This is a genomic window from Pseudomonas sp. R19M (assembly GCF_050312585.1).
GTDB classification, from domain to species: Bacteria; Pseudomonadota; Gammaproteobacteria; order Pseudomonadales; family Pseudomonadaceae; genus Aquipseudomonas; species Aquipseudomonas palleroniana.
Genome location: NZ_JBNPJV010000071.1, coordinates 1 through 47,446, shown reverse-complemented (window position 1 = coordinate 47,446; position 47,446 = coordinate 1). Strand labels below are relative to the sequence as shown.

47 protein-coding genes, 1 tRNA gene and 1 pseudogene are annotated in these 47,446 nt (G+C 60.4%); 15 read left to right on the top strand and 34 right to left on the bottom strand.

Annotation, left to right across the window (positions count from 1 at the left end):
* Window positions 1-126: 126 nt before the first annotated feature.
* Together ACQRBT_RS15125 and ACQRBT_RS15120 are read right to left on the bottom strand one after the other, a co-directional pair.
* Window positions 127-816 carry an HAD-IA family hydrolase gene (locus tag ACQRBT_RS15125; RefSeq protein WP_090369251.1) on the bottom strand — a complete coding sequence of 230 codons (690 nt, stop codon included), beginning with the start codon at window positions 814-816 and terminating at the stop codon, window positions 127-129.
* Between the two features lie 150 nt (window positions 817-966).
* Window positions 967-1,935 (bottom strand): NAD-dependent epimerase/dehydratase family protein, encoded by a 969-nt coding sequence (locus ACQRBT_RS15120; protein WP_412047570.1) that lies wholly within the window; start codon window positions 1,933-1,935, stop codon window positions 967-969.
* Window positions 1,936-2,028: 93 nt separating this feature from the next.
* Between ACQRBT_RS15120 and ACQRBT_RS15115 the strand changes: the two genes are divergently transcribed.
* From ACQRBT_RS15115 to ACQRBT_RS15095, 5 genes and pseudogenes are all read left to right on the top strand, one after another.
* Complete coding sequence (locus ACQRBT_RS15115; protein WP_412047569.1) at window positions 2,029-2,913, top strand: LysR family transcriptional regulator; 885 nt, start codon at window positions 2,029-2,031, stop codon at window positions 2,911-2,913.
* A 55-nt stretch (window positions 2,914-2,968) separates the two neighbouring features.
* Window positions 2,969-3,547 carry a DUF4337 domain-containing protein gene (locus ACQRBT_RS15110; RefSeq protein ID WP_198763486.1) on the top strand — a complete coding sequence of 193 codons (579 nt, stop codon included), beginning with the start codon at window positions 2,969-2,971 and terminating at the stop codon, window positions 3,545-3,547.
* 165 nt (window positions 3,548-3,712) lie between these two features.
* Window positions 3,713-4,048, top strand: coding sequence for a hypothetical protein (locus tag ACQRBT_RS15105; RefSeq protein WP_060756254.1), 336 nt, complete (start codon window positions 3,713-3,715; stop codon window positions 4,046-4,048).
* A gap of 79 nt (window positions 4,049-4,127) precedes the next feature.
* Window positions 4,128-5,168 (top strand): DMT family transporter, encoded by a 1,041-nt coding sequence (locus ACQRBT_RS15100; RefSeq protein WP_412047568.1) that lies wholly within the window; start codon window positions 4,128-4,130, stop codon window positions 5,166-5,168.
* Between the two features lie 119 nt (window positions 5,169-5,287).
* Window positions 5,288-5,491, top strand: a pseudogene (locus ACQRBT_RS15095) (short-chain dehydrogenase); the annotation flags it as partial.
* 82 nt (window positions 5,492-5,573) lie between these two features.
* Here the strand turns inward: ACQRBT_RS15095 and ACQRBT_RS15090 are convergent.
* Window positions 5,574-5,663 (bottom strand) — tRNA-Ser (locus ACQRBT_RS15090).
* A 336-nt stretch (window positions 5,664-5,999) separates the two neighbouring features.
* Between ACQRBT_RS15090 and ACQRBT_RS15085 the strand changes: the two genes are divergently transcribed.
* The 3 genes from ACQRBT_RS15085 to ACQRBT_RS15075 all read left to right on the top strand — a co-directional run bounded on the left by ACQRBT_RS15085 (window position 6,000) and on the right by ACQRBT_RS15075 (window position 8,742).
* Window positions 6,000-6,692: a crotonase/enoyl-CoA hydratase family protein gene (locus tag ACQRBT_RS15085; protein ID WP_090369162.1), complete on the top strand. Its 693-nt coding sequence runs from the start codon at window positions 6,000-6,002 to the stop codon at window positions 6,690-6,692.
* 212 nt (window positions 6,693-6,904) lie between these two features.
* Entirely contained in the window at window positions 6,905-7,627 is a 723-nt protein-coding gene (locus ACQRBT_RS15080; protein WP_412047567.1) for a 1-acylglycerol-3-phosphate O-acyltransferase, read from the top strand.
* 143 nt (window positions 7,628-7,770) lie between these two features.
* The gene (locus ACQRBT_RS15075) at window positions 7,771-8,742 is read left to right on the top strand and encodes a magnesium and cobalt transport protein CorA (protein WP_060756258.1); all 972 of its coding nucleotides are present in this window, start codon (window positions 7,771-7,773) and stop codon (window positions 8,740-8,742) included.
* Here ACQRBT_RS15075 and ACQRBT_RS15070 read toward each other — a convergent pair.
* From ACQRBT_RS15070 to ACQRBT_RS15060, 3 genes are all read right to left on the bottom strand, one after another.
* Window positions 8,739-9,464 carry an amidotransferase gene (locus ACQRBT_RS15070; protein WP_090369159.1) on the bottom strand — a complete coding sequence of 242 codons (726 nt, stop codon included), beginning with the start codon at window positions 9,462-9,464 and terminating at the stop codon, window positions 8,739-8,741. The genes ACQRBT_RS15075 and ACQRBT_RS15070 overlap by 4 nt on opposite strands.
* Window positions 9,465-9,635: 171 nt before the next feature.
* Window positions 9,636-11,783, bottom strand: a complete 2,148-nt coding sequence (locus ACQRBT_RS15065) for a 3-hydroxyacyl-CoA dehydrogenase NAD-binding domain-containing protein (protein ID WP_412047566.1) — start codon at window positions 11,781-11,783, stop codon at window positions 9,636-9,638.
* 16 nt (window positions 11,784-11,799) lie between these two features.
* Window positions 11,800-13,008 (bottom strand): acetyl-CoA C-acetyltransferase, encoded by a 1,209-nt coding sequence (locus tag ACQRBT_RS15060; RefSeq protein WP_412047565.1) that lies wholly within the window; start codon window positions 13,006-13,008, stop codon window positions 11,800-11,802.
* Window positions 13,009-13,654: 646 nt separating this feature from the next.
* Here ACQRBT_RS15060 and ACQRBT_RS15055 point away from each other — a divergent pair.
* Window positions 13,655-14,455, top strand: coding sequence for a c-type cytochrome (locus ACQRBT_RS15055; RefSeq protein ID WP_412047564.1), 801 nt, complete (start codon window positions 13,655-13,657; stop codon window positions 14,453-14,455).
* 104 nt (window positions 14,456-14,559) lie between these two features.
* On the opposite strand, the gene ACQRBT_RS15050 is transcribed toward ACQRBT_RS15055, so the two are convergent.
* The 14 genes from ACQRBT_RS15050 to ACQRBT_RS14985 form a co-directional block, all read right to left on the bottom strand.
* Complete coding sequence (locus tag ACQRBT_RS15050; protein WP_060756263.1) at window positions 14,560-15,366, bottom strand: transglutaminase family protein; 807 nt, start codon at window positions 15,364-15,366, stop codon at window positions 14,560-14,562.
* Window positions 15,363-16,313, bottom strand: a complete 951-nt coding sequence (locus ACQRBT_RS15045) for an alpha-E domain-containing protein (protein ID WP_060756264.1) — start codon at window positions 16,311-16,313, stop codon at window positions 15,363-15,365. The genes ACQRBT_RS15050 and ACQRBT_RS15045 overlap by 4 nt, the downstream gene beginning before the upstream one ends.
* A gap of 4 nt (window positions 16,314-16,317) precedes the next feature.
* Window positions 16,318-17,727: a circularly permuted type 2 ATP-grasp protein gene (locus ACQRBT_RS15040; protein WP_412047563.1), complete on the bottom strand. Its 1,410-nt coding sequence runs from the start codon at window positions 17,725-17,727 to the stop codon at window positions 16,318-16,320.
* 394 nt (window positions 17,728-18,121) lie between these two features.
* Window positions 18,122-18,463: a ribonuclease E inhibitor RraB gene (locus tag ACQRBT_RS15035; RefSeq protein WP_060756266.1), complete on the bottom strand. Its 342-nt coding sequence runs from the start codon at window positions 18,461-18,463 to the stop codon at window positions 18,122-18,124.
* 213 nt (window positions 18,464-18,676) lie between these two features.
* The gene (locus tag ACQRBT_RS15030; protein ID WP_104996181.1) at window positions 18,677-18,913 is read right to left on the bottom strand and encodes a hypothetical protein; all 237 of its coding nucleotides are present in this window, start codon (window positions 18,911-18,913) and stop codon (window positions 18,677-18,679) included.
* Window positions 18,914-19,016: 103 nt separating this feature from the next.
* Window positions 19,017-19,622: an START domain-containing protein gene (locus ACQRBT_RS15025; RefSeq protein ID WP_412047562.1), complete on the bottom strand. Its 606-nt coding sequence runs from the start codon at window positions 19,620-19,622 to the stop codon at window positions 19,017-19,019.
* 41 nt (window positions 19,623-19,663) lie between these two features.
* On the bottom strand, window positions 19,664-19,918 hold the full coding sequence (locus ACQRBT_RS15020) for a YkgJ family cysteine cluster protein (protein WP_060756268.1): 255 nt from the start codon (window positions 19,916-19,918) through the stop codon (window positions 19,664-19,666).
* 162 nt (window positions 19,919-20,080) lie between these two features.
* On the bottom strand, window positions 20,081-20,554 hold the full coding sequence (locus tag ACQRBT_RS15015) for a translation initiation factor 2 (protein ID WP_198763496.1): 474 nt from the start codon (window positions 20,552-20,554) through the stop codon (window positions 20,081-20,083).
* 104 nt (window positions 20,555-20,658) lie between these two features.
* Window positions 20,659-22,098 carry a PLP-dependent aminotransferase family protein gene (locus ACQRBT_RS15010; RefSeq protein WP_060756270.1) on the bottom strand — a complete coding sequence of 480 codons (1,440 nt, stop codon included), beginning with the start codon at window positions 22,096-22,098 and terminating at the stop codon, window positions 20,659-20,661.
* A gap of 184 nt (window positions 22,099-22,282) precedes the next feature.
* Complete coding sequence (locus ACQRBT_RS15005) at window positions 22,283-23,095, bottom strand: OmpA family protein (RefSeq protein WP_412047561.1); 813 nt, start codon at window positions 23,093-23,095, stop codon at window positions 22,283-22,285.
* Window positions 23,092-23,454 (bottom strand): DUF4398 domain-containing protein, encoded by a 363-nt coding sequence (locus ACQRBT_RS15000; protein ID WP_104994573.1) that lies wholly within the window; start codon window positions 23,452-23,454, stop codon window positions 23,092-23,094. The genes ACQRBT_RS15005 and ACQRBT_RS15000 overlap by 4 nt, the downstream gene beginning before the upstream one ends.
* 9 nt (window positions 23,455-23,463) lie before the next feature.
* Complete coding sequence (locus tag ACQRBT_RS14995; RefSeq protein ID WP_104996182.1) at window positions 23,464-24,279, bottom strand: substrate-binding periplasmic protein; 816 nt, start codon at window positions 24,277-24,279, stop codon at window positions 23,464-23,466.
* 73 nt (window positions 24,280-24,352) lie between these two features.
* Entirely contained in the window at window positions 24,353-25,282 is a 930-nt protein-coding gene (locus ACQRBT_RS14990; protein WP_161549541.1) for an electron transfer flavoprotein subunit alpha/FixB family protein, read from the bottom strand.
* Window positions 25,283-25,284: 2 nt separating this feature from the next.
* The gene (locus tag ACQRBT_RS14985; protein ID WP_014719538.1) at window positions 25,285-26,034 is read right to left on the bottom strand and encodes an electron transfer flavoprotein subunit beta/FixA family protein; all 750 of its coding nucleotides are present in this window, start codon (window positions 26,032-26,034) and stop codon (window positions 25,285-25,287) included.
* Between the two features lie 505 nt (window positions 26,035-26,539).
* Here ACQRBT_RS14985 and ACQRBT_RS14980 point away from each other — a divergent pair.
* Window positions 26,540-28,204: an electron transfer flavoprotein-ubiquinone oxidoreductase gene (locus ACQRBT_RS14980; protein ID WP_060756274.1), complete on the top strand. Its 1,665-nt coding sequence runs from the start codon at window positions 26,540-26,542 to the stop codon at window positions 28,202-28,204.
* A gap of 63 nt (window positions 28,205-28,267) precedes the next feature.
* On the opposite strand, the gene glyA is transcribed toward ACQRBT_RS14980, so the two are convergent.
* From glyA to ACQRBT_RS14955, 5 genes are all read right to left on the bottom strand, one after another.
* The gene (glyA, locus tag ACQRBT_RS14975) at window positions 28,268-29,506 is read right to left on the bottom strand and encodes a serine hydroxymethyltransferase (protein ID WP_090369146.1); all 1,239 of its coding nucleotides are present in this window, start codon (window positions 29,504-29,506) and stop codon (window positions 28,268-28,270) included.
* An 11-nt stretch (window positions 29,507-29,517) separates the two neighbouring features.
* Entirely contained in the window at window positions 29,518-30,771 is a 1,254-nt protein-coding gene (thrC, locus tag ACQRBT_RS14970; protein ID WP_244385230.1) for a threonine synthase, read from the bottom strand.
* An 88-nt stretch (window positions 30,772-30,859) separates the two neighbouring features.
* Window positions 30,860-31,291 (bottom strand): Rid family detoxifying hydrolase, encoded by a 432-nt coding sequence (locus ACQRBT_RS14965; RefSeq protein ID WP_090369141.1) that lies wholly within the window; start codon window positions 31,289-31,291, stop codon window positions 30,860-30,862.
* A 29-nt stretch (window positions 31,292-31,320) separates the two neighbouring features.
* On the bottom strand, window positions 31,321-32,493 hold the full coding sequence (locus tag ACQRBT_RS14960; RefSeq protein ID WP_412047560.1) for an NAD(P)/FAD-dependent oxidoreductase: 1,173 nt from the start codon (window positions 32,491-32,493) through the stop codon (window positions 31,321-31,323).
* Entirely contained in the window at window positions 32,490-33,695 is a 1,206-nt protein-coding gene (locus tag ACQRBT_RS14955) for a benzoate/H(+) symporter BenE family transporter (protein WP_161549538.1), read from the bottom strand. Before ACQRBT_RS14955 ends, ACQRBT_RS14960 begins: the two co-directional genes overlap by 4 nt.
* Window positions 33,696-34,045: 350 nt before the next feature.
* On the opposite strand from ACQRBT_RS14955, the gene ACQRBT_RS14950 reads away from it, so the two are divergent.
* The gene (locus ACQRBT_RS14950; protein ID WP_412047559.1) at window positions 34,046-35,434 is read left to right on the top strand and encodes a PLP-dependent aminotransferase family protein; all 1,389 of its coding nucleotides are present in this window, start codon (window positions 34,046-34,048) and stop codon (window positions 35,432-35,434) included.
* Here the strand turns inward: ACQRBT_RS14950 and ACQRBT_RS14945 are convergent.
* Window positions 35,431-36,324 (bottom strand): AraC family transcriptional regulator, encoded by an 894-nt coding sequence (locus ACQRBT_RS14945; protein ID WP_060756281.1) that lies wholly within the window; start codon window positions 36,322-36,324, stop codon window positions 35,431-35,433. The genes ACQRBT_RS14950 and ACQRBT_RS14945 overlap by 4 nt on opposite strands.
* A gap of 222 nt (window positions 36,325-36,546) precedes the next feature.
* Between ACQRBT_RS14945 and ACQRBT_RS14940 the strand changes: the two genes are divergently transcribed.
* Window positions 36,547-37,599 carry an NAD(P)-dependent alcohol dehydrogenase gene (locus tag ACQRBT_RS14940; protein ID WP_090369133.1) on the top strand — a complete coding sequence of 351 codons (1,053 nt, stop codon included), beginning with the start codon at window positions 36,547-36,549 and terminating at the stop codon, window positions 37,597-37,599.
* Here ACQRBT_RS14940 and ACQRBT_RS14935 read toward each other — a convergent pair whose 3' ends face one another.
* The 6 genes from ACQRBT_RS14935 to ACQRBT_RS14910 form a co-directional block, all read right to left on the bottom strand.
* Window positions 37,600-38,403, bottom strand: coding sequence for an IclR family transcriptional regulator (locus tag ACQRBT_RS14935; protein WP_060756283.1), 804 nt, complete (start codon window positions 38,401-38,403; stop codon window positions 37,600-37,602).
* 81 nt (window positions 38,404-38,484) lie between these two features.
* The gene (gene araH, locus ACQRBT_RS14930) at window positions 38,485-39,450 is read right to left on the bottom strand and encodes an L-arabinose ABC transporter permease AraH (protein ID WP_060756340.1); all 966 of its coding nucleotides are present in this window, start codon (window positions 39,448-39,450) and stop codon (window positions 38,485-38,487) included.
* Between the two features lie 17 nt (window positions 39,451-39,467).
* Complete coding sequence (gene araG, locus ACQRBT_RS14925) at window positions 39,468-40,967, bottom strand: L-arabinose ABC transporter ATP-binding protein AraG (RefSeq protein ID WP_412047571.1); 1,500 nt, start codon at window positions 40,965-40,967, stop codon at window positions 39,468-39,470.
* Window positions 40,964-41,944, bottom strand: a complete 981-nt coding sequence (locus tag ACQRBT_RS14920) for a substrate-binding domain-containing protein (protein ID WP_060756285.1) — start codon at window positions 41,942-41,944, stop codon at window positions 40,964-40,966. The genes araG and ACQRBT_RS14920 overlap by 4 nt, the downstream gene beginning before the upstream one ends.
* Window positions 41,945-41,976: 32 nt before the next feature.
* Window positions 41,977-42,798 carry an SDR family oxidoreductase gene (locus tag ACQRBT_RS14915; protein ID WP_412047558.1) on the bottom strand — a complete coding sequence of 274 codons (822 nt, stop codon included), beginning with the start codon at window positions 42,796-42,798 and terminating at the stop codon, window positions 41,977-41,979.
* Between the two features lie 342 nt (window positions 42,799-43,140).
* Window positions 43,141-43,620, bottom strand: coding sequence for a GNAT family N-acetyltransferase (locus ACQRBT_RS14910; RefSeq protein WP_060756287.1), 480 nt, complete (start codon window positions 43,618-43,620; stop codon window positions 43,141-43,143).
* Between the two features lie 188 nt (window positions 43,621-43,808).
* Here ACQRBT_RS14910 and ACQRBT_RS14905 point away from each other — a divergent pair, with 188 nt between their 5' ends.
* From ACQRBT_RS14905 to ACQRBT_RS14895, 3 genes are read left to right on the top strand one after another with little or no spacing between them, the layout of a single operon-like run.
* Window positions 43,809-44,141 carry a hypothetical protein gene (locus tag ACQRBT_RS14905; protein WP_060756288.1) on the top strand — a complete coding sequence of 111 codons (333 nt, stop codon included), beginning with the start codon at window positions 43,809-43,811 and terminating at the stop codon, window positions 44,139-44,141.
* Window positions 44,142-44,190: 49 nt separating this feature from the next.
* Window positions 44,191-44,457: a hypothetical protein gene (locus ACQRBT_RS14900; RefSeq protein WP_060756289.1), complete on the top strand. Its 267-nt coding sequence runs from the start codon at window positions 44,191-44,193 to the stop codon at window positions 44,455-44,457.
* Between the two features lie 50 nt (window positions 44,458-44,507).
* A complete protein-coding gene (locus tag ACQRBT_RS14895) occupies window positions 44,508-44,888 on the top strand; it encodes a Rho termination factor N-terminal domain-containing protein (RefSeq protein ID WP_412047557.1) in 381 nt (126 codons plus the stop codon).
* Window positions 44,889-44,940: 52 nt separating this feature from the next.
* On the opposite strand, the gene ACQRBT_RS14890 is transcribed toward ACQRBT_RS14895, so the two are convergent.
* Both ACQRBT_RS14890 and ACQRBT_RS14885 read right to left on the bottom strand, forming a co-directional pair.
* Window positions 44,941-45,858: a PfkB family carbohydrate kinase gene (locus tag ACQRBT_RS14890; RefSeq protein ID WP_412047556.1), complete on the bottom strand. Its 918-nt coding sequence runs from the start codon at window positions 45,856-45,858 to the stop codon at window positions 44,941-44,943.
* Window positions 45,851-47,320 carry a purine-cytosine permease family protein gene (locus ACQRBT_RS14885; protein WP_412047555.1) on the bottom strand — a complete coding sequence of 490 codons (1,470 nt, stop codon included), beginning with the start codon at window positions 47,318-47,320 and terminating at the stop codon, window positions 45,851-45,853. Before ACQRBT_RS14885 ends, ACQRBT_RS14890 begins: the two co-directional genes overlap by 8 nt.
* Window positions 47,321-47,446: the final 126 nt, after the last annotated feature.

Sequence of the window (47,446 nt, the reverse complement as noted above, 5' to 3'; positions counted from 1 at the left end):
CAGTCACTGTATCTGGTGACTGAACCACCGCCATCGGGAGCAAGCCCCCTCCCACAATGACCGCGTTAATCCTTAACTGACTGGTATCAGGGCATGCCCCCTCTCACACTATTTGATCGTGTTTGTTCAGGACATCGGCGGTAGGCCATAGGCGGCGAGATCGAAGTCTGCAAGTTTGCGAATGATCTGGTCAGCATGCTGGTACTTGCTGTCAGCCATGGCTTCATCCGGCACGGCGATGGCGGTCATATGTGCGGCTTTCGCGGCGGTAACGCCGAACGGCGAATCTTCGAATACCAGGCAATCCTCGGGCGCGACGCCCAGGCGGCGGGCGGCGGTTAGGAAGATGTCGGGGGCCGGTTTGGCGGCGCCGACTTCCGGGTCATCGGCCGTGACGATGGTGTCGAACAGAGCAAACCACTCGCGGTGCAGCGTGGTCTTGTGGCCAAACGAATTACGCGACGAACTGGTGCCCACGGCAATCGGAATATGGTGTGCTTTCAAATGCCGCACCAGCGCTTCCGCACCGGGCATGCCCAAAGCTTTGGGGAAACGCTCGCTCATCAGCGGTTCGCGGATGGTCAGGAACTGCGCCGGTGTGATCGGCAGGTCCAGCGCCTTGACCACATAATCGGCCAGGTCCTGGGCGCCGCGGCCAATGATGTGCTGCTTGATACCCCAGTCATAGGTTCGGCCGTAGCGTTCGGCGATGATCTGCGTCACTTCGGTGTAGATGCCCTCAGTGTCCAGCAACAACCCGTCCATATCGAATATCACGGCCTTGATCGGACCGACAGCGCTAAGCGGTGCATTCATCACAACAGAACCTGGAGGAAGGACTAAAAGGATTCAGCACAATAACGGCCACGCTTGTCGGCAGGCAACCCTTTGCCATGACCGCCCGCACTGCAACGGCGCAGGGAACGGCAGTGGAGCTGATCAACCTCGCGGTGTAGATGCGCTTGATCAGGCGGGCTCAGACAGGCAGCCCAAACCGTCCAATGTGGCCTCCACCGCCTGGTCCAGCGGCGTATGAGGTTCCCTGCCCAACACCGCGACCAGGCGTTCATTGCCCATGAGCAACGGGGTGCGCCAGAGGTAACGCATCTCCTGCATCTCACGGAACGTGACGACAAAGGGCGCCGCCACCTTCAACAGCCACCAAGGGAACGGGCCTACGCGGGGTTGCTGACCCGTCCTGCGCAAAACCACGCGCTGGATGGCCTCGCTCATCTGTGTGCCATCGGCATCGACGAAACCCTCCATGTGAAAACGGGCGAACGCCTCAAGGGTGGCACGGCGCTCAAGCAACTCGAGCATCGTGCGCGCCACGTCCGGCAGATAGGCCCACTGATGCATCACGCCACGCGCGCCCGGATAACTCACTTTGGCGACCGGTTTTCCAGGTTTGATCAGCCCCATGGAAAACCAGTTATTGGACGCACGGGCGCCGAAAAAATCCCCGGCGCGTACGATCAAGACCCGCGCCCCCTGGCGGGAGGCGTCGAGCAAGCGTTGCTCCAGTTGCACACGGATCGCCCCTTTGCGCGTCTGCGGGTGCTGGGGCGCATCCTCATGCGGCAGCGCAAACGCATCCGGCCCGAAGTTATACACCGTGCCCGGCAACACGATGGTCGCGCCCTCGGCAATCGCCGCGGCGATGGTGTTGTCGATCATCGGCAGTACCAGCCCGGCCCAATTGCGGTAGCCCGGCGGGTTGACGGCATGGACGATCACCTCGCAACCACGCGCTGCCGCCAGCACTTGCTGCCGATCGAGTGCGTCGCCCTTGAGCCAGGTGAGGTCAGGGTTTCGCCGGCGCGCTTTGTCGACATCCCGGGTCAACGCAAGCACGTCCCAACCCGCCGCTGCCAGTTGCTGCGCGACCTCGCCACCAATGCCACCGGTTGCACCCAATACTAGAACCTTGCTCATCACACTCTCCCACGTTGGTTGGTGAGCGCATTCTGTTCCGGACCCGGCTATAGAGGAATTGCCCAAGACCCACCAGTCGCTATACATTTATGCATGGCATCGTATATTGGTTGGGAGCTTTACCGGTCGTTCCTGGGTGTACTCAAGGAAGGATCGTTGTCGGGGGCCGCGCGGCTGCTCGGCATCACGCAGCCTACGGTGGGCCGGCATATCGCTGCGCTGGAAACGACGTTGAACGTGGTGCTGTTCACACGTTCACCAACAGGGCTGCTGCCGACGGCGGTGGCGCATACCTTGCGCGCCCACGCTGAAACCATGGAACGCACCGCCGCCGCCCTCGAGCGCGCCGCCTCCTCCCACGGTGACGAGGTGCGCGGTGTGGTGCGGGTTTCCGCGAGTGAAGTCGTCGGCGTGGAATTGCTGCCACCGATCATCACTCAATTACGCCGTGAGCATCCGCACCTGCGGGTCGAACTGGTGCTGACCAACCGCCTCAGCGACCTGCTGCAACTGGAAGCCGACATCGCCGTGCGCATGGTCCGGCCCAGCCAGGAACAACTGCTGGCGCGGCGCGTGGGGCTGATCGAAGTCGGCCTACACGCCCGTGATGATTACCTGCAACAACGGGGCGTGCCCCTGCACATGCAAGACTTGGCCAACCATTCGGTGATCGGCTTCGACCAGGAAAACGCCTTCATCCGCAGCCTGGCCATCAAGGGCTTCGAACGCAGCGCCTTCGCCCTCTGCAGCGACAGCGACCTGGCACAACTGGCGCTGATCCGCGCCGGTGCCGGCATCGGAGGCTGCCAAGTGCAACTGGCCAAGCGCGACCCACGCCTGCGGCGAGTGCTGCCGCAGTTTTTCGCGCTCAAACTGGACACCTGGGTGACCATGCACGAGGACCTGCGCAACAGCCCACGCTGTCGGGTGATGTTTGATGCATTGGTGGCCGGTTTGCAGCGTTACGTACAGCTTTGAGACAGCTTCACTGGTAAAGAATCAGGCTTCCCACATTCCGTGTGCAGAAGCCCCCATGTCCGAAGCCTTCGAAGTCCCCAGCCCCCACGAAAAACACATCGAACACACCACCGAACATGCCCACGGCCGCGGTGACAATTTCGCCAGCCGCATTGCCGTGATGACCGCGCTGATGGCCACCCTCGGCGCCATGCTCAGCTACCAGGCCGGCTCCACCGAAAGCGAAGCGGCGATGGACAAGAACAACGCCGCCATTATCAAAACCGAAGCCGCCAACCAGTGGAATTACTACCAGGCCAAATCCAGCCGGCAAAACCTCGCCGAACTGGCCGCACACATCCCCGGCGTCGATGCGGCGCACTACAACGACGAAGTGCAGCGCTACAAAAGCCAGAAAGAAGACGTGCGCAAACAAGCCGAAAAACTTGAGGCCACCTCCCGAGAGTGGGATCAAAAATCCGAAGAGGCACTGCACCAGCATCACCGCTGGGCCCAGGCGATGACGGCGATTCAGATCGCGATTTCGTTGGCGGCGATTACCTTGCTCACGCGGCGTGAATGGCTGAAGCGCATGTCCTATGCGGCGGCGGGTGTGGCGGTGGTGCTGGGCAGCCTGGCGTGGCTGCATATCTGACGCCAAGCACGTCCCGGTGTGCGGGTGTCCGGCCTGTCAGCCTGGGCGTGAGTGGGGGTATGAAAGTGAAACCTTTGGCTGGCGGATTTCAATCTGCCAGCTGAGCGATTAGAGTGTCGCGCCCCGGGAAATTGGATCCCGGGCTTGAGTTCATGGAGTTATTCAGTGAAGTACGTCAGTAAAGTGGTTGCAGCAGCAGTTCTGGGTTTCACCCTTGCAGGTTGCACCGGTACCGCGATCAAATCCCCGCATTACGACAGCAGCCAATACACCGTTTTGGGCCACAGTGAAGCCAGCGCCACCGGCATCATGCTGTTCGGCTTGATCCCGATCGGCCAGAACAGCCGTTTCGTGCGCGCGCAGGACGCGGCCATCAAGGCCAAAGGCGGCGATGCACTGATCAACACCCAAGTGCAAGAAAACTGGTTCTGGGCCTGGGTGCTCAGCGGTTACACCACCAAGATCTCGGGTGATGTGGTCAAGCTGAAAACTGCGCAATAAATGATCGTGAAATAGTCAAAATCGCCAGGGCTCAGGCCCGCGCGCGACGTATCATGGGCCATACCTTCGAGGATGGCCCATGAACCTCAGTATCCTTTACGCCCTCGCGGCCGCCGCCCTGTTCGGCGCCAGCACCCCACTTGCCAAAAGCCTGGGCCTTGGCCTCTCGCCCACACTCCTCGCCGGCCTGCTCTATCTTGGCAGCGGTATCGGTCTGGCCGGTGTGCGCTGCATGCGTGATCGCGGCTGGAAACCTAGCGGATTGGCCCCCTCGGAATGGCCCTGGCTGCTCGGCGCCATCGTCTTCGGCGGCATCCTCGGGCCCGTCGCCCTGATGTTCGGCCTCACCCGCACCGCCGGGGCCACGGCTTCATTGATGCTCAACCTCGAGTCGGTACTGACTGCGGTTATCGCCTGGCTGGTGTTCAGGGAAAACGCCGACCGCCGTATCGTCCTCGGTATGCTCGCCATTGTGCTGGGCGGCGTGGTGCTGTCCTGGTCCGACGGCGGCGCTACCAGCCAGGACTGGACGGGACCGTTTTCCGTTGCGCTGGCCTGCCTGTGCTGGGGGATCGACAACAACCTGACGCGCAAGGTATCCGCGTCTGACGCCCTGTTTATCGCAGGCGCCAAGGGCTTGATTGCCGGGTGGGTGAATTGCAGCTTGGCGCTTTATCTCGGCGCGCAGCTCCCGAGCGCCGTACAACTTGCGCCCCTGTTGCTGGTCGGGTTTCTCGGCTATGGCATCAGCCTGGTCCTGTTCGTATTGGCACTCCGCGGGCTGGGCAGTGCCCGCACCGGCGCCTACTTTTCGACAGCGCCCTTCCTCGGGGCTGCGGTTGCCTTATGGGTGATGGACGAGTCGGTCACCGTCGCGTTCTGGATCGCGTCGGCGTTAATGGCTATCGGCGTGTGGCTGCACCTGACAGAGCGGCATGCCCACGAGCATCTGCATGAAGCGACGGAACACGGGCATCGCCATGTGCATGATGAGCATCACCAGCATGAGCATGACTTTGAATGGGACCCGGCGGTGCCGCATAGCCACGTGCATGTGCACAGTGCGATGAAGCATAGCCATGCGCATTTTCCGGATGTGCATCATCGGCATAGGCATTGAGGGGTGGCGTTTTCAGGGAATGTATCTAGGCCGCTCAGCGCCGCCCTGAAAACAGCCTTCGTTCAAGCGTGGTCGCCGTTGTGAGCTTTACGCTCGTACTCCCAGCCTTTGCACGCCAATCGCCTCTGGAAATACTGCTAGACGCCGCGACCTATCGACTTCGCGCCGTAACCCAGGTCCTTGAGAATCTCGCACTACGCAGTGAAATAGGCAGTGATGCCGTAGTGCTCAGTGACTTCGCCCTGCTCTGCTCAATTCCACTACGCGACGAGTGCGATCTGCTGGATGTCATTGGGCGCCGGCTGGACATGCCGTGTACGTGATCTAGAACGGGAAATTTCCAAGCCCAGAAAGCACAAAACCCCTGGTTTCTTTCGAAACCAGGGGTTTTGTTTACATCGAATTTGGCGGTGAAGGAGAGATTCGAACTCTCGATACAATTTCTTGTATACACACTTTCCAGGCGTGCTCCTTAAGCCACTCGGACACTTCACCGTATCTCGTCAAACCAGTTCAGTCTGTCGAGGCGCGCTAATGTAGTCGAAAGCCTTTCCGATGGCAAAGGTTTTTTTCAGAATTTTCATGCGGTTAGACGGTTATGTCATAACCCGCCTGGTCAGGGACGGTGATTCTGCCATTCTTGGGCATGGGCAACGTGAGCCTGGGACGCTCGGTGCGCCCTGCTCCGGGCCGTCTAAGCTTGGGTGTGGCGTAAAAGCCTGACTGGGTAGTCAGTCACGGCGCTTTACCGGGGCGGGCGTGGTGGGTAACGTCTGCGTATGCATTTCTATCCATAGCTTCTCTATAACAAGTCTTACAAGGAACCGCGTCATGAGTGAGTTGATTGCCTACCACCTCGAAGACGGTATTGCGACCCTGACCCTGAGCAACGGCAAGGTGAATGCCATTTCTCCGGCGGTGGTCAGTGAGTTCAATGCGGCGCTGGATCAGGCCGAGAAAGACCGGGCCGTGGTGGTGATCACCGGGACGCCGGGGATACTGTCGGGGGGTTATGATCTGAAGGTGATGACCGCCGGCCCCAAAGAGGCGATCAGCCTGGTGACGTCGGGTTCGACGTTGGCGCGTCGTCTGTTGTCCCATCCGTTTCCGGTGATCGTCGCTTGCCCTGGGCATGCGGTGGCCAAGGGCGCGTTCCTGTTATTGTCGGCCGATTATCGGATTGGTGTGGAAGGCCCGTTCAGCATCGGCCTGAATGAAGTGGCGATCGGCATGACCATGCACCACGCCGGTATCGAATTGGCGCGGGATCGCCTGCGTAAGTCGGCATTTCAGCGTTCGGTGATCAACGCCGAGATGTTCGACCCGCAGGGCGCCTTGCATGCCGGCTTCCTGGATAAAGTCGTCGCCCCCGAAGAGTTGCACGCGGCGGCCCTGGAAGCGGCGCGTCAGTTGAAGAAGATCAATATGAACGCCCACAAGCACACCAAGTTGAAAGTGCGCAAAGCGCTGCTGGAAGCACTGGATGACGCAATCATTCAGGATCAGGGGCATGTCCTGAGCTAAGTCCTCACAACTGCAGCTCCAGAGCCCGACCTTGAGTCGGGCTTTTTCTTACAGATAAATCAGAATCATCTCTAGGTGCTCTAGTCGGGCGATGTCGGTGCATATTGAAACATGTGCTTAAACATCGCCTATCTCCCACGTCTGCAGGGACAATTGCCGAACCCAGTGCACACCCGTACACTGCGCCACCCTTGTCCCGATGGACCGTGTCGATGCTTTTTCTGCTACGTATGCTGTTGATGGGCCTGCACTTTATCGTCGCCGGTGTGCTGGGCGTACTGTTGGGCCTTTGCCGTCCGTTCAACCCGGACAACAGTCGCCTGTGTGCCCGCCTCTATGCGCTGCCGGCCATGTGGCTCTTGGGTCTGAACGTGAAAGCGCAGGTCGACTCGCTGCGCAACAAGCCCGGCACCTGCGTGATCATCGCCAACCACCAGTCCAACTATGACTTGTTTGTGTTCGGCACCGTGGTGCCCCACCGCACGGTGTGCATCGCCAAGAAGAGCCTGAAATGGGTGCCGCTGTTCGGCCAGTTGTTCTGGCTGGCAGGCAATGTGCTGATCGACCGAGGCAATGCCTACAAGGCACGCCGGGCAATGCTTACCACCACCCATACGTTGCAACATGAGAACACGTCGATCTGGGTGTTCCCGGAGGGCACACGCAACCTGGGCAAAGGCTTGTTGCCGTTCAAGAAAGGCGCATTCCATATGGCAATCGCGGCCGGAGTGCCGATCGTGCAGGTGTGCGTCAGCAATTACATCACCCATATGCAGCTCGATCGCTGGAACAGTGGGGATGTACTCATACGGTCGTTGCCGCCGATTCCTACGGTTGGGCTGACTTCGGATGACATCCCCCGGTTGATGCAAAGTTGCCAGGTGCAGATGGATGAATGCATCGCGCAGATGGATCTTGAGTTGCGGGCTGCTTGAACACCGCCCGGGGGGGCGCTTCGTCCCCCAGCGCGAGCAAGCTCGCTCACCACAAAAAGCTCGTCGCAATGACAGCTACGACGGAACGTCATTCAGGCTAAGCTGCCCAACATCTGTCATCCCAATAAGAAGCGATCAGCACCATGGGTAGAGTTGTTGCGGCTGCCGTCTACAGCGCCGGCAAGAAAGTCACCGATATCACCCTCGACGAAGGCGCCGCCTGGGCCGCCAAACCTGACCACTTTGTATGGATCGGCCTGGAAGCCCCCAACGCTCAAGAGCTGGCCAACCTGCAACGCCAGTTCAACCTGCATGAACTGGCCATCGAAGACGCCCTGGAAAAGCACAGCCGCCCGAAGCTGGAAACCTTCGGCGATGCACTGTTTATCGTCACCTACTCACCGGTGCGCGAGAACGGCAAGCTGGTGTTTATCGAAACCCATATCTTTGCCGGCAACGGCTACATCATCACTGCACGCAATGGCCACTCGGCATCCTACGGGCTTGTGCGCCAGCGCTGTGAGGCGCGGCCACTGTTGCTGGAGCATGGGGAAGATTTCGTACTCTATGCGCTGCTGGATTTCGTCACCGAGAATTACCAACCGGTGAGCGAGGCGATCCATGCCGAGATCGATGAACTGGAACGCAACGTATTGTGCAGCTCGCTGAATGAGCGTGATATCCAGAACTTGCATGGCTTGCGCCGCGACGTGCTGCGGCTCAAGCGCTACGTCGCGCCGATGGTGGAGATCAGCCAGGAGCTGCAGAAGCTGAGCTTCCCGTTCATCGACAAGAACATGCGCCCGTATTTCCGCGATGTGCAGATCCATGTGACACGGCAAATGGAAGACCTCACCACCCTGCGCGATATCGCCAGCCAGACCATCGAGATCGGTGTCTTGCTGGAGGCTTCGCGTCAAAGCGTGGTGCAGCGCAAGTTCGCCGCATGGGCGGCGATCCTCGCCTTCCCCACAGCGGTGGCGGGGATCTACGGGATGAACTTCCAGAATATGCCCGAGCTGCAATGGCACTACGGCTATTTTGCAGTGCTCGGGTTTATCGCGGTGGGCTGTACCGGTTTGTGGGCCAGCTTCAAGCGTTCGGGCTGGCTTTAACGCTTGGCCTCGGATTTGTGGGCCACGAAACGCATCATCCATTCCGCCACGGTGACGCCGTGGTGGTCGCGCTCCAGGCTGGCGACGCCATGGTTGTAGACCTTCTCGCCCAAGGTCGTCTGAAGAATCTCCAACAGCTCGCGGGAATAGTCATGGACAAATTCCGGGTGGCCCTGGAAGCACAGCACCTGATCACCAATGTGGTACGCCGCAAACGGGCAAAACGCGCTGGAAGCAATCACCGTGGCGTTTTTCGGCAGCGTGGTGACTTGGTCCTGATGGCTGATCAATAGCGTCAGTTCTTCCACTTCAGGGCTCATCCACGGCGCCTTGGCATCGAGCTTGTAATCGTGGATGCCCATGCCCCAGCCCTGGCCCGCGCGCTCGGTCTTGCCGCCCAGCAGCAGTGCCAGCAATTGGTGGCCGAAGCAGATACCCAGCAGTTTGTCGCCGCGCTCGTAACGCTCGAGCAGATAAGTCTTGAGAGTCTGGATCCAAGGGTCGGTGCCAAAGGAATCGGCCTTGCTGCCAGTGACCAGGTAGGCATCAAACACTTCATCTTCCGGCGGGTATTCGCCCTGCACAACGTTGTAGACAACGAATTCGGCGGCAATCGGCTGCTTGGAGAACAGGCGCTTGAACATCTGCCCGTACCCTTGGTATTGATCGATCAAGCCTGGACGCAGGATATCGGTTTCCAGGATACAGACGCGTAGCGACATAAAAAATACCTGACACGGTGATGGGAATAATGCACACCCCAGAGCCTGCCCTGAAACACCCTCCAAGGCAAGCCCTTGTGGGAGGGGGCTTGCTCCCGATAGCGGTGGCACAGTTACTGACTCGTCAGCTGATACATCGCCATCGGGAGCAAGTCACCTCCCACATTCAGATCACCGAAATATTTCGCCTTGTGCAGCCTTTTCCAGCAACAACGCCGGAGGAGAGAACCTTTCCCCATATTGCTCCGCCAGGTAGCGCGCCCGGGCGATGAAATCGTTCAACCCGTACTGGTTGATAAACTGCAACGCACCGCCACTCCACGCGGCAAAGCCAATGCCGAAGATCGAGCCCACATTGGCATCCGCCGTGGACATCAACACCCCCTCCTCCACACACCGCACGGTTTCGATGGCCTGGATAAACAGCAGGCGGTCACGTACATCCTGTGGCGAAATCTGTTTACCCGGCTGTTCGAAACGGGCTTTCAGTTCCGGCCACAGGTGTTTCTGCCCGCCTGCCGGATAGTCATAGAACCCACCACCCGCTGCCTTGCCGGCGCGTTTGTACTCATTCACCAGCAGGTCGATCACCCGCGTTGCCGGATGCGTCGGCATCTCCTTACCTTCGGCCTGCAGATCCTTGGCCGTTTGCTGTCGGATATGGCTCATCAAGCTGAGCGATACCTCATCGGACACCGCCAACGGCCCCACGGGCATGCCGGCCTTGCGCGCTTCGGTCTCGATCATCGGTGCGGCCACGCCTTCACCGAGCATAGCGATGCCTTCATTGGTGAAGGTGCCGAACACCCGCGAGGTGAAGAAGCCGCGACTGTCGTTGACCACAATCGGGGTTTTCTTGATCTGCAGTACGAAATCAAAACCTCGGGCCAGGGTTTCGTCGCTGGTTTGCGTGCCCTTGATGATTTCCACCAACGGCATCTTGTCCACCGGGCTGAAGAAATGCAGGCCCAGGAACTTGCCTGGATCGGGCACGGCGTTGGCCAGGCCGCTGATGGGCAAGGTGGAGGTATTGGAGGCGATCACCGCGTCGGCGCCGACGACGCTTTGGGCGGCGGCCGAAACCTCGGCCTTGAGCTCGCGGTTTTCAAATACGGCCTCGATGATCAGGTCGCAACCGGCCAGATCGGCATCAGAGGCCGTAGGATGAATACGCGCCAAGGTGGTATCGCGCTGCTCGGCGGTCAATTGCCCACGCCCCACCTTCTTGTCCAACAGCGCGGCTGAGTGCGCCTTGCCTTTCTCGGCGGCGACGAGGTCGATGTCCTTGAGCACCACGTCGATGCCCGCACTGGCACTGACATAAGCGATCCCCGCGCCCATCATCCCGGCACCCAGCACGCCGACTTTGCGTGTCACGTAAGGGGCAAAGCCCTGCGGGCGCGAGCCGCCGGCGTTGATTTCGTTGAGCTGGAACCAGAAGGTGCCGATCATGTTCTTCGCCACCTGGCCGGTGACCAGTTCGGTGAAGTAACGGGTTTCGATCAGGTGGGCCGTGTCGAAATCCACCTGCGCACCTTCCACGGCGGCGCAAAGGATTTTTTCCGGAGCCGGAAAGCAGCCGTTGGTTTTGCTGCGCAACATCGACGGTGCAATCGCCAACATCTGTGCAACCTTGGGGTTCGACGGCGTACCGCCGGGGATTTGATACGCCTTGTTGTCCCAAGGCTGCCTGGCCTCGGGGTTGGCGAAAATCCAGGCGCGAGACTTGGCCAGCAGTTCATCACGGCTCAAGGCCAGCTCATTGATCAAGCCGGCTTGCAGCGCCTGTTGCGGCCGCAGTTTTTTACCTTCCAACAAATACGGCAGGGCCTTTTCCAGCCCCAGCAGGCGCACCATGCGCACGACCCCACCACCGCCCGGCAACAGGCCCAAGGTGACTTCCGGCAAGCCGAGCTGGGTGGATTTATCGTCCAGTGCGACGCGGTAATGGCAGGCCAGGCAAATCTCCCAGCCACCGCCCAGGGCCGCGCCATTGATCGCGGCCACGACCGGTTTGCCGAGGGTTTCCAGGCGGCGCAACTGGGCCTTGAGCACGCGCACACCGTCGTAGAAATCCTTGGCGTGGTGCTTGTCGACCTGGATCAGCTCATTGAGGTCGCCACCGGCAAAAAACGTCTTCTTGGCCGAGGTGATGATCACACCGGCAAGGCTGTCCTTTTCCGCTTCCAGGCGCGTGACCGTGGCCGCCATGGCCTCGCGGTACGCGGCGTTCATGGTGTTGGCACTCTGGCCGGGCATGTCGAGGGTCAGTACCACAATCTGGTCCTGGCCTTTTTCGTAACGAATAGCGTCGCTCATGACGGGTTCCTTCGGCTCAGAGACGTTCGATGATGGTCGCGATGCCCATGCCACCGCCGACACACAGAGTGGCCAGGCCGTAGCGCTGGCGGCGTACTTCCAGCTCGTCGAGCAAGGTGCCGAGGATCGCGCAGCCCGTGGCGCCCAACGGATGGCCCAGGGCGATGGAGCCGCCGTTGACGTTGACCCGAGCGGGGTCGATGCGCATGTCCTTGATGAACTTGAGCACTACAGAGGCGAAAGCTTCGTTGACCTCGAACAGGTCAATGTCTTCTACGCGCAGCCCGGCCTTGGCCAGGGCCTTGCGTGTGGCCGGGGCCGGGCCGGTAAGCATGATGGTCGGGTCGGTACTGGTGACGGCAGTGGCGACGATACGGGCCCGAGGTTGCAGCCCCAGTTCGCGGCCTTTGGCCTCGGAGCCGATCAACATCAAGGCGGCCCCATCGACGATACCGGAGCTGTTGCCCGGCGTGTGCACATGCTGGATGCGCTCCACATGGCTGTAGACCCGCAGCGCAGTGGCATCGAAGCCCATTTGCCCGATCATTTCGAAGCTGGGCTTGAGTTTGCCCAGGCCATCTAAGGTGGAGTCGCCGCGGATGAACTCGTCATGGTCCAGCAGCACGATGCCATTCTGGTCCTGCACTGAAATCAACGATTTGCTGAAGGAGCCGTCTGCACGCGCCCTCGCCGCTTTCTGCTGGGACTGCAGGGCGAAGGTATCGACGTCCTCGCGACTGAAGCCTTCCAGGGTTGCGATCAAATCTGCACCGATGCCCTGGGGCGTGAAATGACTGTGCATATTGGTTTGCGGGTCGAGTACCCAGGCTCCCCCATCACTGCCCATCGGCACCCGCGACATGGACTCGACGCCACCGACCACCACCAGGTCTTCGAAGCCTGAGCGCACTTTCATCGCGCCCAGGTTCACCGCTTCCAGGCCCGAGGCGCAGAACCGGTTGATCTGTACGCCGGCAACGCTGATGTCCCAGTCCGCCACCAGCGCGGCAGTCTTGGCGATGTCGGCGCCCTGGTCGCCCACCGGGGTGACGCAGCCGAGGACGATATCATCCACCTGGTGCGTATCAAGATCGGCGCGTTGCGCCAGCGCCGTAAGCAAGCCGGCCACCAGGTTTACCGGCTTGACGCTGTGCAGGGCACCCTCGGCTTTGCCTTTGCCCCGGGGCGTACGTATCGCATCAAAGATCAAAGCTTGTTGGGTCATGACGTCCTCGAACCGCTGTGCGTGTGTGCCTACCTTAGGCCCGATTGACACGGTTTCAATGACGGATGCGCTCATTGCTTTTGACCCCCTCGCTCGGACGAACGGTAGGTACCTAAGGGAAACCGCTGATTAATCGTTTTAGCGGTCTAGCCCTAGGGCTGGCGCGAAGATGGCGATTAGCCTCATGCCGTTTTAAGCTCAAATACTGCTTAGTTGATATGAAATGGATCTAAGCCGCGCAGAACAGGGGCTCTAAGGTTGAATCTGTAAGAGGCTGCTGCCGGGTTTTGCTGGAGCAGCTGTAAGAAAAGCGACACGTCATATCGGCATAGTGAAATTTTCCGGCACGCATTTGACGCTCAGGAATAACAACAAAAGGCAGTCAGCCATGTTCAAACATTCGAAAGTACGTCAGGCGGGACTCATTCTTTTCGCCACCACACTGATTCTGATCTTGCCCAATCTCACCAAGATTATCGGGTGACGGCTCAACCCTCGCATTCAGTGCACACGCAGCATCACGACTGCAGTTTTTGGCGGCACCTGCCGGGACATTGCGTATAGCGGTCCTGTGCAGGCGCTGCCGTTTTGCGTGCGATTTTCCGCTATTGTTGGGTGTCTTTGCCCATCACATCGAGCCCATATCGTGAAAACGATCGTCGCCCTATTCATTGCATTACTGACTCTGCCCGTCTCTGCAGCGCAATTGACCATCGAACTGGACCACACCAGCAAGACTTGGCAGACCGCCGACTTGCTCAAGCGGCCGGATGTACAGACGGTGCAGATCGTCGATGACGTTTCCTACAAACGCAATATGACCTATCGCGCAGTGCCACTAGCCGCCCTCCTACCGGGACTGAAAGCGGAAAACCATCTGCAAGCCGTCGCCCTCGATGGCTTCGCCGCCGAACTCGCCGCCGCGCCGCTTCTGCAAAACCACGGCGCCCGCGCCTGGCTCGCCATTGAGGACCCCGCCCACCCTTGGCCGGCGCTGGCGCAAGATAAATCGAGTGCCGGGCCGTTTTATCTGGTGTGGACCGATCCGCAAGCCGGCTCCATCAGCCCTGAGCAGTGGCCGTTCCAGATCTCCGGGATCAAGCAATTGAAGACCGTCGCCGAACGCTTTCCCGCCTTGCTGCCCGATCCGCAGCTGGCGGCGAATGACCCCGTGAACCAAGGCTTTGCGTTGTTCCAGAAAAACTGCCTGGCCTGTCACCGGCTCAATGGCGCCGGCGACGCCCAAGTGGGGCCGGATCTGAATATTCCCTACAACCCCACCGAATATTTCAGCGGGGATTTCCTCAAGCGCTATATCCGCGATCCCCAGAGCCTGCGGCATTGGCCACAGGCGAAGATGCCGGCTTTTGCAGCCAGTGTATTGCCCGATACTGAGCTGGATTTGCTGGTGGGGTATTTGAGGCATATGGCGGGGCGTAAACAATAGCCCTGAGTGTCGGTGGGAGGGGGCTTGCTCCCGATAGCGGTGGGTCAGCTAACAATAACTGACTGGCAACCGCCTATCGGGAGCAAGCCCCCTCCCACATTGCATTATTGCTGCTGGACAGCGATCACCGGGGCCGGCGCCATGCATAACACCTTGGCATGCATCTGTTCATGCCCGCCGCCCCGACGCATGCCACGTACCGGGCAGGCATCCAGGTAATCCAGGCCCACGGCCAGTTTCAAATGCCGCTCCGGCCGCGCCAGTTGGTTGGTCACGTCAAAGCTGTACCAGGCGTCATCCAGCCAGGCTTCAGCCCAGGCGTGGCTGGCCAGGTGCGTGCTGTCTTCGGTGTACAGATACCCCGACACATATCGCGCCGCAATCCCCAGGCTGCGTGCGCAGGCCAGGAACGCGTGGGTATGGTCCTGGCATACGCCTGCCCGCCCGGCGAAAGCCTCGGCGGCACTGGTGTCGACTGCGGTTGCACCCGGCGTGTAGACCATCGACTGGTTGAGCGCGTGCATCAGGTCGATCAACGCGCTGCGGTCGCGACGTTGCCGACAGTGCTGCTCGGCAAAGCTGCGCAACGCTTCGTCGGGTTCGGTCAGGCGCGTGCTGCGCAGGAACGGGAAAGCCGACTGGCTCTCGTGTTCAGCCTCGCGTAACTCATCGATATCCACCTGGCCACGGGCACCGATGATGACCGCGTCGTGGGGTTCGTCCAGCGTCAGCACATGCAGGATATTGCCGAACGGATCGACCTGTGCCCGCACCGGGCGTGGCAGGTCGAGCTGCCAACTGATGACGTGCTGGCGCTCGCTGTCATGGGGCGTGAGGCGCAGGTACTGGATACTGGCGCGCACCGGGTCTTCATAGTGGTAGGTGGTTTCGTGGCTGAGGGAGAGTCTCATGCGGCCTCCAGGTAGGAGCTGTAGATGGCGTCGCCCAACTGGCGGACCAAAGGGATAAAGTCGGTCAGCCAGGCGTGCAGGCCTTCCTCAAGGATTTCGTCGATGGCGGTAAAGCGCAGGCGTGCGTCCATTTCGGCGGCCAGGCGCTGGGCCGGTCGCCCGTTGAGGCCGGGCAGGCTGGCGAGGATCTGGTCGATCTCCTCGCTGCAGGCGCGCAGCGAGCGTGGGACATCAGCGCGTAACAGCAACAACTCGGCCACTTGCCGGGCGCCGGGCGCGTCGCGATAGATCTCGGTGTAGGCCTCGAACGACGATAACGCGCGCAGCAAGGCGCTCCACTGGTAGTAGGCGTGGGCTGTGCCATCGCTGACGGCGGCGGCCTGGTCGCCGGCCATTTCATAACGTGCGTCCAGCAGGCGCAGGGTGTTGTCGGCACGCTCGATGAAGGTGCCCAGGCGGATAAAGCGAAAGGCGTCGTTACGCATGATGGTGCCGTAAGTGGCGCCCCGGAACAGGTGCGAACGCTCCTTGACCCACTCGCAAAACCGGCTCATGCCGTAATGGCTCAAGCCTTGCTGGGCGATGTCGCGGATATCCAGCCAGGTGGCGTTGATGTTTTCCCACATGTCGGCGGTAATTCGCCCACGCACCGCATGGGCGCTGGCCCGCGCGGCGCCGAGACAACTGTAGATGCTGGCCGGGTTGGCCGCGTCCAGCGCAAAAAAGTGCAGCAGGTGTTCGGCATGCAGTTCGCCGTGGCGTTCACGGTAATCCTCCAGGGTGCCGGTGATCAGCAACGGCATGGCCAGTTCATGCAGACCGTCACCGTGCCCGTCTTGAGGCATCAGCGACAGCGAATAGCTGACGTCGAGCATGCGTGCGAGGTTTTCCGCACGTTCCAGATAGCGCGACATCCAGTACAAATCCGAGGCAGTTCTACTCAACATGGCATCAGTCCTCGACCACCCAGGTGTCTTTGGTGCCGCCGCCCTGGGACGAGTTGACCACCAGCGAACCTTCACGCAGCGCCACACGGGTCAAGCCGCCGGGCACCACGCGGGTTTCCTTGCCGGATAACACGAAGGGACGCAGGTCGATATGGCGCGGTGCGATACCGTTTTCGACAAAGGTCGGGCACGTGGATAAACACAGCGTTGGTTGGGCGATATAGGCGTGGGGCTTGGCTTTGATGCGGGCGCTAAAGGCTTCGATTTCCGCCGCGGTAGACGCCGGGCCGACCAGCATGCCGTAGCCGCCGGAGCCTTGGGTTTCCTTCACCACCAAGTCCGGCAGGTTGGCCAGCACGTGGGATAGTTCGTCAGGCTTACGACACTGGTACGTCGGAACATTCTTCAGGATGGGTTCTTCATCCAGATAAAAACGGATCATCTCGGTGACGAAGGGGTACACCGACTTGTCATCCGCCACCCCCGTGCCGATGGCATTGGCCAGTACCACGTTGCCCGAACGATAGGCGGCGAGCAGGCCGGGCACACCCAGCATGGACTCGGGGTTGAACGCCAACGGGTCGAGGAATGCGTCGTCGAGGCGGCGGTAGATCACATCCACCGCCTTGGGGCCGTCGGTGGTGCGCATGAACACGCGGTCATCGCGCACAAACAGGTCGGCCCCCTCCACCAGTTCCACGCCCATCTCGCGGGCCAGGAACGCATGTTCGAAGAATGCGCTGTTGAAACGCCCTGGCGTCAGCACCACCACGCTCGGGTTATCCAGCGGGCTTGAGCTTTTGAGGGTATCGAGCAGCAGGTTCGGATAATGATCGATCGGAGCAATGCGCTGGGCCGCGAACAGTTCGGGGAACAGGCGCATCATCATCTTGCGATCTTCGAGCATGTAGCTGACACCGCTCGGCGTACGCAGGTTGTCTTCCAGCACGTAGTAGGTACCGTCGCCATCGCGTACGAGGTCGACGCCGGAGATGTGGGAATACAGATCGCGGTGCAGGTTCAGCCCCTGCATCGCCAGTTGGTATTGCTCGTTGGCCAATACCTGTTCAGCGGGAATGATCCCGGCCTTGATGATGCGTTGGTCGTGATACAGGTCGGCGAGGAACATGTTCAACGCCTTGACTCGCTGAATGCAGCCACGCTCGACCGTGCGCCACTCGCTGGCCGGTATGCTGCGCGGGATTGTATCGAAGGGAATCAGGCGTTCGGTGCCCTGCTCGTCCCCATACAGGGTGAACGTGATCCCGGCGCGGTGAAACAGCAAATCGGCCTCACGCCGGCGCTGGGCCAACAGCTCGGCGGGCGTTTCAGCCAACCAGCGGGCGAATTCGCGGTAATGGGGACGGACCTGCCCTGCCCCATCGTACATCTCGTCGTAATAAGTGCGGATCATGCCGTACTCCTTGTCCCCCGGACGCAAGAACCTTCGCAAGGCCCGTGCCATCGGCATAAACACTTATAAATCAGTGAGTTGGATAAGCAGTGGAATCTAACCGCACCGTCCTGGTGCGCAGAATGCCCGCCGCCTTGCGTCACGCTTCATCCCAATGCGGGCTTTGGCTATCAACAGCATAGCCAGAGTTGATTTCATTGCCCGGCTGCCTCCAGGGATAATCGCCCCATCTGCTGAACTGCCTTCAGCGCTCCGCTCTTCCCTTTAGGCAACCCTTGTCGGGTGGCTTTTTTTTGAGGCTGAGAAAGTACCGCGCAAGTTCCACACATTTTCAGACGGCACAAACAAAATCGGCCGACCCGAAGGTCAGCCGATACGCTGAGACTCTATGCAACTACATGGGTAATCCACGCACCTCCTGCTTCACGCCCCATCCCTCGATGATCCCGCCCAGCGGCTCGACCACCGCTTCAAAGTCTTGTTCGAAGTCTCCTATGCCGTCGTAGGTTGCGGACATGATTTTGCTCAGTTCCAAGTACCACGCGCCATCGTCGCGCGCGCTGACCTGGGCATTCAGCGATTCCCCACGAAATCGACCCGCAGCCCGGCGCGCCCGTTCCTCATCCGGGAAAATGGCGTAGAACTCGATGGGGTGAAAACGCGAGAAGTCAAAGCCGCCTTCTTTCATGCGGCGCAGAACATGGGTGCTGATATCTTCTTGATAGGCTGTGCTCATGAAACGTCCTCCTCAAACCGATGGATAGACTTTCCGTGCTTCCCGAAGCCTGCGCCCTACTGGCGCAGGTACTACGGCAATAACAACACCGCTGGAAAACAAGCATGTAGCTGACAAGACCAGACCTTAGCGATTCATTCGCTGATCTCGTTTGCAGAGTAGCGCGAAGCTATCACCTCTACCAGAGGGGGTTGAATGAGTTACAGGGATTGTTCAGGCAGCCGGAGAAATGTCGAGGATCTGGATGCTGTTCTGGTCTTTGAGGATCTTGACCGTAGGCTCAGGCTGGCGTCCTTCAAGGTCATTGAGGTCGAGTTCGGCGGCTACCGGCACCAGCTTGCTGCGGATCATGTGCGCCGCCTCTTCGAGGCTGGGCTTTTGCATGCAATCGAACTGCTCCACGGACTTCACGCCGTGGTCATCAACAAAGGTAATCTGCCACTTTTGCATCGGTGCTTCCTCGATAAAACCCAAGTGTGGGCTCACATCCATCTGGACCTTGAGGGCTTGGCAAATGTTCCACTCAAGGTCGCAGGCACCTGATCGGCTGTGCTTATTTTTCAGCGTGTTCTTTCAAGGCTTTCAAGGTCTTGAACGGGGCGTCCACCACGAACTTGTTGGCCAGCCACGACGGCACACTGCCGCCAGGCTCGGTGTGCACCTGGTAGGTCACTTCGGTCTGGTTGTCGCCTTTGGGAACGAGCTTCCAGAAGCCATCGACCTGGGCCACCCGAACGTAGCCTTTTTCTTCAGGCTTGTAGGTTGGCACACCTTCCAGTTTACGCGTCAGCGTGCCGTCGGCCGCCTTGGTCGTCGTGATATGCAGGTAGGAATCGCGGTCAGTCACCGGGAACGGGGCCTTGAATTGGGTGTAGGTCCAGCTTTCGTCACCTTTCTTATCGACCAGCTTCTGCGATTTGCACTCATGGATCCATGAGCAGGCGCCCGCCACGTCTTCTTGCAGAGCCTGGATCTTGGCGACTGGGGCCTTGATCACGGTCACACCGCGATAAGCCTTGTACTTGGAGCCGGCAATTTCGCTCAAGGACACTTTGATACCGTCTTCGTCCTTGGCAACCTGCCAGTCTTCCGCCTGGGCAGTGGCAGCGAACAACACTGTAAAACCGCACAACACAGCTATTCGTTTCAGTGAACCCATTGTTGTATTCCTTATTGTTGAAGTTCCAATAGTAAAGCCCATCAAGCCGCCGTCATCTGCTCCCACCAGCCAATCAGCCGGATCGCATCGGCCTGGTCGTTGCCGCAGACTTCGATATCCGCCTTGAAATCACTGCACACCGCCGGCCGCTCCGGGCGGCCGAACAGCAGGCATAGCTGTTCGACCGACAAGTGCACACAGCGTTCTCCCGCAGGTTTGCCGTTGGGCATTCCCGGCAGCGGTGAACTGATGGAGGGGGCGATGCAGCAAGCGCCACAGCCTTCACGGCATTTCATGACCAGTAGGTCCTCGACGGCTCAATAGGGATGGCCGGGCTAGAGTACGCCCTAAAACAGCCGTTTTAAAATGGTCCAACAGGGGTTTTTCGCGCAAAACAAAAGTGACTGACCAGTCTGCGACAGATGGTCGAGGGCAAGCGTCACGTGCGAGGGAAAAGTTTACTGCTTGAATTCGAAATCCAGCGCTGCGCCTTCCACTTCACGCCGCTCTTCATTGCGCAATTGCAGCTTCATCTCGTTGCTGAGCAAGCGGCCATTGATCTGGAACGCGCTGTTATCGGTTGGCTTCTCGCCAAACATCGGTGGCAACAATGGCACGCTCTTGGGCTTGGGCATGGTGCCGATCGGCTGCAGGTGCCGCACCATGTCCGCAGGCAAAGACAGGTCCAACTGTGCCGGTGGCAACTTGGTCTGGGCCACTTCGTGGGCCGACTTGGATTTGCTGGCGATCGGTGCACGCTTCTTCACGGGCGCGGCTTTCTTCTTGGCAGGGGGCGTTTTTTTCGCTGGGGTCTTCTGCTGTGCCTGGGCGGCGGGCCTGGTTTCAGTCACGGGCGACGCGGCCAGCACGGCGCCGACGTTACACAGGATCAACAAGCCAATCATCCAGACAGCGCGAAAAATAGAGGTCATATCGCCAACAGCATTAACGGCAGAAAGCCATATGCTCGCTTGTTGTGCATGGCATGACAAGCGCGGTGATCAGCCATGCAGGCGAACTGTCCCCTTTCTACGCCTCAAAAGCCTGCCGCCGTTTCCTGGCACAACTGGCTGGCAAGCATGCCCAGAGTCATCAATGCCCGCTCCGCCTCGCGGTTCCACGGCGTCCCACAGTTGAGGCGAATACAGTGGTTGAACTGTTCCGTATTACTGAAAATCACCCCAGGGGCAATGCTGATGCCCTGTTGCAAGGCACGCACGTGCAGTTCCTGGGTATTGACCCGCCCCGGTAAACTGACCCACAGGATAAAGCCACCGGTTGGGCGGGTCATTTGCGTGCCTTCAGGGAAATACTGCTGCACGGCCAGTTGGAACGCGCTGAGATTCTTACGGTATTCCTGGCGGATGTAGCGCAGATGCCGGTCGTAGCCACCGTTCTCCAGGTAAGCGGCAACGCCCATCTGGGTGACGCTGCAGGCGGAATGGGTGCTGAACATCTGCAAGCGCTGGATTTCCTGCTGGTACTTGCCGGCGATCATCCAGCCGATTCGCACACCGGGCGACAAGGTCTTGGAAAAGCTTGAGCAGTAGATCACTCGATCCAGGCGGTCATAGGCTTTGAGGGCCTTGGTGCGACCGACCTCGAACATCAGTTCGCCGTAGATATCGTCTTCGACAATCTGGATATCGAAATCCGAGGCCAGGCGCAGTAACTGCTTCTGCCGCTCTTCCGGCATGGTCGCGCCCAACGGGTTGCTCAGGCGGGTGGTCAATACCAGGGCCTTGATCGACCATTGGTTCGCCGCCAATTGCAGGGCTTCCAGGCTCATGCCGGTGGCAGGGTCGCTGGGGATCTCGATGACCTTGAGGCCCAGCAGATCGGCCAGTTGCAGCAACCCATAATAAGTGGGCGATTCAGCCGCGATCAGGTCGCCGGGCCGCGTGAGCACACGCAATGACATCTGCAATGCATCCACACAGCCGTGGGTGATCACCACTTCGGAGGGGTCCACCACGACGCCGGCGTCGCGCATGCGAATCGCCACCTGGCGGCGCAGCGGTTCGAAACCGGGGCTGAACATGTAGCTGAACGCCCGCGGGCTCTGGAAGCGCGTGACCTTGGCCAACTGCTGGTGCAGTGCGCGTACCGGCAGGTAGTCGACGCTCGGCACCGCAGCGCCCAACGGGAATACACCTTCGCGTCGCGACTCGACCAATACCTGCTGGATGATGCTGCTGCGGGTGACCAACCCTGGACGCTCGACCCGCGCGATGTCCGGCGTGGGCGCCGTCAGCGCAGGTGTCTGGTGCACGTAGTAGCCCGACTGCGGCCGCGCGCGGATCAGCCCCTGGTCTTCCAGGTTGGCGTAAGCCTGCAACACGGTGGCATGGCTGACGTTGAGCTGGGAGCTCATCTTGCGCACCGACGGCACGCGCTCTCCCGGTTGATAAACACCGCGCCGGATGTCCTCAGCCAGTTGCTGGGCAATACGTTGGTAAAGCAACAGATTGGTCATGACGCAGCACTCGATTTCACGGGTATTTTATTTTTGTGTGAAACATACCGGCACAGTTTAGAAGTGTACGGGGACAGTTGCCACAATAGTCGAGCGCAGGCGGGAGTGACAGCAAAAACTGTAGGGGGGTGTCGCGTGTAGGAGCGAGCAAGCTCGCTCCTACAGTTTCATTGGAGGCGAGTTCTCAGCGAGCGGCGCCCAGTTGGCCCTTTTCGTCCGAAAATACAATTTCCACCCGGCGGTTCAGCGCGCGGCCACGCTCGGAGGCATTTGCTTCCACCGGGTACTGGTCGCCGTAACCTTCGACCTCGATACGGTTGTCATCGATACCCAGGTCAATCAACAGGTCTGCCACCGATTGGGCACGGTCGCGGGACAGTTTCAGGTTGTCCTGCTCGCCTCCGGTGTTGTCGGTGTAGCCCTCGACGCGCACCCGACGCTTGGGGTTCAGTTGCAGGAACTGCACAATTTTCAGCACTGTACGGCTGGCCGAGTTCTGCAGTTCAGCTTCGCCGGTATCAAACAGCACATCCCCCAGGGTCATCACCAGGCCCCGATCGGTCTGGGTGGTGAGGCTGGCGATCTGTGCTTCAACCCACTTGCCCTGCTGCTGCACGCTGGCCAGCTTATTTTCCCGCAGGGCCAATTGCAGGCGCTGGCGTTCCAGTTCGAGCTTGGTGCCGCGCTCGGCGTTGAGACCCTGCTCGGCATGCTCACGGGCGATCGCGCTGTAGCGTTGGCTCAGGTAAGCGTAGTGCACCACGTCGGCACCGCTGCCCCAATAACTGGACAGGCGGTCGGCGCGAGCCAGGGACTCACCAGCACGAATCACGTCTTTAGGCGCGAAACGCAGCACATTGGCGTCTTCCTTGACCTTCTGGAAGTCACTGCCGGCCTGCTGCAACGCCTGCTCGCTGTTAGGCTGGCTGGCACACCCCCCCAAGGCGGCACTGCCCAGCAACAGAGCACAACTCAAACCACGGATGATCGGGCTCATTGGGCTTCTCCCAACTGCAATTGCTTGCGCAGGCGAGTGATGCGGGTGTTGAGCACGTTCAGTTGCTCCTGGCTTTTGCGAGTCAGAATCCGCGCTTCGGCGAGGCGCGCGTCCAGCTCGGCCTGTTCGGCCTGCATGCGCGCATCCTTATAGGATTGGCCAGCCATATCAGCCTTGGCCTTGGCGAATTTGTCTTCAGCCAGTTTCAGGTCAGGTGATTCATCGGTATTGGCACCCACGGCGCTGGCTTGTTCCAAGGCTTGCTGGGTGAGGCGAATCTGTTCATTCGGCGCAGGATCAGCGGCACATCCCGCCAAAGCGACAACGGCGAGGGCCGCGAAAAAAGGTCGAAGAGTCACGGTAAATCCTTACTTTGCTGAGGTGCCGACGGGTTGCTGCAGTTGCGCTTTCCAGCGCTCAAGATTGCGCTGCAGCGCGGTGTGCGCGACGTCGGACGTGGGCAATTCTGTCATCTTTTTGGCCAGCTGTCCGCGCAGCCACGGATCATTGCAGGCCGAGTTGTGGGAAACCGCCAAATACAATCCGGGCTGGTCGACCGGGGTTTCGCGCGCCACCAGATCGTTGCTCATGCCCAGACTCTGGGCCATGGCCATCCCGGAATAGCGCCCGGCAATGACGTAGTCCACTTCCCCGAGCAGCAACTTCTGGAAGGCCGGCGTCAGGCTGGGCAAGCGTTGCAGGTTCAACTGCTGGCCCGCGAACGTTTCCAGGCCTGCACTCAGGCGGGCACGTTCCGACACCGCGCCTTTATGGCCGTGCAGGTCGGCGGCCGTGGTGTAGACCAGGGGCGAGTCCTTGCGGGTCCAGACCAGGTAATCGATCTGCACCAACGCCGGGTGGATATAATCAAGAGTTTCCAACTCACCCAGGTTCAGCGGCGCATCGGCAAGCAGGTCCATGCGCCCGCTGCGCACCTCATCCAGGGCCAGGGAGCGTTTGCCGCCGTAGAGCAGGTCGATTTTCAGGCCAAGGTCCTTGCCAACTTGTTGCAGCACGTCGGCGGTGGCGCCGATCAGATGCGTCGGGTCCTGGGGATCGCGCCACAACAAGGGCGGTGCGTCCGGGCTGCCGGTAATCACCAGGCGCTCACACTTGCCGGCGGCCAGCGCCAGGCTTGGCAGCAGCGTGAGGCCCAGCAGTACCACCCAGGGGCGCAGTTGCATGGCGAAGCTCTCCGAATAGTCAAAAAAAAGCCCGGTCACAAGGACCGGGCTCTTTATAAGTGAAGCCGCTGGATTAGACCAGCTTCTCCAGCTCAGGCACTGCTTCGAACAAGTCCGCCACCAGGCCGTAATCAGCCACCTGGAAGATCGGGGCTTCTTCGTCCTTGTTGATCGCAACGATCACTTTGGAGTCTTTCATACCCGCCAAGTGCTGGATCGCACCGGAGATACCGACGGCGATGTACAGCTGCGGCGCAACGATCTTGCCGGTCTGGCCGACCTGCATGTCGTTGGGTACGAAACCTGCGTCGACAGCAGCGCGGGAAGCGCCGACCGCCGCGCCCAGCTTGTCGGCCAGGGCGTACAGGTGCTTGAAGTTGTCACCGTTCTGCATGCCACGGCCGCCCGAAACGACGATCTTGGCAGCGGTCAGCTCAGGACGGTCCGACTTGGCCAGCTCTTCGCCAACAAAGCCGGAAGTGCCGGCGTCGTGGGCAGCGGCAACGGCTTCAATCGCAGCCGAGCCCCCTTCTGCGGCAACCGGGTCGAAACCGGTGGCACGCACGGTGATGACCTTGACCGAGGCGTTGGACTGTACGGTCGCGATAGCGTTACCGGCGTAGATCGGGCGCTTGAACGTGTCAGCGCTTTCTACCGAGATGATCTCGGAGATCTGGTCAACGTCCAGCTGCGCGGCAACGCGTGGCAGGATGTTTTTGCCGTTGGAGGTCGCGGCAGCCAGGATGTGGCTGTAGCCCTTGCCCAGTTCTGCAACCAGCGGAGCAACGTTTTCCGGCAGCTGATGCGCGTAGGCGGCATTGTCAGCGTTCAGGACTTTGCTCACGCCCGCGATTTTCGCGGCGGCTTCAGCTACGGCACCAGCGCCCTGGCCTGCAACCAGTACGTGGATATCACCACCGATTTTCGCAGCGGCAGCCACGGTGTTCAGAGTGGCCGGGGCCAGCACTTTGTTGTCGTGTTCAGCGATTACCAAGATAGTCATGATTAGATTACCTTCGCTTCGTTTTTCAGTTTCTCGACCAGTTCAGCCACCGACTTGACCTTGATGCCCGCGCTGCGTGCAGCCGGTGCTTCGACTTTGACAGTCTTGTTGGTGGAGGCGGTGGAAACGCCCAAAGCATCCGGAGTCAGCGTTTCAAGCGGCTTCTTCTTGGCTTTCATGATGTTTGGCAGCGACGCGTAGCGCGGCTCGTTCAAACGCAGGTCGGTAGTGACGATGGCCGGCAGTTTCAGGGAAACCGTCTGTGCGCCGCCGTCGATTTCACGGGTGACCGCTACGCTGTCGCCGCTCACTTCGACTTTGGAGGCGAAGGTGCCCTGGCCGTAACCGGTCAGTGCAGCCAGCATCTGGCCAGTCTGGTTGTTGTCGCTGTCGATGGCCTGTTTGCCAAGGATCACCAATTGAGGCTGTTCCTTGTCGACAACGGCCTTGAGCAACTTGGCAACGGCCAGGGAAGTCAGCTCTTCAGCGGACTCGACCAGGATGGCGCGGTCGGCGCCCAGTGCCAGGGCGGTACGCAACTGCTCTTGAGCAGTGGTCGGGCCGATGGAAACCACCACGATTTCAGTCGCCACGCCTTTCTCTTTCAGGCGCACGGCTTCTTCCACGGCGATTTCGCAGAAAGGGTTCATCGACATTTTGACGTTAGCGAGGTCGACGCCGGAATTGTCCGCCTTGACGCGAACTTTCACGTTGTAATCGACAACGCGTTTGACAGCTACAAGAACCTTCATGGATTCCTCGTTACTCTCCGGTGAAAAGAAAGTCGCCTAGGCGAACCTGGCGGTTGATGCTCATCGGCACACAAGGGCACCTCCAAAGACGGCAGAGATGGCACGACAATGGGATAGCGATGACCGTTCGTCAGTGGTGACCGGGAGGTCATTCTTTATCGCAGCGTGTAAACTGCGCGCCATCGCTGAGGCACGCTTCACCTTTCCTGCCTTTGGACGTGCTCTTGAAACCTGCAGTCTGCCTACGGTAAGCGCAAAACCGACCGTATATTGACCGGAACGCCTATTCTGGTCAATACGCCAAAATAGCCTGTCATAAGCCGCGTTGCTTTGATTTACCTAGCTTCCAAGCAATTCAAACAAACGTTTGTATTGGACGCTGACAGTGGTCTATATATAATGCGCCACCTAGAGAGCAAGGTGGGTCAGGCCTAGGCGCCAGACGTCACCGAAACCTCCACCCATTAGAAAAAAAGCCTGTTGAGCCTTGAGTAGGAGATAGCCTGTGGAACGCGAATACATGGAATTCGACGTGGTCATCGTCGGCGCCGGCCCGGCGGGCCTGTCTGCCGCCTGCCGACTGAAGCAGAAGGCCACCGAAGCCGGTAAAGAAATCAGCGTCTGCGTGGTCGAGAAAGGCTCCGAAGTCGGCGCCCACATCCTCTCCGGTGCCGTGTTCGAACCACGTGCCCTGAACGAACTGTTCCCGGACTGGAAGGAACTCGGTGCCCCGCTCAACACCCCCGTGGTGCGCGATGACATCTATGTACTGCGCAGCCCCGAAACCTCCACCAAGGTGCCCGACTTCTTTGTGCCCAAGACCATGCACAACGAAGGCAACTACATCATCTCCCTGGGCAACCTGTGCCGCTGGCTGGCCCAGCAGGCCGAGAACCTGGGCGTTGAAGTCTACCCAGGCTTCGCCGCCCAGGAAGCGCTGTTCGACGAAAATGGCGTGGTCCGCGGGATCATCACCGGCGACCTCGGCGTCGACCGCGAAGGCCATCCGAAAGAAGGCGTGTACACCCCAGGCATGGAACTGCGCGGCAAGTACACGCTGTTCGCCGAGGGTTGCCGTGGCCACATCGGCAAACAACTGATCAAGCGCTTCAACCTGGACAGTGATGCCGACGCGCAGCACTACGGCATCGGCCTGAAGGAAATCTGGGAAATCGACCCAGCCAAGCATCAACCTGGCCTGGTGGTGCACACCGCCGGTTGGCCGCTGGACATCATGAGCGCCGAAAACACTGGCGGCTCGTTCCTCTATCACCTGGAGAACAACCAGGTGGTTGTCGGCCTGATTGTCGACCTGTCCTACAGCAACACCTTCCTGTCGCCCTTCGATGAATTCCAGCGCCTCAAGCACCACCCGGTGCTGGCCCAGTACCTCGAAGGCGGCAAGCGCATCAGCTACGGCGCCCGTGCCATCTGCAAAGGCGGCCTGAACTCGCTGCCGAAGATGGTCTTCAAAGGTGGCGCGCTGATCGGTTGCGACCTCGGCACCCTGAACTTCGCCAAGATCAAAGGCAGCCACACCGCGATGAAGTCCGGCATGCTCGCCGCCGACGCCGTGGCCGACCGTCTGTTCGCCGAATCCGAAGGCGGCGATGAACTGACCGCTTACGTCGACAGCTTCAAGTCCAGCTGGCTCTACGAAGAATTGTTCGCCAGCCGCAATTTCGGCCCGGCGATGCACAAGTTCGGCCCGATCCTCGGTGCCGGCTTCAACTGGTTCGACCAGAACATCCTGGGCGGCAAAATGCCGTTCACCCTGCACGACACCAAGCCGGACTACGCCTGCCTCAAGCTCGCCAAGGACAGCAAGAAAATCGACTACCCGAAACCCGACGGCAAGCTGAGCTTCGACAAGCTGAGCTCGGTGTTCATCTCCGGTACCAACCACGAAGAAGAGCAACCGTGCCACTTGAAGCTCAAAGACCCGAGCATCCCGATCGGCACCAACCTGCCGCTCTACGATGAACCGGCGCAGCGCTACTGCCCGGCCGGCGTGTATGAAGTGATCACCCAGGAAGACGGCGAGAAGCGCTTCCAGATCAACGCCCAGAACTGCGTGCACTGCAAGACCTGTGACATCAAGGACCCTTCGCAGAACATCACATGGGTAACGCCGGAAGGCGCGGGTGGGCCGACTTACCCGAATATGTAAGCCAGCCGCATAAAAAAGCCAACGCCCTTCGGCGTTGGCTTTTTTTATCAGCGCAACAAAGTATCAGCGCAACAGATACACCGGAAAACATTCACACAAATGCATCACCCGGCGCCGAGTCTTATCCAGCAGCGCCGCGTTATTGGGCTGCTCCAGCAAGTCAGCGATAAGGTTCGCCACTTCGGCGCACTCCGCTTCGCCAAAACCACGAGTGGTCAGCGCCGGCGTGCCGATGCGAATGCCGCTGGTGACCGCCGGTTTCTGCGGGTCATCAGGGATCGCATTCTTGTTCAGTGTGATGTGGGCGCTCTCCAGCAACGCCTCGGCATCTTTGCCGGTGATGTTCATCGAGCGCAGATCGAGCAGGAACATATGGCAATCGGTGCCACCGGACACCACGCGCAAACCACGGCGCGTGAGAATGCCGGCCATGGTGCGGGCGTTGTCGATCACCCGTTGCTGGTAGTGCCTGAACCCATCGCTTAACGCCTCATTGAACGCCACGGCTTTGGCGGCGATGACATGCATCAGCGGCCCGCCCTGATAAACGGGAAAAATGGTCTTGTCGAGCAGCGCCGCGTATTGCGCCTTGGCCAGGATCAAGCCGCCGCGCGGACCACGCAAGGTCTTGTGGGTGGTGGAGGTGATGAAATCGGCGATACCGACGGGCGATGGGTACACCCCTGCCGCGATCAACCCGGCGTAGTGCGCCATATCCACCATCAAGTAGGCGCCGACTTCGTCGCAGATCTTGCGAAAACGCTGGAAATCGATGGTTCGCGAATAGGCAGAAGCCCCGGCGATGATCAACTTCGGTTTGTGTTCTCGGGCCAGCGCTTCCATCTCGGCGTAGTCGAGAGTCTCGGTTTCACGCTCCAGGCCGTAGGAAAACGCCCGGTAGAACTTGCCCGAAAAATTCACCGAGGCGCCGTGCGTCAAGTGACCGCCATGGGCCAGGGACATCCCCAGGATAGCGTCGCCCGGTTCAAGCACCGCCAGAAACACGGCCTGGTTCGCCTGGGACCCGGAGTGCGGCTGGACGTTGACGTACTCGCAATTGAACAGTTTGCGGGCGCGCTCTATGGCCAGGTTTTCGATCTCGTCGACAACGCCGCACCCGCCGTAATAGCGCCTGCCCGGATAGCCCTCGGCATACTTGTTGGTGAGCACCGAGCCCTGGGCCTGGAGCACTTCGTCGCTGACGTAGTTTTCTGACGCAATCAGTTCCAGGTGAGTTTCCTGACGGTTGCGCTCACGCTCGATCAAGCGGGCTACGGCGGGGTCAAAATTTTGCAGGCTCATGCTGTGATTCCTCAGGTGAACTCGTCGGCCAGTGCCGCAGGCACGGAATGCGACTGCACCCGTGACAGGTTTCTGGCCGAGTCGGATAGAAAAATGGAAGTGTCTTTCAAGCCGCTGCCGGTGATCAGGATCACGGCAGTTTGCGCAGTGCCGGGATTCTCCTCGGCATATTTGAGCAACCCGGCGAACGCGCTGGCGGCGCCCGCTTCGGGAAACACCCCGGTACTGGCGGCTAGCCGGGAAGCGGCGGCAACAATGCTCGGGTCACTGACGCAAATGAACTCACCCTCGCTGGCGGTTACCGCACGCAGGGCTTTGAGACGGTCGCGCGGCAGGGCTACGTTGATGCTGCTGGCCAGGCTGGTGGGGGGAATGCGTTCTACCTGCTGCATGGGCTGGCCACTGCGCCAGGCGCGGTACATGAAATTACTGTGCTCGGCCTGCACGCCGATCAGGCGTGGAATACGCTCAATCCAGCCCAACTGCAGCAAGTCGAAAAAACCCTTGTAGACCGAGCCGAGAATGCAGCCATTACCCACCGGCACGAACACCAGGTCCGGGACTTGCCAGTTGAGCTGTTCGCACAGCTCGAACGCTACGGTTTTCTTGCCTTCGCTCATGTACGAATTGATTCCGGTGGTGCGGTTGTACCAGCCGTGGGTTTCGCAGGCGTCAAGGCATTGTTCGAAGGCTTCGTCGTATTGGCCGTCCACCAGCACAATCTCGGCGCCGTAGCCTTGCATCTGCGCGAGCTTTTCCCGGGGTGCAGTCTTGGGCAGGTAAATCACATTGCGCAGGCCCAGGCTGGCGCTCATTCCGGCCAGGGCCGAAGCGGCGTTGCCGGTGCTTGCCACCGCGATGGTGCGTGCGCCGGATTGCATGGCGTGGGCCACAGCCAGGGCACTGGCGCGATCCTTCAGCGACCCGGTGGGCTGGCGGGATTCATCCTTGATAAAGACTTTGATCCGCGACCCCTTGCCGAGAAGTTCCGGCCGCGAATACAGCGGCGTGTTCCCCACCAGTAACGGCGGAATGAATTGCGTCGAACTCAACGGCATCAACCGGTCATAGCGCCACATGCCACGGGCATGATCGTGGGCCAGACGGCCCCTGGACCATTCGCGTTTGAGCGTCGGGTAGTCGTAAAGCGCATCGAGCGCCCCTTCAGTCTTGCAATGAGGGCAGTAATAGCTGACCTCATGCGGCTGGTAGCTGCGATCACACACCAGGCACTGCAACACATACTCTCTACACGAATGATTCATAGCCCCCTCCTGAAAGTATGACGTGCGGGTGGTTCCCGCCGAAGCCGGCCCCTTTGGGCCGGCGGGCACTTCACGGACGCAAGGTGTTTCAGACCACCATGATCGCGTCGATGGCAACCAGGGTGTTGCGTGCCAGGGCACTGGCGCCGGCGGTCGTACGGGCTGGGTAGGGTTTGGTGAAGTACTCCTCCATCACCCGGTTGAGCGTCGGAAATTCGCTCAGGTCAGTGATGAACGCCGTGACCTTGACCACATTCGCCAAGGTGCCACCCGCCGCTTCGGCCATTTGCTGCAAGTTATCCAGGGTCTGGCGCAACTGGCCTTCGAAGTCCTTGGCCAGCACCTCATTGTTCAACGCCGAGACCGGGGTCTGCGCCGAGAGGTAAATGGTTTGCCCTTGACTGACCTTGATACCCTGGGAATACGTCCCCAGTGGCAGCGGCGCCTTGTCAGTGAAAATCACGTTGTCTTCGCCCAGGAAAGGCTTGGCGACAGGCTGGAGCTGAGCATTTGTCTGCATGGTGACGTTCCTTGTTAAGCGGGTTGGGGTTAGTGCAAATCGGCAACCTGTGTGACGGCCAGGCCTGAAAAATCCTCGTCACGGCAGCGAGACGGGGAAAAATGCTGGTAGTTGAGTTTCAGCGCCGCGAGGTCCGCCGGCATGGCGATGCCCAGCGCTGCGTGGCTGCACAACCGGGCAATGGCCGGCGCAGCCTGAATGCCGTAGCCACCCAGGGCGGCCAGCCAGATAAAGCTTTCTTGCTGCGGGTCTTGGCCGAGTACCGGGGAACGGTCAGCGACAAAAGTGCGCAGGCCCGCCCACTTGTTGATGATCGAGCGTGGACGCAAACGCGTCGTGCTTTGCAGGCGGTCCATCGTGATGGCCAGATCCAGTTCTTCCGGCAACGCATCGCAAGGCAGCGAGGGGCTTTCATCACAAGGCGAAACGATCAGACGCCCGGCTTCGGGCTTGATGAAAATATCTTCGTCAATGGTGCCCAGGTAAGGCGTGTGGTGCACGTCACAGTGCGGGTCAACGGCCAGCACCGTGCGACGCAGCGGCCGCACACCGACCTTTTCCATACCGCAGCGCTCGGCGAGCTCATCCGCCCAGGCGCCGGCGGCGTTGACCACGACGGCCGCTTCCAACCGTTGGCCGTCAGCGGTATGCAGGGCCCAATGACCGTTACGATGTTCGCCGCGCACCATCTCGGCCTCACGCTTGATCACACCGCCGCGAGCCCGAAAGCCACCGAGGTAGGCGCCGTGAATGCCATGCACATCCAGATCGAAAGCGCTGGGTTCGTAGATACCCGCGCTCCAGACGCCTTCGGCCAGGTACGGCGCCAGCTCCAGCACCTGCTTATCGTCAAGGAGCCTGGCGCTCGGAACCTGCTCGAGCACGTCACGCAAACGCGCCGTCAGTGCCTCCACTCGCGTGGCCTGCGCCACGATCAACGCGCCGCGTGGCGACCATAACGGGTGTTCGGCCAGGCCTTCGGGCGGGCTCTCGAAAAAACGCCGGGAAGCACAGGTCAGCGAGCGGATCTGCTGGTTGCCATAGCTTTCCATGGAAATGGCCGCCGAGCGGCCGGTGGTGTGATAGGCCAACTGCTGTTCGCGCTCGAGCAGGCAGACACTGCCATGGGCCGCCAGCTCATACGCCGCAGACACACCGGCGATGCCACCGCCCACCACAATAAAGTCATAACAGGCGCTCATGGTCGGCTGCCCTCGGCCAATGCGGCAGCTTTGCTTTCCCGGGTGTACGTCAACACGAAGTGCGCCACCAAGCCAAAAATCAGGCCCCAGAACGCTGCGGCCAGACCGAGGAAACTCATGCCCGACGCCGTCACCAGGAAGGTAATCAATGCCGCCTCCCGTTGTTTCTCGTCCGCCATGGCACCGGTGAGCCCGGCACTGATTGCACCGAACAGCGCGAGGCCGGCCAGCGACGCAATCAACTCTTTGGGCAGTGCGGAAAACACGGAGGCCAGGGTCGCACCAAAGGTCCCCATCAGGATGTAGAACACCCCGCATGCGATCCCCGCGATGTAGCGTTTATCGCGGTTTTCATGGGCTTCGCGGCCGGTGCAGATGGCGGCGGTAATCGCAGCGAGGTTGAAGCCGTGGGAGCCGAACGGTGCCATCAGGACCGAACCGATGGCCGTGACCGAGATGATCGAACGCGCCGGGGTGTTGTAGCCCGAAGTGCGCAACACGGCCATGCCCGGCACGTATTGGCCGGTCAGTGTCACCAGCGCCAGCGGCAGGCCGATGTTGATGATCGCGTGCCAGTTCCACTCCGGCGCAATAAACACCGGATGTGCCACGGCGATGGTGATTGCACCGCTGTTGAGCTCGCCAAACGAGGCGGCTACGGCACACCCGATAATCAACACCGACAGAATGGCGTAGCGCGGCGAAAAGCGTTTGAACATCAAGTAGGCCGCGATCATCGACAGCACCAGCGCCGGCTGCAGCCTGATCGAGGTAAACAGTTCAGCGCCAAAGCGAAACAGAATGCCCGCCAGCATGGCGGCAGCGATCGCTTTGGGCAGGCGACTCATCAGCTTGTCGAACGCGCCGGACAAACCGACGAGCGCAATGATCACCGACGCCACCACGTACGCACCGATAGCCTGCGGCAGGGTCACAGTGGGCAGCATCGACACCAGCAGCGCCGCCCCCGGTGTTGACCATGCAGTAATGACCGGTACCCGCAGGCGCCAGCTCAGGAACAGACCGGTGATGCCGCTACCGATGGAAATCGCCCAGATCCATGAAGACACCACGTCATTGGGCAGGTGCGCTTCCTTGGCCGCCTGAAACACGATGATCAAGGGGCCGGCATACGAAATGATCACGGCGATAAAGCCCGCGATGACGGCTGACAGGGATAGATCCTTTCTGAGTGTGTCCATGATGTCTCGACTTGGCGCGGCGGAGTCGCGCAGTGACCAGTGGATTGATTGAGTCGATTGATTCGATTCGAGACGAGTGTATTTGAATGAATTGAATTGATTCAATAGGCAGCGAGGTTGTTACGAGATGTTTTTTTGCCAGCGGTCTTGATTTTCGCCCTATAAACCAATTAATAAATTGATTTAATTAGTTATTTTTCTTTTAAAAAATATCATCATCGCTTAATTCTCTTCGACTCAATCACTACATCAATCGACTCAATTGTCAGATTAGCTCGATTTATCAGTTGTCTAACCTCCATGTGATATGCTCGGATATTCATCATTTCTACGATGGGCAGTGATCATTCATGTGGGTTCCCCAGCTAAGCGAGTTCAACCAGCCGATGTATTTGTCGATTGCCGATGCGTTGGCGCGCGATATCAATAACGGCGTGTTGAGCGAGGGTGACCGTCTTCCGACCTTGCGGGAGCTGGCCACGACGCTGAATGTCACACCAGGCACCATCAGCCGGGCCTATAGCGAAGCTCATCGGCGTAAGCTGGTGCAGGGGGAAGTGGGGCGCGGCACGTATGTGCTCAATCAAAAACAGCTGGAGCTGCCCGCCAGTAACAGCGCTGCAACACTGAACCTGGGTCAGTCCGAACTGCTCGATCTTTCGATCATCAAGCCCTCCAGCGAAACCCTGGAATACTGGCTGCGCGATGCACTCGTGGGTTTGGCCAAGAGCACCGATTTCGCCCGAGCCCTGGATTACGCGCCAGACGGTGGGCACCCGGCACACCGTGAGGCGGGGGCGCAGTGGCTGCGGCATTCGTTGCCCGACGCACAATGGCAGCAGGTGATCATCACCGCCGGCGCCCAGCACGGCTTGATGGTCGCAATGAGTGCCCTGACCAACGCCGGCGACTTGGTGCTGTGCGAAGAACTCTGCTATCCCGGCATCATTTCCCTGGCCCACGGCCTTGAACGCCGCCTGCGTGGCGTGCCGATGGACGATGAAGGGATCATTCCCGAGGCGTTGCGCGAGCTGTGCCAGCGCGAAAAACCCGCCATGCTGGTGTGCGTGGCGACCTGTCAGAACCCGACGGCGGCGATCATGTCGCAACGACGCCGGGCGCAAATCGCGGCGCTGGCGGAGGAGTTCGACTTCATCATTCTCGACGATGATATCTATGGTTTCCTGGCCACCGACCCGTCAATCAAACCCCTGTCGGCGTTTGCCCCGGATCGCTCGGTGTACCTCACCAGTCTGTCGAAGTCGGTGATGCCCGCGCTGCGCATCGGCTATCTCTATAGCCCGCCAAAACTACTTTCACGCCTCACGTCGATGGTGCGCAGCAGCGTATGGATGCCATCGCCGCTGACCGCGCAACTGGCCAGCAATGTCATCACCGAAGGCCTGGACAAAAAACTGATGCGCATCCAGCGCAACGAAGCCGCGGGCAGGCAGGCGATTGCCCAAGAGATCTTCGCCAACTTCGAACTCAAGACCCAACCGTACTCCTACCATGTCTGGCTGACACTGCCGCAGCCTTGGACCAGCGACGAATTCACCATGCTGGCGCGCGCCAATGGCGTGCTGGTACTCAGTGGTACGCAGTTCCAGGCCGAACGTTCCGGGGTCACGCGCAGCGTGCGACTGGTGCTGATGTCGCCCACCAGCCAGGACGAACTGCGCTTTGCCCTGACCAAATTGGCCAGCCTGATCGAGTCCGACCCGCGACGTTATTACTAGGCCGCTCGCTCTTCGCCCGGGTTGCGCAAAAAGTAGCGTTTGTATTCGCGGCTGAACTGCGACGTGCTCTGGTACCCCACACTGTGCGCCGCCTGCGCCACGCCCATGCCTTCCACCAACAGTAACTGCTGGGCCTTGAGCAAACGCAGACGTTTCAGATACTGCACCGGCGACAACAAGGTGCAGCGCTTGAAGTGCTCATGAAACGTCGACGCACTCATGTGCGCATAGCCTGCCAGGGTCTCGATATTCAGCGGCTCGGCGTAATGGGCATGCAGGTGATTGAGCGAGGTGGCAATCCGTGAAAACTGCCCCTGCTGTTCCACCAGTGCGCGCAGCACATCGGCCTGCGGCCCGCGCAACGCAGTGAACAATAACTCGCGCACCCGCGCCGGCCCCAGGATCCGGCTTTCCAGCGGATCGTGCAGGCACTCCAGCAGCCGCTCGACACACCCGCGCATGGCATCATCCAACACCACCGAACTCATCGACTCCAGCGTCTGCGCCGTCGGCGGCGGCCCGGCCTGAATGCCCATGGCCATGACCAACTCGCCCAGCACGACGCGGTCAATGCCCACCGTCACACCCAGCAGCGGCGCATCCGCAGCCATGGCGAACGTCTCGCACTCAAACGGCACCGGCATCGCCTGGATCAAGTAGTGCCCGGCGCCGTACTCCAAGGTGCGCGGCCCAAGGTAGGCGACCTTGCTGCCTTGGGCGACGAACATCAGGCTCGGTTCATAGATCTGCGGCCCGCGCGCCACATCGCAACTGGCGCGCAGAAGCTGCACGCCAGGCAAATGAGTGGGCGAAAAACCGTCGCGGGGCGCCAGCCCCTCAATCAAGGCAACCAACGTCGCGTTGGCATCGAGATGGCGAGTCAACAACATAAAAGCAGCTCTCGGAAAAATCACGTCTTGGTGCAGGCTAGCTAGCTTCAAGCCGCAAGCTGCAAGAAGTACGCAGTTTATAGCTTGCCGCTGGCAGCTTGCCGCTTTTAGCTGCTCCTCCGGAGCTTTAGGCATGAGACTCGGAGCATTTGCCATGTTCGCTCCCAGGGTCGGCGCGCAGAATGCGCCACCTCCCTGTTCATTCCTTTTGCGAGGTTCACCATGTACACCGCCATCGGTTATGCCGCTCAGTCGGCCACCACTCCCCTCGCCCCCATGTCGTTCCAGCGCCGCAGCCCGCGCGCCGATGACGTGGCCATCGAGATTCTCTACTGCGGCGTCTGCCACTCCGACATCCACCAGGCCCGCAACGAATGGGGCATCGCCGTGTACCCGCTGATGCCGGGCCACGAGATCGTCGGCAAGGTCACCGCCATCGGCGCCAACGTCACCGCGCATAAAGTCGGCGACCTGGTCGGCGTGGGCTGCATGGTCGACTCGTGCCGCCACTGCGAGGCGTGCAAATCCGACCTGGAGCAATACTGCCTGGAAGGTCCGACCATGACCTATGCCACCCCGGACCGCGTAGACGGCAGCAACACCATGGGCGGCTACTCGGACAGCATCGTGGTCAGCGAGCACTTTGTGGTGAAGATCCCGGCCACGCTCGACCTGGCCAGCGCCGCGCCGATCCTCTGCGCCGGCATCACCACCTACTCGCCGCTCAAGCATTACGGCGTGAAGGCCGGCGATAAGGTCGGCGTGCTCGGCATGGGTGGCCTGGGCCATATGGGCATCAAGTTCGCCAAGGCCATGGGCGCTGAAGTGACCCTGTTCACCCGTTCGGCGAGCAAGGCCGAAGAAGGCCGTCGCCAGGGCGCCGATCACGTGATCGTGTCCACCGATGCCGAGCAGATGAAAGCCGCCGCCGGCAGCTTCGACTTCCTGCTCGACACCATCCCCGTGCAGCACGACCTGAACCCCTACCTCGACGTACTGCGCTTTGACGGCGTGCACATCCTGGTCGGCCTGATCGAGCCGGTAGACCCGCCGGTGAATGCGGCCAAGCTGGTACTGGGGCGCAAGGTGCTGGCCGGTTCGTTGATTGGCGGCATTGCCGAAACCCAGGAAGTGCTGGATTTCTGCGCAGAGCACAACATCACCTGCGATATCGAAATGCTCGACATCCGCCAGATCAACGAGGCTTACACCCGCATGATCGCCGGTGATGTGAAGTACCGCTTTGTCATCGACATGGCGACCCTGAAAGCCTGATCAGGCTTTCGCGCCCAACTCCGCCGACAGCCGGGCTGCGACCTGTTTGACCACAGGGATCAGCTCGGCCATTTTTTCCAGCGGCATATAGGGCACGGTACTGGCGATGCTGATGCCGGCGACGATTCGCCGGCTGGCGTCGCGCACCGGGGCCGCCACACAACGGATCGACGGTTCGTTGTCTTCCAGATCGAACGCATACCCCCCCACCACATATTCCCGCATGCGCTGCTCGAACTGCGCCCAGGATTGCTCCGGGTGTTGCGGCCATGCCTGGCTTTTACCACTGGCCGGCAAGCTGACTTCGTACAGGCGCTGCCACTCTTCTACGCTGTCATCCAACAGCAGCGCCTTGCCGATACCGGTACGCGCCAACGGCATGCGATGGCCGACCCGCGAGCGCATTTCCGGGCCATTGCGGCCGGGGTTCTTATGCAGGTAGAGCACGTCGTCGTATTCACGAATCGCCAGGTGGATGGTGTCTCCGGTCAGGGCCGACAGCTCGTCCAGATACGGCACGGCCAGGGTCACCAACGGCAACTCTTCGCGGGCCTGGAACCCCAGTTCAATCAACTTCGGCCCCAGCAGATAACCGACTTGCGGCACCACGCGCAGGTAACGCTCCTCCACCAGGCAACTGGCCAGGCGGTGGGTGGTACTGCGGGTGGTGCCAATGCGCTTGGCGATTTCCTTCAAGTCGCGCGCACCGGCCGCCACCGCCTGCACCACGCCCAGGCCACGCAGCAGGGTCTGGGTGCCGGTTGGGGCGGCGTCTTTGACGGGGGTGTGGGCGTTTTCCTGCATATCGGGCCTATGTGGTGGTACGAAAACGAGCGGCATTATGGCAAATACCGGGCGTCAATACAGTGCAGATCCAATGTGGGGTCAGCGTTGTTTCAGGCGGTCAATGATCACCGCCAGCAACAGGATCGAACCGCGGATCACGTATTGGTAGAACGTGTCGATGTTTTTCAGGTTCATCGCATTCTCGATGATCGCCAGAATCAACACCCCGGCAATCACATGCCGGATCATGCCGATACCGCCACTCAACGACACCCCGCCCAGCACGCAGGCGGAGATCACCGTCAGCTCAAACCCCTGGCCGATCATCGGTTGGCCCGAGGTCATGCGCGACGCCAGGATCACCCCGGCCAGGGCGCCGATCAGACCGTGCACGGCAAAGATGATGATCTTGGTCCGATCGACGTTCACCCCGGCCAGCAACGCCGCTTCCTGGTTGCCACCGATGGCCATGGTGTTGCGCCCGTAAGTGGTGTAGTTGAGCAGCCAGCCGAAGAACACAAAACACACCACAGTGATGATGATCGGCACCGGCACGCCCATCAGTTGGCCGTTGCCGAACACGAAGAAGCCTTCATCCATCACCCCCACCGCCTTGCCGTTGGAGAAGATGTAGGCCAGGCCGCGCACGATCTGCATGGTCGCCAGCGTCGTGATCAACGCGTTGATGCGCAACTTGGCAATGACGATGCCATTGATCAGCCCGACGATCAGTCCCATCAACAATGCCGCGCCGATGCCCAGCATCACGCTGTCGGTATCGCGCATGACGATGGCCGCGACCACCCCGGCGCAGGCGATCACCGAGCCCACCGACAAGTCGAAGTGCCCCGACGCCAGGCAGAACAGCATGGTGCACGCCGCAATGCCCACGGTGGAAATCGCCAGGCCCAGGCCACGCATATTCAGGGGCGAGAGGAAGTTGTCGATAAACAGCGCACTGAGCACAAAGATGCCCAGCGCCGCCAACAGCATCACCCAATCATCGAGGAACTTGCGCTGGTTGAAGCCCGGCCAGAAGCCTTTTGCAGTTTTTACTTCGGACATCATTCACCTCGCATTCTTCAAGCCCGCGAGCGCGGGAGAGCCAGTTGCAACAGCCGTGCTTCATCCGCCTGCTCGCGGGGCAATGCGCCGGTCAGGGCGCCTTCGCTCATCACCAGGATGCGGTCGCTGATGCCCATCACTTCCATCAAGTCGCTGGACACCACGATCACCGCAATACCGCTCGCCGCCAGGTTATGGATGATCTGGTAAATCTCCGACTTGGCACCGATATCGATACCGCGCGTGGGCTCATCCAGCAGCAGCACTTTCATCGGCATCGACAGCCAGCGGCCGAGAATGGCCTTCTGCTGGTTGCCGCCGGAGAGGTACAGGATCTTCTGCGCCGCATTCGGTGTCTTGACCTTCATCGCCTTGATCTGTTGGTCGGCGTTGCCTTTTTCCCAACCCTCGCGCAACAACCAGCCAAACCTCGAATGCGCACCCCGGGCACTGATGTTGATGTTCTCGGCCACGCTGGACAGCGGGATAATGCCTTCTTTCTTGCGGTCTTCCGGGCACAGCAACACCCCGGCGGCAATCGCGTCGCGAGGTGAATGCAATTGCAGTGTTTCCCCGCACAGCGCCAGGCGCCCGGCGCTACTGCGGGTCAAACCGCTGAGCAAGCGCAGCAGCTCGGTGCGCCCTGCCCCGACCAGCCCGAACAGGCCGAGGATCTCGCCCTGATGCACCTGGAAACTGACCGGCTCACGCAAGCCGGGGCCAAGCAGCTCATCGACCTTGAGCGCCACCTGGCCCTGCTCACGCGGGCGATAATCGTAGATGTCCTGGATGTCCCGCCCGACCATGCAGGTCACCAACTGGTCATGGGTCAGCGCCCGCATGTCATCAAACGTGCGCACGAAGCGGCCGTCCTTGAACACGGTCACCGCGTCGCAAATACGGAACACCTCTTCCATGCGATGGGACACGTACAGCACCACTTTGCCCTCATCGCGCAGACGCGTGATGATCGCCATCAAGCGGTCGATCTCCCGCGCCGACAGGCTGCTGGTCGGCTCGTCGAAGGCAATCACATGGGCGCCACGGGACAGCGCCTTGGCGATTTCCACCAGTTGGCGCTGGCCCAGGGATAACCGTCCCAGTTTCTCGTCCGGGTCGATTTCATCGGCCAGGCCCTTGAGACACGCCAGCGCCTGCTTGCGCAGCTGGCCTCGATTGACCACGCCAAAGCGCGTCGGCAAGTGCCCCAGGAACAGGTTCTCGGCCACGCTCATTTCCGGCACCAGGTGCAACTCCTGGTGGATCACCGCGACACCACTGGCAATGCTGTCGGCGGCGCATTTGAAGGCCATGGTCTGCTCGCCGATCTGCACCGTGCCGCTGCTGGGGATGTAGGCACCGCCCAATATTTTCAGCAGCGTCGACTTGCCCGCGCCGTTCTCGCCCATCAACGCGTGGACCGTGTGCGGCCGTGCTTCAAAGCTGATCTGCGCCAGAGCCTTGACCCCGGGAAACTCCTTGCCGATGCCATTGAAACGCAAGGCCGCGCCGGTCATTTCCACAGACCGATCTTGGTCAGTTCCTGCTGGAAGTTGGCGCGGGTGATCAGCGTCACTTCATCCATGGCCGTGTACTTTGCCGGTTCTTTACCCGTCGTGACCCACTCGTACATCGCCAGCGCCGTGTTGTAGCCCTCGATATGCGGGCTGGGCAACATTGAACCGTAGAAGCCGCTGTCGGGCTTTTTCAGCTCGCCAATGGCGTCGGTGCCATTGATGCCGATACCGATCACGTTGGCCGCCTTGAAGCCGGCGCTTTCGGTGGCGCGCACGCCGCCAAGCACGGTGTTGTCGTTCATGCCGCCGATGATCAGGTTCTTCGCGCCGCTGGGCAGCTTGACCAGGGCCGAGTTGGTGGCGTCCATGCTGCCGGGAACGTCGAGCGTCTTGAGCGCGGCGGTGAGGATGTGGTCCTTGGGAATGCCGGCTTCTTCCAGGGATTTGATCGAGCCGTCAGTGCGTTTCTTGCCGGTATCGAGTTCGTTATAGGTGTTGATGACCGCGTACGTCTCCTTCCAGTCCCAGCCGCGTTTTTTCGCTTCGGCGGCCATTGCGGCGCCCTGCTTCTGGCCCACTTCAAAGGCGGCCATGCCCAGGTACGGCACGTCTTCCATGAAGTTGCCCTTGGCGTCGACAAAACGATCATCCACGGCCATCACTTTCAAGCCATTGACCTTGGCCTTGCTGACGATAGCCGGGCCAAGCGACACATCCGGCGGGCAGATCACAAAGCCCTTGGCGCCGTTGGCGGCCAGGCTGTCGATGGCCGAGAGGGTTTTCTCGCCGTCCGGCACGGCAATCTTGATCACGGTAAAACCGTGCTCCTTGCCGGCCTTCTCGGCAAACGCCCATTCGGTCTGGAACCAGGGCTCTTCGGCCTGCTTGACCAAGAAGCCGATCTTCACTTCTTCGGCCGATACAAAGCCGCTGAAAGCGACGGCGAGCGCCAGCGTGCCGAGTGTTTTCTTAAGCATGAACCACCTCCTTCTTATTCTTGGGAAACGCTTTAGTCGTGGTACATCACAGAACGCCCGCCATCGATCATCAGGCAGGCTGCATTGATAAAAGGCGCTTCGTCAGTCGCCAGGAACAGCGCGGTCATCGCCACCTCGATGGGCTGGCCGATGCGCTTGGGCGGGTGCAGGTCGAAGGCGCGCTGGCGCTCGGCCTGGGGGTCGGGGAAACCGTTCCAGTAGTCGACGTTGAGTTGGGTTTCGATATAGCCCGGGGCGATGGCATTGACGCGGATGCCCTTGGGCGCATATTCGATGCCCAGCGCACGGGTCAGACCGAGCAGGCCGTGCTTGGCCACCGGATAAGGAAAGCAACCGGGAATAATGTGGCTGGAATGGGTGGAGGCGATATTGATGATGTTGCCGATGCCCTGCTCGATCATGTGCGGCAACACGGCGCGACAACCGAACCAGGCACCGTCGAGGTCGATGGCGAAGCAGCGGCGCCAGTCCTCGTCGGTCATCTGCAGTGGGTCACGGAACACATTGACCCCGGCGCAGTTGACCAGCACATCGACGCGACCGAAACGCTCGATGGCCACATTGACCAGTGCCTGCCATTGCTCTTTGGAAGTGATATCGACCGGCTGCGCGACGATTTGCGCGCCACGCTCACGCCAGTGGGCGGCGACTTGCTCGACCTTTTCGGCCTGCACATCGGCAATAACCAGGCGCGCCTGCTGGGCCTGGAAGCAGGCCACGATCGCCTCGCCAATGCCCTGGGCGGCCCCGGTGACGATCACCACTTTGTTGTTCAGGCGCTCGCCATAAGTAGGCTCGGGCACCGCAGGCAATGACAACGGTTGGGACTGCATCGCTTCACCTATTTTATTTTTGGTAGTGAGTGCTGATGCAGGCGACTATAAACCCATCTTTCGAGACATCTCAATATATAAATTTACATCCCATATAGTGAGAAAAAATAAAAATAATGTGAGAGGAGGCAAGCCCTAATGCGTCAGTTAAAGCTTAACGCTGTCACTGTGGGAGGGGGCTTGCTCCCGATAGCGGTGTGTCAGTCACGGTTTCTGAACCTGACACACCGCTATCGGGAGCAAGTCGAATCGTCGCACCGCCCCTCCCACAATTTATCCATCGCTCGCTTTATCGCTTAACTGACAGGCATTAGGGCAAGCCCCCTCCCACATTAGGGCGGGTCAGCCCTGGGCGAAGTCGCGCAGAGCGTCGCCTTCCATGCGGTAGCGCACCCATTCTTCCTGCGGTTGGGCGCCGATGGATTTATAGAAGGCGATGGCCGGTTCGTTCCAGTCCAACACGCTCCACTCGAAACGCCCACAACCGTTGTCGCAGGCGATCTTCGCCAAGTGGCGCAACAACTTCTTGCCGGCTCCGCCACCGCGCTGTTCGGGATTGATGTACAGGTCTTCGAGGTACAGGCAGTTGCTGCCAAGCCAGGTGGAGTAGCTGAAGAAGAACACCGCAAAGCCGATCGGCAAGCCGTCGCGCAGGCACATCAAGCCATGGGCCGTCGCGCCCTCGCTGAACAGGCTGCGCTCGATATCCGCGACGCTGGCGATGACTTCATGCCGGGCCTTTTCGTATTCGGCAAGCTCGGTGATAAACGTCAGGATCTGCGCAGCATCGCTGGGCACGGCGGGGCGAATCTCGATGGTCATGGGCAGGCCTTGGACAATTTCAAAGCACACATACTAAGGGGCTTTGATGACTGATTGCAGGGCAATTGGCGGCCTGCCACACAAAATTTTACAGGTGCCCCGCTACCGCTCGTCGTCAGCAAGGCACGATCCACAAACCGGGGCGGACCAATAAGAGGTAAGGACATTAACTCTATGGAGACATCCCCATGAAGCATTCCAAGTTTGCCGCCCTTGCCCTCACCGGCCTGCTGTCTGCTACTGCGCTGAGCGCGTTTGCCGCGACCTCCTCCACAGGGCCGACCAACCCGGCCACCAGCGAATCGCAAAAATCCATGGGCACCGGCATGGACACCAACGGCGGCGCGATCATCGATAACGGCGCCGGTGCCGACCCACGTACCCAGGGCAACGATACCCAGCGCCAGGCGCCGCCTGCCGTGGGCAATGGCAAGATGGGCCCGGGTGTGAATGCCGAACCCAAAGTGAACAAAGGCGACGACAGCAATATTCCTGGCGCACCGAAACAGCCTGCGCCTTGACCCCGCGAGCATGACGAACACCCGATCATTCCCCAGTGAAGAGGTACACATGAACGTCGATAGAAACCTTGAGAAAGAAGTCCTCACCCGCCTGCTGCACGCTCACCCGAACGGCTTGGGCAAGGAGGTGCTGGATAACTACCGCGGCGAAAAGGAGGTGGCCAGTGTCCTGGCCTTCCTGCAGGAGCGCGGGTTTATCAAGGATGGGCATGTGACCACCGACGATGCCGGTGAATATTCGTTGAACCTGCCGATCAAGCTGACCGCTTCTGGCGTTGATGAAGCGCGCAAGCTCGACGGTAACAGCCCGCAGTAATTCATTTTGTCTGGTCTGGCCCCGCTGCCGGGGCCAGGAGGAGTATCGCAATGCCTCTTGGAAGCAAAGCCAAATACACCGCCGCACAAAAGCGTAAAGCCGCGCGTATCGAGGAGAGTTATGAGCACAAGGGCCTGTCCAAGGAAGAGGCGGAAGCCCGCGCCTGGGCCACTGTGAACAAGCAGTCCGGCGGTGGCGAAAAGGCGGGCGGTTCGGGCCGGCGCAAGCCCTCTGCACAGAAAGCCGAGGACCGGCATGAGTCGGCCAAGCGCGCCGCCGCCTCGCGTCAGGGACACCCGCGCAGCAGCCGTGCATCGCTGGAAACCCAGACCAAGGAGAGCTTGTTGAAGGAAGCGCGGGCCAAGGATATTCCTGGTCGGTCGAGCATGCGCAAGGATCAATTGATCGAAGCGCTGCGTAAAGCGGGCTGAGCGCAGTTCCAAAGCCGTTCCAGATAAGGGAGGGGCATGCCCCCTCCCCCATTTATTGCGCGACTAATGCGTCGACTTCAGCGGTGCCGGGAGACGTCGCCGGCCCCCAGCGCGTTACCGCCAATGCCGCCGCCGCATTCGCCCGTCGTGCTGCCGAAACAGGATTCAAGCCGTTGGCCAAGCCGGCAATCAACACGCCCGCATGCGCATCCCCGGCGCCGTTACTGTCCACGGCCTGCACTTTGAAACCGGGCACCTGCTCCACTGCTCCCGAGCGCCCGACCCAGCATCCATTCGGCCCATCGCGTACCACCAGCAATGCTCCGGCAGGCAGGAGTCGGCTCAGCTGTGGCAATGCGCCTGCAATCTGCGGCGCACCGGTAAATGCCAGGGCTTCGGGACCATTGCTGGTCCAGATATCGATACGCGGCAACAGTGCGCGCATCAGGGCCGAGTCTCGCGTCTTTACCAGCGGGCCAGGGTCAAACACCACCGTGATCGTCCGGGGCAGCGCCAGCAACCAGTCCACCAGCGGCTGCGCCTTGCCCTCCAGCAATAGGCTGTAGCCGCTGACGTACACGTAGTCGTCCAGCTGCGGTCGAACCCTGGCCAAGTCCTCGGCGCTCAATTCGCCCTCGACGCCGATATGGGAGATGAAGGTGCGCTCGGTGGTGGCTTCGGTCAGGCACACGCACAAACCGGTGTCCTTGCCCGCACTGGCCGCAAGGGCCATCTCAATGCCCTCGGCCTGCATCGCCGCACGGGCCAAGTCGCCAAAACGTCCGTCACCGTGTCGGCCCAGATAGACCGCCGCCATCCCATTACGTCGAGCGGCGGCCATGACATTGAAGCCACCACCGGTTTCAAAGCTGGCCGATTGCGCCAAGACATCGCCGCCCGTGGCCGGCAAGGTATCCAACGCCATGACCAGATCGACGATGACCTGGCCGGTGTGCAGCAATCTAGACATTGTGGTTCTCGACAAGTAACGCGGGGCGACGGTCGGCCGCGCCGCCCAGTACCGCATACATCCCGCCGGCCACCAGGAAGGTGACGATCCAGCCCAGGCCGTTATGGCCCAGCCAGGAGTCGGACAACGGCCCGGCGAACCAGATATTTTCGGCGGTGGTACCGATAGTGGTGAAGCTGAAGCCCAGCACAATCGCCACGGCCCAGGCGCCGAATGCACGCCACTCCACGCCACCGCGATACCAGTAGGCACTGCTTGGGCTCACGTCCAGCAAGTCTTTGGCGCTGTAGTAGTGACGGTGGATCAAGTCCACCACGAAAATCCCGACCCACGCGGTAATCGGCACCGCCAGCAGCGAGATGAAGGTGATGAACGGGCCATAGAAACTGTCGGCGATCAGCATGAAGTAAATCGAGCCGGCGAAGATCGCCACGATGTCGACGATCACCGCATGCACGCGCTTGACCTTGAGGCCGAGGGTCAAGGTGGTGAGCCCGGCCGAGTACACCGAGAGGTTGTTCGACAGCAGCAGCCCGCCAAAGGCGGTGATCAGGTAGGGCACGGCCATCCAGGTCGGCAACATGTCGCGGATCGCAATGATCGGGTCGGTGGCCGAGGCCAGGTCATGATTACCCACCGACAACAGCCCCCCGAGGGTGATCAACAGCACCAGCGGAATCCCCGCGCCAAACGCGGCGGACGCCACCAGGCGCGCGGCCTTGACGCTGCGATGCTGGTAGCGCGACATGTCGGCCCCCGCGTTGGCCCAACCGATCCCGGTACCGGCGGCCATGGTGCCGACGCCGATGATCATCGCGCTCAGCGGTGCCGGCGTGGCATTGAATACCGCGCTCCAGTCGATGGTGGCACAGAGGAAGCCACCCACCAGAATGTTCAAGGCGCCAAACACGTAGGTGGCCCACTTCTGGATCACCAGCAACGTCGCATGGCCGAGGCCGGAAACCGACAAGGTCAGCAACACGAAAATCGCGATGAAGATCAAGGTCAGCACGGGTGCGCTTTTCGCTTCGACCGGCGACTGGAACAGGATCGAACACAACGACAGCAACACAAAGGCCGCCGTGGTGGTGTTGACGGTTTCCCAGCCCAGGCGCGACATCAGCGACACCACCGTAGGGCCGATATTGCCGCGCACGCCGAAGATGGCGCGGGACAAGGTCAGGCTGGGCGCCCGGCCACGACGCCCGGCGATCGAGATAATGCCCACGACCGCAAAGGAGCCGGCAGCGCCGAGGATGGCGACAATGATCGCCTGCCAGATGGACAAGCCACGGAACGCCACCAGGGTCGCCCCAAGCGGCAAGCCGAGGATGCTGATATTGGCCGCGAACCAGACCCAGAACAGTTGCAGCGGATGGCCGTTGCACTCGCTCTCAGGGACGGGCTCGATGCCGCGTGTTTCCAGTTGCCCGGCGCTCTGGCCGGAAGAAGTGCTGCTCATGGGGAGCTCCTGGTGCCGGTATTGTTATGGTTGTTTTATTCATGTGGGAGGGGGCTTGCTCCCGATGGTGGTGGGTCAGCCACCTGATGTATCAACTGACCCACCGCTATCGGGAGCAAGCCCCCT

Bases quoted from the DNA above. Each gene is read 5' to 3' on its own strand.
- ACQRBT_RS15125 (WP_090369251.1), bottom strand. From the start codon at position 816: ATGAATGCACCGCTTAGCGCTGTCGGTCCGATCAAGGCCGTGATATTC.
- ACQRBT_RS15120 (WP_412047570.1), bottom strand. From the start codon at position 1,935: ATGAGCAAGGTTCTAGTATTGGGTGCAACCGGTGGCATTGGTGGCGAG.
- ACQRBT_RS15115 (WP_412047569.1), top strand. From the start codon at position 2,029: ATGGCATCGTATATTGGTTGGGAGCTTTACCGGTCGTTCCTGGGTGTA.
- ACQRBT_RS15110 (WP_198763486.1), top strand. From the start codon at position 2,969: ATGTCCGAAGCCTTCGAAGTCCCCAGCCCCCACGAAAAACACATCGAA.
- ACQRBT_RS15100 (WP_412047568.1), top strand. From the start codon at position 4,128: ATGAACCTCAGTATCCTTTACGCCCTCGCGGCCGCCGCCCTGTTCGGC.
- ACQRBT_RS15085 (WP_090369162.1), top strand. From the start codon at position 6,000: ATGAGTGAGTTGATTGCCTACCACCTCGAAGACGGTATTGCGACCCTG.
- ACQRBT_RS15080 (WP_412047567.1), top strand. From the start codon at position 6,905: ATGCTTTTTCTGCTACGTATGCTGTTGATGGGCCTGCACTTTATCGTC.
- ACQRBT_RS15075 (WP_060756258.1), top strand. From the start codon at position 7,771: ATGGGTAGAGTTGTTGCGGCTGCCGTCTACAGCGCCGGCAAGAAAGTC.
- ACQRBT_RS15070 (WP_090369159.1), bottom strand. From the start codon at position 9,464: ATGTCGCTACGCGTCTGTATCCTGGAAACCGATATCCTGCGTCCAGGC.
- ACQRBT_RS15065 (WP_412047566.1), bottom strand. From the start codon at position 11,783: ATGAGCGACGCTATTCGTTACGAAAAAGGCCAGGACCAGATTGTGGTA.
- ACQRBT_RS15060 (WP_412047565.1), bottom strand. From the start codon at position 13,008: ATGACCCAACAAGCTTTGATCTTTGATGCGATACGTACGCCCCGGGGC.
- ACQRBT_RS15050 (WP_060756263.1), bottom strand. From the start codon at position 15,366: ATGAGACTCTCCCTCAGCCACGAAACCACCTACCACTATGAAGACCCG.
- ACQRBT_RS15045 (WP_060756264.1), bottom strand. From the start codon at position 16,313: ATGTTGAGTAGAACTGCCTCGGATTTGTACTGGATGTCGCGCTATCTG.
- ACQRBT_RS15040 (WP_412047563.1), bottom strand. From the start codon at position 17,727: ATGATCCGCACTTATTACGACGAGATGTACGATGGGGCAGGGCAGGTC.
- ACQRBT_RS15035 (WP_060756266.1), bottom strand. From the start codon at position 18,463: ATGAGCACAGCCTATCAAGAAGATATCAGCACCCATGTTCTGCGCCGC.
- ACQRBT_RS15030 (WP_104996181.1), bottom strand. From the start codon at position 18,913: ATGCAAAAGTGGCAGATTACCTTTGTTGATGACCACGGCGTGAAGTCC.
- ACQRBT_RS15025 (WP_412047562.1), bottom strand. From the start codon at position 19,622: ATGGGTTCACTGAAACGAATAGCTGTGTTGTGCGGTTTTACAGTGTTG.
- ACQRBT_RS15020 (WP_060756268.1), bottom strand. From the start codon at position 19,918: ATGAAATGCCGTGAAGGCTGTGGCGCTTGCTGCATCGCCCCCTCCATC.
- ACQRBT_RS15015 (WP_198763496.1), bottom strand. From the start codon at position 20,554: ATGACCTCTATTTTTCGCGCTGTCTGGATGATTGGCTTGTTGATCCTG.
- ACQRBT_RS15010 (WP_060756270.1), bottom strand. From the start codon at position 22,098: ATGACCAATCTGTTGCTTTACCAACGTATTGCCCAGCAACTGGCTGAG.
- ACQRBT_RS15005 (WP_412047561.1), bottom strand. From the start codon at position 23,095: ATGAGCCCGATCATCCGTGGTTTGAGTTGTGCTCTGTTGCTGGGCAGT.
- ACQRBT_RS14995 (WP_104996182.1), bottom strand. From the start codon at position 24,279: ATGCAACTGCGCCCCTGGGTGGTACTGCTGGGCCTCACGCTGCTGCCA.
- ACQRBT_RS14990 (WP_161549541.1), bottom strand. From the start codon at position 25,282: ATGACTATCTTGGTAATCGCTGAACACGACAACAAAGTGCTGGCCCCG.
- ACQRBT_RS14985 (WP_014719538.1), bottom strand. From the start codon at position 26,034: ATGAAGGTTCTTGTAGCTGTCAAACGCGTTGTCGATTACAACGTGAAA.
- glyA (WP_090369146.1), bottom strand. From the start codon at position 29,506: ATGAGCCTGCAAAATTTTGACCCCGCCGTAGCCCGCTTGATCGAGCGT.
- thrC (WP_244385230.1), bottom strand. From the start codon at position 30,771: ATGAATCATTCGTGTAGAGAGTATGTGTTGCAGTGCCTGGTGTGTGAT.
- ACQRBT_RS14965 (WP_090369141.1), bottom strand. From the start codon at position 31,291: ATGCAGACAAATGCTCAGCTCCAGCCTGTCGCCAAGCCTTTCCTGGGC.
- ACQRBT_RS14960 (WP_412047560.1), bottom strand. From the start codon at position 32,493: ATGAGCGCCTGTTATGACTTTATTGTGGTGGGCGGTGGCATCGCCGGT.
- ACQRBT_RS14955 (WP_161549538.1), bottom strand. From the start codon at position 33,695: ATGGACACACTCAGAAAGGATCTATCCCTGTCAGCCGTCATCGCGGGC.
- ACQRBT_RS14950 (WP_412047559.1), top strand. From the start codon at position 34,046: ATGTGGGTTCCCCAGCTAAGCGAGTTCAACCAGCCGATGTATTTGTCG.
- ACQRBT_RS14945 (WP_060756281.1), bottom strand. From the start codon at position 36,324: ATGTTGTTGACTCGCCATCTCGATGCCAACGCGACGTTGGTTGCCTTG.
- ACQRBT_RS14940 (WP_090369133.1), top strand. From the start codon at position 36,547: ATGTACACCGCCATCGGTTATGCCGCTCAGTCGGCCACCACTCCCCTC.
- ACQRBT_RS14935 (WP_060756283.1), bottom strand. From the start codon at position 38,403: ATGCAGGAAAACGCCCACACCCCCGTCAAAGACGCCGCCCCAACCGGC.
- araH (WP_060756340.1), bottom strand. From the start codon at position 39,450: ATGTCCGAAGTAAAAACTGCAAAAGGCTTCTGGCCGGGCTTCAACCAG.
- araG (WP_412047571.1), bottom strand. From the start codon at position 40,967: ATGACCGGCGCGGCCTTGCGTTTCAATGGCATCGGCAAGGAGTTTCCC.
- ACQRBT_RS14920 (WP_060756285.1), bottom strand. From the start codon at position 41,944: ATGCTTAAGAAAACACTCGGCACGCTGGCGCTCGCCGTCGCTTTCAGC.
- ACQRBT_RS14915 (WP_412047558.1), bottom strand. From the start codon at position 42,798: ATGCAGTCCCAACCGTTGTCATTGCCTGCGGTGCCCGAGCCTACTTAT.
- ACQRBT_RS14910 (WP_060756287.1), bottom strand. From the start codon at position 43,620: ATGACCATCGAGATTCGCCCCGCCGTGCCCAGCGATGCTGCGCAGATC.
- ACQRBT_RS14905 (WP_060756288.1), top strand. From the start codon at position 43,809: ATGAAGCATTCCAAGTTTGCCGCCCTTGCCCTCACCGGCCTGCTGTCT.
- ACQRBT_RS14900 (WP_060756289.1), top strand. From the start codon at position 44,191: ATGAACGTCGATAGAAACCTTGAGAAAGAAGTCCTCACCCGCCTGCTG.
- ACQRBT_RS14895 (WP_412047557.1), top strand. From the start codon at position 44,508: ATGCCTCTTGGAAGCAAAGCCAAATACACCGCCGCACAAAAGCGTAAA.
- ACQRBT_RS14890 (WP_412047556.1), bottom strand. From the start codon at position 45,858: ATGTCTAGATTGCTGCACACCGGCCAGGTCATCGTCGATCTGGTCATG.
- ACQRBT_RS14885 (WP_412047555.1), bottom strand. From the start codon at position 47,320: ATGAGCAGCACTTCTTCCGGCCAGAGCGCCGGGCAACTGGAAACACGC.